We start from the raw sequence: 57,671 nt of genomic DNA, 5'->3' as shown, positions 1-57,671 counted from the left end.
AAGATGCCGACCTTTTAAAAATAAAAGATGGGTTACTCTCAATCTGCAAATACATTGCTCTCGATGAATATATTACATATTACAGGTTCTTCGATGCAAAGATTGACAATAAAGAACTCCAATTAAAAATAGCAACCGTTGAATTGTTTATTTTTTGCCACAAATTATATATAGTTTTATCTGAGATACTTAATATAATTGGTGTAACAAAGAATACACACCCAGAGTTAATTAATAAATGCAGAAAACTACGGTCATGCGCAAAAGATATATATGATGCGATATAGTTTTCTCAGTAAAGTATTTTTTACTCTCAACACAAGCTTTCGATATCCCAGTGAGTGATGCTGCTAAAACTTCTCACTAGGAATATAATTTTGGCGGCAAAATGGCGGCACAACAACAAAACCAGCTAAAACTCTTAGATACCTCTAAAAACTAACATGTTGTTTTATAAGCTAAAACAATGATTTCATTATGATTTAATTAGTATGTAGAAATTTCGGACGCGGGTTCAACTCCCGCCAGCCCAAAATTCTTCATCGGCGATCACCAGAGTCGACTGATGAAGTCCTGAAAGCCCGCACGGCGCAAGCCCTGCGGGCTTTTTTGTGCCCCATGCCCATGGTTCCTTCCATCCCTTTGACAAACATCATCCCCCTTCCCTTTCTCCTGTGCAAAATTACCCACACCACCCAGCGCTACGGAATAGCCGCTCAACCCGGAAGGAACCCACCATGTACAGACCCATAACCGTTATTATCTTCATTCTCCTGACCCTCGCCGCCCTTGCTGAAATAGGATTTTTATCCTTTGGATAATCCTCAGGCGAAATATCCCTCTTCAGGGAACATTGATCTCATTACAGTTTTTTCCTAAAGCCATCCCGTTTCGCCTGTGCCATGCTGAATCACGCTCATAACCGATAACGTTAAATGAGGATATTATGAAAAAAACAATTATCGCATTATCTGCCGTTCTGCTGGCTTCCCCAGTATTTGCTGCGACCACACATGCAACTGACGATACCGTCGCTGCGGCGAACGCAAACGCCAACGAGGCGAAGCAAAAACTGCACGAAGAGCAGAACAAAGGTGAAGAGCTGAAGCTGAAACAGAAGCATGCTGCGGAGGGTAAAAGCGAAAGCCTGGGCAGCAAGGTCAGCGAAGATTCCCAGAAAGCCTGGCATAAAACCAAACAAGGCACCGAGAAAGGGTGGGATGCCACCAAAGAAGGCGCTGAGAAAGGCTGGAACAAAACCAAAGAAGGTGCCAGCGAGCTGGAAAAGAAAGTCACTGAGTAATCCCTTCGAAAGGCCGCGCAAGCGGCCTTTTTTATTCCCCGCAGTTCTGCATTCTCAAGGCTACACTTGTCACCAGGTCCGGTTATCGCGCTCCGGTTGAAATAATGTCAACAAAGCCGAATAGATCCCGGGGGTGACGCGTTTACTCCCTGCCCCCCTAAAAGAGATCCTGTGATGCTGCGACGCCTGGTGATAGTGCTTGTTTTGGTTTGTCCGTGGGCGATGGCTGCCCCGAAGAGCTACATAATTGACGCCAATAACACCGCCATTCGGCTGTCGTGGCATGCCTTCGGCGGCATCCTCTCCTGGGCGACGTTCAGTGGCGTGACGGGCGCCGTGACGCTCAACCCGGAAAACGACGTCGACGACCATATTCACGTCACCATTCCCGTAGCGACTCTCGTAGCCTCAAACAAGCTGCTCACCTGGCAGCTGAAAAGCGATATGTTTTTTGAATCCGAGCGTTATCCAACTATCGAGTTCATCAGCTCTCGCGTGGTCGCCCAAGGCGACGGGCGGTTCAGGGTGTTCGGCACGCTGACCGTACGAAACATCGCCCGCCCGGTGATCCTGGAGGCTGTCGTGAAAGACCCGCACGCGCAGGCCCTCACGCTGGATGCCACGACGGCGATCTCGCGCGCGGCCTACGGGATGGATAAGTTTGCGCTGGTCGTGGACGATCGTATTGCCATCGCTATTGCGATTCAGACGAACGACGTGCCGTCATCCTGAGATGAGGCGCTGTAGCTGCTCCGCGTTTCCCCGCAGGTGAGACGGCGGGTTGCGGCCAATCAGGACAAACTGGTAGCCCGCCTCCTGCCACCACGCCAGGTTCATGCCGTGCCGCTGCTCCTGGCGCAGAGAGGCCATAGTCTTCTCATCTACAGGAGAGATACAGAGCGCCATCGGGCCGTAGTCGGCGTTAATCCAGGCAATCTGCGCGATCGAGGTGGTTTCATAGCGCAGCATTCGCACCATTTTCAGCTCTGCCCCCTGCAGGACAAGCTGCGACATGTTCAGCTTGATGCCGATGTCCTGCGAGGCTCGTTCCAGCCCGCGCTGCAGGACCGGCGTTGCGCTGTCCATATCCAGCAGCGTCTCAACGCTGTACAGGGACATATATTGCGCTTCGAGGTCGCGAATATGAGCGTTCTCATCCGCTGGCGCGGAAGCGGGCCGCAGCAGGTAGCCCAGCCCGGATCCGCCCATCAAAAAGCTGGCCGACGCGGCGATCAGCGCCCGCCTGCTGACGCCAGCCGGCGTGGAGGATTGTGGATCGGGAAGTGCCGCCAGACGCGCCTGCATTGCCTCCAGAGGTGCCTCATCCAGCAGGGGGGCAAACGCCCCGGCGAAATCCTGGCTGCTTTTCATCAGTTCGGCGGTTCGCCCGGAGAGGCGTTCGTCACTTTTCAACTGTTCTTCAAATTGCTGCGCGTCGGCGCGGCACATCTCGCCATCTATCCATGCCACGATAGCGTCGTCGTTATAGGGCGGTGCAAAACGGTGCGAGTTCAAGAGCGTTTCTCCTTTGCCGGAGGCAGTGCGTCAGCGGACCTGGCAAGCCGAGCCCGCGCCGTCGCCAGCCGGCTCATCACGGTACCGATAGGCACCGCCAGAGTGTCCGCCGCCTCCTGGTAGGTAAAGCCTTCGACATAAACCAAAAATACCGCGTTGCGCTGGGCTTCAGGCAGCGCGTTGACGCGCTGCATCACCTTCATGTAATGCAGGCGCGTCTCATCCTGTTCGCGGGTGTCCGGCGCCAGAAGCTCGTCGCTGGCCACAAATCCCTGCCCCTGACGCACGTGTCGTGCCCGAAGCTCAGAGATCCAGATGGAGTGCAGTATCGCGAACAGCCACCTGTCGATGCGCGTGCCCGGCGTATACTGGCTGCTCCTTTCAAGCGCACGCACGCAGGTGGACTGAACCAGCTCTTCGGCGATATCCCTGTTTCGCGACAGCACCAGCCCATAGCGCCAGAGACGCGGCAGGTGTGCGGCTAACTGTTGACGAACCTCACTGGTAGCGATGTGTTTTCCCTCCACGAGAAAATCAGGATTCCGGATGCCCGTTGATGGCGGCCTGCAGGTCACGGTACTCCTCGCAGGACTGGCCACAAATACCGGCAATCACCTTCAGCTGTTCTTTCGCGAGGTCAGGACGTCCTTTTACCATCCACGCTTCACCGAGATATTCCCGGGCTTTGGCATAATCCGGTGCGATAGCCAGCGCGCGCTGGTAGTAACCAATCCCTTCGTCCGTGCGGCCAAGCTTGCGCGTGGCGAACCCGCGATAGTTCCACGCTTCAGCCGTATTGCCATTTTTCAGCGAATCAAGCAGGTTCAGCGCCGCCTGATACTCGCCTTTCTTCGCGAGATGGTACGCATAGTTGGTTTTGTCCTGGTCGCTGAGGCTGCTGCTCTTGTCCGGCACGCATTTCTGGGTGGCGCTGTCATACACCTGTCCGGAAGGACAATCGGGCGTTTTGCTCTCGGTACTATTATTGCCCATTGCCAGCGCCAGGGGGGACAGCAGGGAAAAAATCAGCACCGGGATCAAACGAAACGAGGTCGTGTTCATATAAAGCTCCAGGGTAAGAAGGGAGTGACGTCAGTAAACGCCCGACTGACGATTTTTATTCATTCTCCCCGTGAATTTTTTGCTGTCGCAAAATCATGCTGACGTCGTAGCCCCAATGGAAATAAATCAGGTTATTTCACCCTTTACTTAACGCTATTATTTTCGCGTGATAGCAGAGTTTTAAGCCTGCATAAGAATATATTTTATTGTGTGGGTGACATAATATATCTTATATCAAAAACGTTACCCTAACTTAAATGCATATTAAGCGCGCTTAAACAATAACGTTTTACATTATATTAAAAATGTTCCCTACCAATTATCATACTGCGTAAATCATATTCAGAATCAACGCCACAGGTTAAAACTAAAATCATATAAAACAAAAGGTTGAGACAAGTGAATTATTAACCACCACAATACATTAATGCCCTCTTCATTGTTTTTGCACTTATTTACGAAAGCTTAATTTGCACAACCTTCGTTTTCTGTCTATATCATTTTTATATTCTAAAAAATAATTCCTCTATTAATTACAGGGTTTTACAAGACACAAAACACCCATAAAAACTGTTCTCTTTTATAAGTCATTAGATTCGCTCTGATGTTGCCACTCTGAATTCTGGCGGGCATCGTGCGCGCTAAAAACAACGGTCAGAGCTGCGTAACAACAGCGACTGCGCCGGGGGCGCCCTTTACCTTCTGCAGAGATGGCTCGTCTTGCTCGCCGTTCATGACACATCTGCTGGAGTAATGCCTAAATGAGCCAAATCTCTGTTATATCGAAACTTACTGGCGTGGAAACGACCACGGAAGGCACACAGGTTACCCTGAGCCATTCCTCTATCGTTGAGCTTCATGTCGAGCGAGCGAGCGTCTCCCATTTCGCGCGAAACGGTAACGATCTGCTGGTTACGCTGCACTCCGGCGAGGTGATCACCCTTAAAAACTTCTACGTCACGGACGCGCAGGGCGTGAGCCAGCTGGTACTGCAGGACAGCAACGGCGCATTATGGTGGATTGAAGATCCGACCGGAGCCGCCACGTACGAATCCATCGCGTCTACGGACGTGCTGCTTGCAGCCTCCGGGAGCGACGCCGGTGGTGCCGCCATCTGGCCATGGGCACTGGGCGGAATTGCCGCAGCGGGCGGCATCGCGGCGGCGGCAAGCACCGGCGGCGGTGATAGTGGCGGCAGTAACAATTCGGCAAATGCGGATACGACAGCGCCGAACGCGCCTTCCGGCCTTAAGTTCTCTTCAGATGGCAAAACCGTCACCGGTACCGCAGAACCCGGCAGTACCATCACGCTGAAAGACGCGAACGGCAACGTCATTGGCACAGGAAAAACGGGCAGCGACGGCAGCTTTACCGTCTCTCTCGGCACACCGTTGACTAACGGCGAGCAGGTGACCGCCACCGCCACGGATAACGCCGGGAATACCAGCCCGGGCACAACGCTCAACGCGCCGGACACCACCGCGCCCGATGCGCCAGCAATCACCAGCGTAACGGATGATATCGCCCCGCAGACGGGAGCAGTCAGCAACGGCGGCAGCACCAACGATCAGCGCCCGCAGCTTACCGGCACCGGCGAAGCGGGCTCGACCGTGACGATTTATGACGGCGGGGTCGCCATTGGTACAGCGGTCGTCGCCAGCAACGGCACCTGGACCTTTACCCCGTCGGTTGATCTGAGCGAAAGCACTCACCAGATTACCGTGCGGGCAACCGACGCCGCCGGCAACACCGGGCCAGCGTCGCCGGTGTTTACCCTTACAGTGGATCTTACTCCGCCGGCCGCGCCGAGCGCGATTGTGCTGACCGACGATACGGGCCTTATCAAGGGAACCATCACGTCTGTCGCGCCTACCGATGCTTCACTGCCCATCCTCGCGGGAACCGGCGAGCCCGGCGGAACCATCACCATCTACGATAACGGCGTGGTGGTTGGCACAACGACGGTGTTGCCCAACGGCACCTGGAGCGTCACGCCGAACGGCCCGCTCCCGGACGGGACACACTCCATAACCGTCACTGAAACCGATGCCGCCGGAAACCTGAGCGCGACCTCAGAGCCCGTCATCTTCACCGTGGACACCACGCCGCCGTCTGCCCCGGGTAATCTCGAGGTTTCGAATGATGGCGGCACCATCAGCGGCATCGCGGAAGCTGGCAGCACGGTGACCATCCGTGAAGGCAATGTCACCCTTGGCACTGTTGTTGCCGACAGCGAAGGGAACTTTAGCCTGACGCTGACCCCGCCGAAGCTCAACGGCGAAATCCTGACCGCTGACGCCACCGACGCGGCAGGCAACACGGGGCCCGCAACCTCCGCGGCATCACCGGATATTACCCCACCGCAGACGCCAATTATCGTGTCGGTGATTGATGACGTGCAGGCCACCACCGGCCCCGTGGGCCAGAACGGCCTCACCAACGACCGGGCCCCGACCGTGAACGGGACGGGCGAAGCGGGCTCGACCATCACGATTTATAACGGCAGCGATGTCCTCGGTACGACGGTTGTTCCCTCCTCCGGCCTGTGGAGCTTTACGCCGCCCGCACCGCTGACCGATGGCACCTGGGTGCTGACCGCGAAGGCGACGGATCCCGCCGGTAATCCGAGCGGGTTATCAGACCCGTGGACAATTAACGTCGACGGCACGGCACCCGGCGCCCCGGTGATTTCACAAGTTGTGGACGATGTTCCCGGTCGCACCGGCTCGCTCGACATTAATGAGACCACTAACGACGCCACCCCGACGCTCAGCGGTACCGCCGAAGCAAACGCGACGGTCACCGTGCGCGTGGACGGTGTTGCTATTGGTACGACCGTCGCCAATGGTCTTGGCGTATGGATCTTTACGCCTTCCTCGCCTATCGCCGAGGGCCCCCACGCCCTGACCGCCGTCGCGACCGATGCGGCAGGTAACACCAGCGGCGTCTCCAACACCTGGACTCTGACGATTGACAGCGTCGCGCCTGCCGCCCCGGTCATTACCCAGGTGCTGGATGATGTGCCGGAGCGCCTCGGCGCGCTCAACCCCAACGACAGCACCAACGACACCACGCCGACGCTTAACGGCACGGCTGAACCTGGCTCAAGCGTCACCATCCGCCTGGATGGCACCGATCTTTTCACGGTCCTGGTCGACGACAACGGCACGTGGACCTATACCCTCACGACGCCTCTTGGCAGCGGGCCTCATACCTTTACCGTTGTTGCCACCGATGCGGCGGGTAACACCAGCCAGCCGTCAGGTGGCTTCACCCTGACCGTCGATACCACGCCGCCAGCGGCAGCCACCATCGCCACCGTGACCGATGACGTCGGCGGCGTTCAGGGCACGCTCAGCAGCGGCGATACCACGGATGACACCACACCGCTGCTGCAGGGCACCGCCCCGGCTGACGCGGTGATCACCGTTTATGACGGCGCCACCCTGCTCGGTACCGCCACCCTCGACGGCAGCGGTGGCTGGAGCTTTACGCCCGTTACCCCGCTTACCGACGGCCCGCATTCGCTGACGGTTCACGCCACGGATGCCGCAGGCAATACCACCATCTCCAGCCCGTTTGTGTTGACGGTAGATACCGTCGCGCCTGCCACGCCGGACGTCCCGGCCATCACCGTCAATCCTGACGGAACAGCAACAACGCTAAACCCGGGCGAAACCACCCGCGACACCACGCCAACCCTGAGCGGTACCGGCACGGCGGGCGATACCGTGACGATCTACAACAACGGCGCCAAAATCGGCGACGCTGTCGTGGACAATACCGGCAGCTGGTCGTGGACGCCATCAACCCCGCTGTCCGGCGGTACCTATGACATCACCCTGACCGTCACCAACGTGGACGGCACGGGCAACGAAAGCGCCCCGTCGCAGCCGGTAACCATCACCATTGATACCGAAGCGCCGGCTACGCCTGCGGCACCGACCGTCACCGACAGCGTCACCCAGATCACCGGCCCCGTACCCGATGGCGGAACCACCAACGATCCGCGCCCGGTCCTGAGCGGCACCGGCACGCCGAACGACGTCATCAACATCACTGACACCGTCAACGGCATATCGACCGTCGTGGGCACCGTCACGGTAGACAGCAGCGGCAACTGGAGCTGGCGCCCTGGCAGCGACATTGCCGAGGGCAGCCACGCCTATACCGCCACCGCCACCGATGAAGCGGGCAACGTCTCTGACCCGTCGCCAGCGATTACGATCGTCGTGGATACCCTGGCGCCGGCTACGCCGGTGATTAGTGCAGTGGGCGGTGAGCCTAACGGTGGCTACATCACGGATACCACACCGACAGTGGGCGGAACCGGCGTCAACGGTGAGACGGTGATCGTCTACAACAACGGCGTCGAAGTGGGCCGTGTCGTGGTGGCTAACGGGGAATGGAACCTGACGCTTCCAACGCAAACGGACGGTCCGCTCAACATTACCGTGGCGGGCGTGGACGCAGCGGGCAACGTCAGCGCGCCGAGTTCGGTCTTTACCGTTACCCTCGATACCGTTGCGCCTGAGATCCCCGTCATTAGCGCCGTAGCTGACAGCCAGCTGTCTAATAACGTGCTCTACACGAAGGACGGCACGCCAACCCTTACCGGGATCGGTGAACCCGGCACCACCGTTATCGTTTCCGTAGACGGCACGCCATCTACAGTGCTGGTGACGGTCCAGCCGGGCGGCACCTGGAGCTGGACTGCCGACACGACGCTGCCGGATGGCCCGCATACCTTCACCGTCTCTTCCCGCGACCCCGCGGGTAATCCCTCAGGCAGTTCAGCGCCGCTGAGCGTGACGGTAGATACCGTCGCCCCGGCAGATCCGGGCAACATGCTGCTGGCTGATGAAGGAACACCGCTGACCGGTACCGGTGACGTGGGAAGCATCATTACCGTGACAAACGGTTCCACGGTCATTGGTACCGGCGTTGTCGGCAGCGACGGCAGTTTCTCCATTGCGCTGAGCCCGGCGCAGCTGGATCCGACCACGCTGACCGTGACCGCTACGGATGCCGCAGGGAATGCCAGCGCGGGCGTGCCTTTTGTCGTCATCGACTCGTCGCTTGAGCTGCCGCAGGTGCCCGTCATCACGGCGATCGTCGATGATGCAGACCCGATTACTGGCGATGTGAAAGGCAAAACCACTAATGACACCACGCCAACGCTTACCGGTACGGCCGAAGCGGGCAGCCTGATTACCATCTATCAGGACGGTAGCGCGACGCCATTGACGACGGTGACCGCCGACGGCAGCGGCAACTGGAGCTATACGCCAGCCGCGCTTGGCGAAGGGCTGCACACCTTTGAGGTGACGGCGACCCTCAACGGCCAGACCAGCGGCCGCTCTCCGGCGGCCAGCGTCACCGTCGACCTCACCGCACCGGGCACGCCAGCTATCGGCGCGGTGATTGACGACGTCGGTCCGGGCACCGGACCGCTGACCAGCGGCCAGACCACCAACGACAACCAGCCGACCCTCACCGGCACCGGCGCGGTCGGCGATACCATCTCCATCTACAACAACGGCGTGCTGCTGGGGACCGCGGAGGTCGGCAATACGGGCACCTGGAGCTACACCACGCCCGTCCTGACAGAAGGCAACCATATCCTGACCATCCGCGAGACCGATCCGGCGGGGAATCAGAGCGGTCCTTCGGCGGGCTTCACCGTCGTGGTGGACTCCGTTTCCGCCACGCCGGTCATCACCAACGTCACGGATAACGTCGGTAACGCCGCCACCGCGGTGGTCAGCGGCACCGAGACGAACGACGCCACGCCAACCCTTTCGGGGACAGCGGACGCAAACAGCGTGGTGACCATTTTCGACGGCGGCACCCAGATTGCCGTGGTGACGGCTGACAACAATGGTACATGGACGTTTACCCCTGACACCGCGCTCGGCGAAGGCTCGCACAGCTTCACCGTCCGGGCGACCGATCCGCTGGGCAACGTCAGCGCGGTCTCAGCTCCCTGGAGCGTGGTGGTTGACCTGACGGCACCGACGGTTCCGACGCTGGATAATGTGAGCGACAACGTCCCTGGCGGCGTCCAGGGTAACCTCACCAGCGGCCAGGTGACCAACGACAGCACCCCGACCATCAGCGGCACCGGGCAGGCGGGCAGCACGATTCACATCATGAATAACGGCACGCAGATTGGCACGACGATCGTTGACGGCAGCGGGAACTGGTCCTTTACGCCGACCGCGCCGCTGGGCGACGGCAGCTACTCCCTGCGCGCGTATGCAACGGATACCGCAGGCAACGCCTCGGCTAACTCATCGGTCTTCACCTTTACAATTGATACCGCAGCCCCCGGCGTACCGGTGGTGACCAGCGTGATTGACGACGTCGGTCCGGTCACCGGGGCGCTCACGTCGGGTAACAGCACCAACGACGCGCGCCCAACCTTCAACGGTACGGGCGAGGTGGGTTCTACCGTGCACGTGATCGTTGATGGCAACGAAATTGGCACTGCGGTGGTGAATGCCCAGGGCAGCTGGACCTTCACCCCGGGTACCGATCTGGGCGAAGGTCCCCACGCCATCACCTTCAACGCCACCGACGTGGCTGGCAATACCGGCAGCACGACGACACCGTTTAACCTGACGGTGGATACGGGCGTGCCGTCGGCGCCGGTCATTTCGACCGCGGGTGACAACGCGGGCAGCATTCAAACTTCGCTCTCTTCCGGGCAGAGCACCGACGACACCACGCCGACGCTAAACGGCACCGCGACCGCCAACGCCACGGTCACCGTGTATGAGAACGGGCAGCCGGTCGGCACCGTTCAGGCGGACGGTACCGGCGCATGGAGCTTTACGCCGTCAACGCCGCTGACCAACGGCAGCCATACCTGGACCGCCACGGTCACCGATGCAGCGGGCAACGTCAGCCTGAACTCGCCGGACTTTACCCTGATTGTGGATACCACCGCACCGAACGCGCCGGTTATCAGCCAGGCGATAGACGACGTGGGCACCATCACCGGCCCGCTTACGTCCGGGCAAACAACCGACGATACGGTACCGCGCCTTGTCGGAACCAGCGAACCGTTTGCCACCGTGAAGATCTATGAGGGAACTACCCTTGTCGGAACGGGCACCGCGGATGGCAACGGAAGCTGGAGTATCTTGCTCAACACCACGCTGACCGCTGGCGCGCACAGCTTCACCGCGCAGGCGACGGATGCGGCAGGCAACACCAGCGTGTCGTCCACCAGCTTTAGCCTCACCGTCGACACCACGCCGCCTGCGCTGCCGGTGCTGACCAGCATTCTGGATGACGTGGGCAATGCGGCGACGCCGGTGGCGAACGGCGGGTTCACCAACGACGCGCAGCCAACCCTCAGCGGTACGGCGGAAGCCGGGTCGACGGTGAAAATCTTCGATAACGGCGTACAAATCGGCAGCGTGACGGCGACCGGCGGGGCGTGGAGCTTTACGCCATCCCCGGCGCTGGGCAACGGTCCGCACAATTTGACCTTTACCGCCACCGATGCGGTGGGCAACGCCAGCGCGCCGACCGCCGGGTACGTGATTAACGTCGATACCCTCGCGCCGGGCGCACCGGTCATCAGTTCGGTCATTGATGATGTCGGCAGCGTTACCGGCCCGGTGACCGGTACGAATCCGACCAACGACACGCGCCCAACGCTGAGCGGAACCGCCGAAGCGAATGCCACGGTGCGGATCTACGATGGCATCACGCTGGTGGGCACGGTGACCGCCGACGGCAGCGGCAACTGGACCCTGCCGCAAACCACCACGCTGGCGCAAGGCACGCATAACTTCACCGCCACGGCCACCGATGCGGCGGGCAACACCAGCGTGGCGTCAGCCGTGACGACGATTATCGTCGATACGACCGCTCCAACGGCGCCGACCGGGACCTTCAACGCTGACGGTAGCGTCCTGACCGGGACTGCGGAAGCAGGCAGCACCGTCGCGATCCGCCTTGCGGACGGCTCGACGGTGACCGCCATTGCGGGCAGCAACGGCACCTACACCTACACCTTCATTAACAAACAGACCGAAGGCCAGACGCTGCAGATCACCGCCACCGACGCCGCGGGCAACACCTCGCTGCCGGGCTCCGCCCTTGCGCCGGTGGTGCCGCTCTCCGCCAGCAATAACGTCGAAGAGCTGAACCTCAGCACCACGGCAACCGTGACCAACAGCCAGTACAGCGATTACGGCTTCCTGCTGGTCGGCGCCGTCGGCAACGTCCTGACGCTGCTGGGCAATGATACGGCCCAGGTCAACTTCACGGTGGGCAGCGGCGGCAGTGCGGATATCGTGGTGAACGCCAACGCCACGGGCGCGGTTCTCTCTCTGCTCAACACCCTTGAGCTGGTGGTTCAGCATTACGTCAACGGCGCCTGGACCACCGTGGTGGATACCGGCCAACCGCAGTTTGCCGATCTCCTTACCCTCGGCGCAACCGGCGTATCGCTGAACCTGACCGGGCTGGCCGACGGCAACTATCGCGTGCTCAGCTACAACACCAACCTGCTGGCGACCGGCTCCTACACCAGCCTCGACGTGGCGGTGAAAGAGACCGGTCCGGGTACGGTCACGGGCGATACCAGCCTGAACGGCAACGTGATCCTCGATACGGACCCGACAGCCGGCAGCGACAACGCGCCGGCCGGAACCACCGTTTCCGCAGTCACTAACGCCCAGGGCGTCACCACCAGCGTGAACGCCGACGGCACGGTGATCCAGGGCAAATACGGTACGCTGACCATCAACCGCGACGGCAGCTACACCTACAACCTGACCGACACCAGCGCCGCGGTCGTTGGCCGGACGGAGAACTTCACCTACACCATCACCCATAACGGCGTCAGCGCGTCGGCGCAGCTGGTGTTGTCTCTGGGTGCCGGTACGGTAATCAACGGCATTGTGACGGTGGACGATACGGCCTCGCTGACCTTTGACACCACCGTGAGCGAGATTAATAACGGCGCCTCGTCTCAGAACGGTTTTACCCTGGTGGGCATTAATCTCGGCAGCACGCTGGGGCTTAACCTGCTGGACGACATGACCAACCCGATTATCTACAACGTGGAGGAAGGCACGACCCGCACCATGACCATCCAGGCCTCCGTGGGCGGCGTGGCGCTGGCGTCGGTATTCGATCTGTACGTCTATAAGTTCAACAACGCCACCCAGACCTTCGAGCAGGTTCGCGTCGAGTCGGGCTGGCTGCGCGCTCCGCTGTTGGGGGGCTCGTCATCCCAGCTTACGCTGAATCTGCCGGCCGGGGAGTACCTGTTCTTACTCAATACCGCATCGGGGATCGCCGTCCTGACGGGCTACACGCTGAGCGTCCTGCAGGATCATGTCTACAGCGTGGCGAGTATCAGCGAAACCACCACGGGCGACGTGCTGGCGAATGACCCAGTTCCGGCGGGCACGTTGGTCACCGAAGTGAACGGCGTGGCGGTCAACAGCAGTGGAACCACCACCATTCAGGGGGAATACGGCACGCTGACCATCAATTCGTCCGGACAGTACACCTACACCCTGAGAAGCGGCGTGGGAGCGGACCATATCAGCACGCCGGATACCTTCGTCTACACCGTTACCGCGCCTGACGGCTCGAAGGATACGGCATCGCTAAACATCACCCCAACCCCCCGGGCGATGGATGCGGTGAACGATGTCAGCGCCACGATGGACCTCACCTCGGTGCACCACACGTCGGCATACTCGGATACGACCGTGGGCACCGCCAGCTGGACGACGGCCCTGCTCTCGTCAACCCAGGGCTCCGGCAGCGGAACCTTCGTGGTCGACACGAACACCGCGCTGCACAACGTGTCGCTCCACTTTAACGTGGCCTCGCTGCTGGCGCTGGGCGGGCTGACGGTAAACTGGTCCATCAGCGACGGCTCGGGCGTGATCCGCAGCGGCTCCTTCAGCGGCGGCTCACTGCTGGGCGGCAATATCGACATCCCGCTCACAGGGCTGGATCTGAACGCCGGAACCTATACGCTGAACTTTACCGGTAGCGTACCGGGGCTGAGCGTGGGGAACATCACCATCACGCCAAGCGTGAACGGCACCACCTACTCGCTGAGTGATTTCGACGTCACCGGCAGCCACACCGTCAACGGCAATATCTTTGACGGTACCGATTCTGGCGGCGTGCTGGATCAGCTCCACTCGGTGGATACCCGTCTGAGCGTGACCGGATACAACGGCGTGACCACCACGCTGGATCCGTATACCGGCAGCGCAACGGTGAACATCACCGGCCATTATGGCGTCCTGGCGATCGGCGCTGACGGCCATTACACCTATACCCTCAACAGCGGGGTATCGCTCTCATCCATGACGTCGAAGGAGACCTTCAACTACACCCTGACCGACTCTACCGGGAGAACGGACAGCGCCACGCTGACCATCAATATGGCGCCGCAGTTCATTAGTTCGGAACATAACGACGCCATCACCGGTACGGCCTACGGCGATACGCTGATTTACCAGGTGCTGAACAGTACGGTGGGGAATGCCACGGCGGGTAACGTCAGCAGCACCGCGGGCGATCACTGGACCGGCTTCTCGCTGGCGCAGGGGGACAAAATCGACATCGGCGATCTGCTGGTGGGCTGGAACGGTAGCGCCGCGACGCTGGGGAATTATCTCCATGTCACTAATAGTAATGGCAATACCGTGATCTCCATCGACCGTGACGGTGCGGGAGGCACCTACACTAATACCACGCTCGTTACGCTTGATGGCGTTCAGACCACCTACGACGAGCTGGTTAACCAGCAGCACATCATTACCTGATAGCACCTGCAAGAGATGACCCGGGCGCACAGCGCCCGGGCATAAATAATAAAGACATACTCTTTTTAATAGGGACATGACATGGGAATGAAGATGCCTCACTGGTGGCTCTCGTGCTGCCTGATATCTGTGCCCGCTCTTTGCGCGAACCCGGCGGCAATCATCAATACCGGACAGCTTCGCGAAACGCAGGAACTCCCCTCGCTCAATGGCCGCGTCGCACCTGCGGCTGGCAAAGCCGCACCCGGTTCATTGCAGCTTGGCGATGCCGTCAACCGCGCCGTCACCTGGCACCCGGCCATCAGCGAAGCCGTGGGGAAACTCTACCAGCAGAGCGAAGAGGTGGACGTCGCTAAATCAAAATACTATCCGCAGATTAATGCCGGCGTGGACAACGGTTATTCCCACGACGGCGACCAGAACGGCTTTACGCCGTCGCTGGTGCTTTCTCTCTCACAGATGCTCTACGACTTTGGCAAAGTGGACAGCCAGGTGCGGGCCGAGAGCGCGGGCGTTGCCCAGCAGCAGGCCAACGTGCTGGTGAGTATCGACACCATCGCTCACGATACCGCCATCGCCATGGTGCAGGTGCAAACCTGGCAGCAGATGGTCGAGACCGCTAAAGAGCAGCTCGACGCCCTCTCCTCCATTGGCACGCTGACCCGCCAGCGTAACAACGAAGGGGCCACGTCGCTCTCTGACGTGGTGCAGACCGATGCCCGTATCGAAGGCGCGCGCGCCCAGCTGATGCAGTACCAGGCCAGCCTGGACAGCGCCCGCGCCACGCTGATGAGCTTTCTCGGCTGGAACAGCCTGAACGCCATCAGCAATGACTTTCCGCAAAAGCTGGGCCGGAGCTGCGACATCGCCGAGCCGGATGACCGTCTGGTTCCCGCGGTACTTGCCGCCTGGGCGCAGGCTAACGTCGCCCAGGCTAACCTCGACTACGCCGACGCGCAGATGACGCCAACCGTCTCGCTGGAGCCGGAGGTGCGTCACTACATGAACGATCGCTACGCGGGGAGCGGAACCCGGGATCGCACCCAGTATTCCGCATGGGTGAAAGTGCAGATGCCGCTCTATCAGGGCGGCGGCCTCACCGCCCGGCGTAACGCTGCCGGACACGCGGTGGAGGCGGCGCAGTCCACCGTTCAGCGCACGCGCCTTGATGTCCGCCAGAAACTGCTGGAAGCCCGCAGCCAGGTGATGAGCCTGCAAAGCACGCTGCAAATCCAGGGTCGCCAGGAAGCCCTCAGCGCCCGCACCCGCGAACTGTACCAGCAGCAGTATCTCGATCTCGGCTCGCGCCCGCTCCTCGACGTGCTCAACGCCGAGCAGGAGGTCTACCAGGCGCGCTTCACCCAGCAGCAGACCCTCGGTCAGCTGCACCAGCTGCAGCTCAACTGCCTGTATAACACCGGGCAGCTGCGTCACGCGTTCGATCTTGATAACCGCACCATCCAGACCGTGGAGATCCAGCCATGAAGCAACGCGAAATCCCGCAGGGCGAAACGATGACGGATGAGGCGCTGGCGCAGTGGGCGCAGGCCTTCGGTTTTGTCGCCACGCGCTACCGCGTGGCCTGCTCCCCCGGCGCGCTGATCGCAGGCGCGCCGTGGCTGAAAGGCAAACCGATGGTGCCCGCCCTCACCCAGCTGGCCCGCGAAGCGGGGCTGTCGTTTCAGCTCCTTACCGACGATCGGCAGGCGATCAACAGCTGGCGTCTGCCGGTGGTGGTGGCGATGAATGACGGCAGGATCGGCGTGATCGAGCATTTCGACGGGGACGATACGCTGGAGGTCAGCTTTTTCGACGATGAGACCTACACCAACCGGCTGTCGATGACGGCGATGCTGCCCGCTATCCGCCACGTCATTGCCCTGCGTCCACTCGCCGCGCTGAAGGACAGCCGCGTGGATGCCTATATCTCAAAATACCGCCCGGACTGGCTCTACCGGCTGGTGATGCGCGACCTGCGCCCCTACAGCTGGGTCATGCTGGCCGCCCTCTTTATCAACGTGCTGTCGCTCTCCGGGATCGTCTTTTCCATGCAGGTGTACGACCGGGTGATCCCCGCCCAGTCTTATCCGACGCTTTACGTCCTGACCATCGGGGTGCTGATTGCCACCCTGTTTGGCTTTGTGCTGCGCGTGGCGCGCGGGCACATTATGGATCTGCTCGGCAAGCGCTCGGACATGCGCGTTTCGGATCGCGTCTTCGGCCACGCGCTGCGGCTGCGCAACAGCGCGATCCCCCGCTCCACCGGCAGCTTTATCTCTCAGCTGCGCGAGCTGGAGCAGATCCGCGAGATGGTCACCTCGTCCACCATTTCGACCATTGTCGACCTGCCGTTCTTTCTCCTGTTCGTGGTGGTGCTGGCGATCATCGCCCCGCAGCTGGCGTGGATCGCCCCGGTCGCGGCGGTGATCATGGTCCTGCCCGGCCTGCTGCTGCAGAAGAAGCTGGCGGAGCTGGCAAAGCAGTCGGCCCATGAATCGACCCTGCGCAACGCGGTGCTGGTGGAGAGCGTGCAGGGGCTGGAGGACATCAAGCTGATGCAGGCGGAAAACCGCTTTTTGCAGCAGTGGAACAGCTATATCCAGATCACCGCAGAATCCGGCCTGCGCACCCGCGAGCTGACGCAGAACCTGATTAGCTGGGGGATGACCATTCAGAGCCTGGTCTACGCCGGGGTGATTGTGGTCGGCGCCCCGATGGTGATCGACGGCACCCTGACCACCGGTTCGGTGGTCGCCGCGTCGATGCTGGCCTCCCGCATGATCGCCCCGATGGCGACGCTGTGCGGCGTGCTGGCGCGCTGGCAGCAGGTCAAAGCGGCAAAAGAGGGGCTGGACAGCATCATGCAGCTTCCCACCGAAAATCAGCGCGAGGAGACGCCGATCCGCCAGGACGTGCTGCGCGGTCATTACCTCTTCGAGCAGGCGCAGTTCCGCTATCAGCCGGACGATCCGCGCATGGCGCTGCGCATTAACCGGCTGGAGATCAGACCGGGAGAAAAAGTGGCGATCCTCGGGCGCAACGGCGCGGGCAAATCGACCCTGCTGCAGGCCATGGCGGGCGGAATGGATCTGGCGGCCGGCGAGCTGCGGCTTGATAACTTCAGCCTGCCGCATCTCGACGTCGCCGACGTCCGGCGCAACGTCGGCTTTATGACCCAGAACGCGCGGCTGTTTTACGGCACCCTGCGCGAAAACATCACCCTCGGCATGCCGCGCGCCACCGACGAAGAGATTTTCGAGGCGCTGGAGCTGACCGGCGCGGCAGGCTTCGTGCAGAAGCTGCCCAAGGGGCTGGACTACCCGATCATGGAAAACGGCGTGGGATTATCCGGCGGGCAACGCCAGTCGATTCTGCTGGCGCGAATGCTGCTGCGCGATCCGAATATTGTGCTGATGGATGAACCCACCGCCTCGCTGGACGAGCACACCGAGCGGGAATTCATCCAGCGTCTGGGCGACTGGCTCGGGCATCGCACCCTGATTGTCGCCACGCATCGCGTACCGGTGCTGGAACTGGTGGAGCGCGTCGTGGTGTTAAAAGAGGGGATGCTGGTGATGGATGCGCCAAAAGCCCAGGCGCTGAACAACAGCCGTATGCAGCAGCAACAGCAGCAGGCAGCAACCGGACGGGAGTGGAAAAATGAAAATCAGTCAGCGTGACGTGGCGGCAATGGACGATCTGGATAACGCCCTCGACTCCGAAAGCGGCTATACCGGCGCGCGTCGGATCGTGATCTTCTCGCTGCTGATGTTTGTGGTGCTGGGCGTCTGGGCGTGGTTTGGCGTGCTGGATGAGGTATCTACCGGCTCGGGTAAAGTGATCCCCAGCTCTCGCGAGCAGGTCTTACAGTCTCTCGACGGCGGGATCCTCACCGAGCTGAACGTCCACGAGGGCGATCAGGTGCAGGCCGGGCAGGTGCTGGCGCGGCTCGATCCAACGCGTTCCGAATCGAACGTTGGTGAAAGTGCGGCGCGCTATCGGGCTTCACTGGCCTCCAGCGCCCGACTGTACGCCGAGGTGAACGATCTCCCGCTGAAGTTCCCCCCTTCGCTGGCAAAATGGCCGGATCTGATTGCTGACGAAACGCGACTCTACAACTCCCGCCGCGCGCAGCTGGAGGACACCCAGCGGGAGCTGCGCGCCGCGTTAGATCTCGCCAATAAGGAGCTGGCTATCACCCAGCGGCTGGTCAAAACCGGCGCCGCCAGCCACGTGGAGGTGCTGCGCCTGCAGCGGCAGAAAAGCGATCTGGAGCTGAAGCTCACCGACGTACGTTCGCAGTATTACGTTCAGGCGCGCGAGGCGTTATCCAAGGCCAACGCGGAGGTGGATATGGTTTCGGCCATCCTCAAGGGCCGCCAGGATTCCGTCACCCGTCTGACGGTAAAATCCCCGGTGCGCGGGATCGTGAAAAACATCAAGGTCACCACCATCGGCGGCGTGATCCCGCCCAACGGCGAGCTGATGGAGATTGTGCCGGTAGACGATCACCTGCTGATCGAAACCCGCCTGTCGCCGCGCGATATCGCCTTTATCCACCCGAACCAGGAGGCGCTGGTTAAAATCACCGCCTACGATTACGCCATTTACGGCGGCCTGCACGGGGTCGTCGAAACGATCTCTCCGGACACCATCCAGGACGAAGCCAAGCCGGAAGTGTTCTATTACCGGGTGTTTATCCGCACCAGCCAGGATTACCTGGTGAATAAGGCCGGCAGGCACTTCTCGATTGTGCCGGGGATGATTGCGACGGTGGACATTAAGACCGGAGAGAAAACGGTGCTGGATTATCTGATCAAGCCGTTTAACCGGGCGAAAGAGGCGCTGAGGGAGCGGTAGTCAATCGCCGGGTGGCGGCTCCGCCTTACCCGGCCTACATACCCGGAGGCCCTTGCAAGCGCAGCGCCGCCGGGTATTTAACCGCACGTCAGAACTGGAACCTACCTCGGAGTATTAATCTTTAGTCATGCATCCCACTTCCCTTCAGCCATCGCCAAGGTAATATTAACCGCAGACAAAAAACGCACTTGCGCACAGTGCGGGAGTGCATTACTATTCAATCAGCTTCAAGGACTGGAGCTCAGCACCATTATGATTAGTTATTTTCGGGATCAATGGCTTGAGGATTTTTTTCTTTACGGCAGATCGAGCAATGTTATTCCTGCAAATCTGGAAACAGCGCTTGCGAGAAAGCTCGATATCATCAGGGCAGCAACCTCGCACAGGGATTTGCGATCGCCACCGGGCAATATGTATGAAGCATTGAATCCTCCGCTGAAGGGATATTCCTCTATCCGGGTAAACAGGCAATACAGGCTCGTATTTCGCTGGACAGAGGGTAAAGCAGAAGATCTCTACCTCTCTCCACACAAGTACACGCAACACAAGTGAGGCATCACCTATGACACTTCAACAGGCACTCCGCAAACCCACCACGCCGGGCGACGTGTTGCAGTATGAGTATCTTGAACCGCTCAATCTGAAAATCAGCGATCTGGCGGAGATGCTCAATGTTCACCGCAACACCATCAGCGCGCTGGTCAATAACAATCGCAAGCTGACTGCCGATATGGCGATCAAACTGGCAAAAGCCTTTGATACCACGATTGAATTTTGGCTTAACTTACAGCTGAACGTCGATATCTGGGAAGCGCAATCCAACCCCAGGACGCAGGAGGAGCTAAGCCGTATAAAGACCGTTGCGGACGTCATAGCTAAGCGAAAATCTGGCCAGCCGGATGTAGCCTGATTCGGTAAACACTTCACCTATCAATATTTTTTCAGGAAGAAATCATGCGCCAACGAACCATTGTCTGCCCCATCATCCAGAATGACGGTGCCTACCTCCTGTGTAAAATGGCCGACGATCGCGGCGTGTTCCCCGGCCAGTGGGCTCTTTCCGGCGGTGGAATGGAGCCGGGCGAAACCATGGAACAGGCGTTGCGCCGTGAGATTCGCGAAGAGCTGGGCGAAGCGCTGGAGATTGTCTCGGTTACGCCATGGGCTTTTCGCGATGACATCAGGGTGAAAACCTACGCCGATGGCACCACTGAGGAGATTTACATGATCTATCTGATCTTCGACTGCATCAGCGCCAACCGGGAAGTCACGTTTAATGAAGAGTTTCAGGAGATCGCCTGGGTTAACCCGGAATCGTTAAAAGAGCTGGATCTCAACGCAGCCACGCGCATTACCTTCGCCCAAAAGGGCCTTCTTTAATCGCCCACTGCCCCGGCGTTTTACCGGTCCATGCTCTGAAAACCTCAATAAATGCGCTGACGCTGCTGTAGCCGCAGGACAGCGCAATCCACCCTACCGGCTTCCCCGCGGCCAGCCACTCCATTGCCCGCATGACGCGAGCCAGCTGCCGCCAGTTAACAAAGTTCATTCCGGTCTGGGCGCTAAACCGACGGTTGAAGGTACGCACGCTCATCCCAGCATGAATAGCATGGCTCTCGACCGTCTGGTTATCATCGACAAACTGCAGCAAATGGCTGACCACGTTCTTCAGACGCGGATCCGTCGGCACGGGCAGAGAAAAGCGAGCCTGGGGCGTCAGGGCAAGCTCATCCAGCAGCAAAGTAAGCTTTCGCGGATCGTACTCGCTCTCTGCATCGCATAAACGGGAAAACAGTGCATGGGTGAGATCGTCGGGCTCGAACAGCGCGGGCGCATCGGGAAGCATTGCGCACCCGGCGGGGTCAAGAAAGATAGCGCAGCCTTCTACCGCACTTTCGGAAAAAGCGGCGTGCTGCCGATCCGGAGGGATCCAGCCGATGTGTTTTGCCGGTACGACCGATCGCGCCTGCTGCGTCTCAATGACCAGCAGCCCCGTTGCAATACGCCACAGCTGGCCGGTGCGATGACTGTGCCAGGGCGTTCGGTACCCGCCTGGATGAAGGAGCGTTTCAACACTGACCATATCATTTTGACCGAAAATCGTTATTCTTCGGCGTATTAGAGAAACTGCGACTTCGGCTGTCAAGAATAATGGTGATTCAACCACATAAGGAGCCCGCATGAGCATTATCACGTCCCTGATATCCCACGCCGACAACGCCGCGCAGCGCGAAAAGATGGCCTGCCTGTTAACCCGCTTATTCAACGGCGATATCGATCCGGCAGAGGTATTTACGCCCGATTACCAGCAGTTTACGGACGGTCACGCGCTTGACTACCGGGGTTTTGTCCAGCATCTGAGCCACGTCAGCTCACAGATCCGCGCAATCGCCTTTACCGTGGTGGAGATAGCCTGTCATGACGAACTTCTGGCTGACCGGCATATCGTGACGGTCACGTATCCCAATGGTCGTCAGGCAGAGATCGAGGTTTACCTGTTTGCCGCGCTGCGTGAAGGGAAAATCTGGCGGATCCATGAAGTCACGCGAGCACTCAGCGGCGATGCTGCAGATCGCACGCTGGCACACGCGACAGAATAACCTTACTCCGCCGGGCGCGGTGCGGCACTGTTATACACCCCAACGTAACGCGCAAATTTCCCGAGAAACACGCCGGCAAACACGCCGCCGGAGACGATCGCCAGCGCGCTCATGGCGGGCTGCTGCATCGTCTGGGGAGAGACCGCGCTCATCACGCCCAGCACATACTTGACGCCGAACGCCAGCATCATAAACGGCAGCGCGGTGTAGTCTGCCTGGCGGTAAAGGGTGCGCGGCGCATCTGCGCGGGTGATAACCGCCTGCTTAATCAGGATATACCCCAGCGCGGCCCCGGCGAGGATCCCCGCCGTCCACAATGCGACAGTTCCGGGCGTCAGCGTGCGATAGACCACCAGATCGTAGATATCCCAGATTAGAAATATTGCCGGAATGATGGCAAGCCTCTCCAGCGTGACGGCGGCGGGCCTGCGGGCTTTAATGCCGCGAGAGATAAGGAAGATAAACAGCACCCACACCCAGGCAGGCGTGTGCGTAACGACACCGAACAGAAATTCAAACATGGAGATCTCCATGGACGATCGCGGCCCGTGCCGCCCTGAACGCGTATTGCGCATAACGGCAGGAAAGCCATTATGCGCAGGTCTTTTACAGCGATTTTTTCAGGCGTTGAACCGCTTCCTTCAGCTCTTCATCCGTTGGCGTGACAAACGACATACGCAGCGTTGAATGGTCTGGCTCATTGCAGTAGAAAAATTCGCCCGGCACAAATACTACGCCGTTACTTAACGTTTTTTCCAGCCAGCGGGTGGTATTACTACCATTTTTCATATTCGCCCACAGGAACATGCCGCCCTTCGGCTTGTGGAACGACATCACATCACCCAGCTCGGATTCCAGCTCGGTTGCGAACGTCTGGTATTTCTGGCGATAGGCTTCGCGGATCGTTTTAATCTGAGCGGGCAGACGACCGGTTTTCAGGTATTCATACGTCATCAGCTGCGACAGCGTGCTGGTGTGCAGGTCGGTGGTTTGCTTAAGGTTTACTACTGCGCGCTTCAGCCATTCCGGCACCAGCACCCAGCCCACGCGGGTTCCTGGAGCAAGAATTTTGGAGAAGGTTGAGGTATACACCACGTTCTCTTCGTTGCCGATATCTTTGGCATGGGCAATTAACGGGCGGAAAACTTCATCGGTATAATTAATTTCGCTGTACGGATCGTCTTCAATTATGACGAAGTCATAGCGCTTCGATAGTTCCACCAGCTGTTTGCGACGCGCCTCAGAAAGGGTTACCCCGCCAGGGTTGCCAAACGTCGGAACAATATAGACCGCTTTGATGGTTTTATTTGCCGCCAGCGCTTCAAGCTCGTCGACTTTCATGCCGTCGCCATCGGTGCCAACGGATTCAAAATTCGCCTGCGCCAGGCCAAATACCTGCAGCGCAGCAAGATAGGTTGGACGCTCAACCACAACGGTATCGCCCGGGTTAATTAATGCACGCGCCAGCACGTCGAGGGACTGCTGTGAACCGGAGGTCACGACCACATCATCCGCCTTGCAGCGGATCCCGCGCCCTTCACAGATGCGCTGAATTTCTTCCCGCAGCCCCGGTACGCCTTCCGTCAGGCCGTACTGGAACGCCTCGCCAAAATGCTGTGATAATACGGCATCAGCGGCAATTTTCAGCCCTTCGTGATCGAACAAGGCCGGGTTAGGAATACCCCCACCCAGCGAAATGACGCCGGCCATTTTGCTATGTTTTAACAATTCACGGATGGCAGATGATTGCAGGCCCTGCGCGCTGCTGGCGAGTTTATTCACAGACATTCTTTGCATACCTTCTTTTTTATAGTGTGCCCAATCTTAGCAGAATATGGGCGATAAATTCCGTTAGCTTAGGGAGAGGTCGTAAATCCTGACGCCACAGCAAATGCACGGGTCTCGGCGCCGGAATATACGCCTCCAGCACCCGCACCAGCCTGCCGCTTTCCAGATCTTCCGCCACCAGCACTTCCGGCTGTAGCAGCAGTCCCGCCCCGGCTCTCGCGGCCATCCGCAGCCCGTAGCCGTCGTTGCATCTTAAGACCGCGTCCCGCTTCCAGCGCACCTCGCCTTCGACGCCCGGCAGCCGCCACTCGTTGCGTGCGGTCCACACGCTGTGGGATAAGCAGAGATGATCCACCAGATCGGCAGGGGTTTGCGGCGTACCGTAGCGCGCAAGATAGTCCGGCGCGGCGCAGATCACCATCCGGTAAGGGCAGAGGTATTTCGCCACCAGATCGTCGTTGTGAATGTCGCCAATGCGAATGGCAAGATCGATACCCTCCTCCACCAGATCCACCATCCGGTTGGTGAGATCCAGCTCAATGCGCACCTCCGGGTAGCGTTGTAAAAAAGAGGCCGTAAGCGGCGCGATCGCGCTGCCGCCAAACGAGGTGGGCGCCGTCACGCGCAGGGTGCCGGACGGCGCGGCGCGCAGGCGTTCCACGGCGCTTTCGGCGATCGCGACCTGCTCCAGCACCCGCTTCGCCTCGTCGAAATAGACCCGCCCGGCGTCGGTCAGGCTCTGGCGCCGCGTGTTACGCTCCAGCAGGCGGGTGCCGAGCTGTGATTCCAGCAGCGCAACGTATTTCCCCACCATTACCGCCGACATCTCCAGCCGTGCCGCCGCGCCGGTAAAGCTGCCGCTTTCAACCACGGCAATAAAGGTCTCCATGCTGCGAAGCTTATCCATATTCCAAACTCCTGGTTAGCAATCTTCTAACTTTAGCCCAGTTTATCTCCATTTTTATTTATTAAAGAATGGGGGCTCACAACATAAGGAGTCAGCTATGAAAATCGTCATTATTGGTGCCAGCGGTACGGTCGGTCGTGCGGTAACGGAAGAGCTGAGTCGTCGCCACGAGGTCATCCGCGTCGGCCGCACGCAGGGCGACGAGCAGGTGGATATCACCTCGCAGGCGAGCGTCCAGGCGCTGTTTGAGAAAATCGGCCCGGTGGATGCGATTGTCTCCGCCAGCGGTGGCCTTTACTTTGGCCCACTCGCGACCATGAAGGACAGCGACTTCAACCAGGGCCTGCAGGACAAGCTGCTCGGGCAGGTGCGCCTGGCGTTGACCGGCCAGCATTATCTGAACGAGGGCGGCTCGATTACGCTGATAAGCGGCATCGTGGCGCACGAGCCGATTGCCCAGGGCGTGAATGCCACTACGGTGAATGCGGCGCTGGAAGGGTTTGTCCGCGCCGCAGCCTGCGAGCTGCCGCGCGGGATCCGCATCAACCTGATTAGCCCGACGGTACTCACCGAATCCGTCGAAACGTACGACGGCTTCTTCCCGGGCTTTGAGAGCGTTCCCGCCGTGACCGTGGCGCAGGCCTATCGCCGCAGCGTGGAAGGCGTGCAGAGCGGGCGGGTGTATAGGGTGGGTTACTGAGCCTTACGGGCGGCGATCAGCACCAGCATCGGGCGCTCTGCCTCTTCGGCCAGCGCGGGCCAGGCGTCAATCTGCGCCTGCGCTGGCCCCCACTCGTTGACGTCGCTTATCGTTAATCCGGCCCCGATCAGCGCGTTAAGCGTGGTGCCGAGCGTGCGGTGGTATTTAACCACCCCGTCCGCCAGCCAGTTGCTGACGCGTTTGCCTTCATCCTGATAATGGTTCACGCCCCAGAACCGCTCGCCGTTATCGTCGGTCAGCCATCCCTGACGGGTGGCGCAGGTGTAGATCGGGTGCTCCATTGAGAACACCAGGCTGCCGCCGGGCTTGAGCGCGCGCTGAACCCTGGCGAATAACGTATCCAGTTCCGGCAGGTAGTGCAGCGCCAGCGAGCTGTAGACCAGATCAAGGCTATTCTCGTTAAGCTTAAGAGATTCCAGATCGCTACGCTGATAGTGAATCTGTGGGTCAGCGGTAAGCTCCGCCGCGCGGGCGAGCATCTTTTCTGAGATATCGACCCCCGTGATGTCAGCAGCGCCCAGCTCGCGGGCCGCGCGGCAGAACCAGCCGTAGCCGCAGCCGAGATCGACAACCGATTTGCCGGTTAAATCCGGCAGCATACTTTTTAGCGCGGGCCACTCCGGCGCGCCGTCCAGACCCTGCACCGAGCGTGGAAGCCGGGCGTAGCCTTCAAAAAACGCCGGATTGTCGTAGATATTTTGTGCCATGGCAGATTCCTCTTTGAGAATGTGCCTGCCAGTATACGGCATTGCCTGCGGCCTGATGCCTTCATCCCCTCTCCCACAGGGAGAGGGAGAAATGCACGTCAACCCAGCGAGCCCCAGACAAGGTTACCCTTATGGAACGTCGCGGTGCGCGGTGAAATGCGCGCCACGGCCTCGGCGGAGCAGGAGGCATCCACCAGCACAAAGCTGGCGTCGTCCTGCGCTTTTGGCCACACGCGCTCGCCTTTGTCATTCAGCGGCAGCACGTCGCCGGTGGCAATACCGAGCGCGCGGGAGAGCGTCTGCTCGTTCGGGCGGATGTAGAGCTGAGCGTAAAGATTCGCTTTCTCCAGCATGTCCCCCAGACCGTACGGCGACCAGTGGTCGATGACGCTGTCGGTCCCCGTCATCACGAACACGCCCTTCTCACGCAGCTGCTTCAGCGGCATATGCAGGGTGCCAATCGGCACGGTGGAGGCTATGGTCACCCGCTGCGCCGCCATGCGGGTGGCGATCTCATCCACCTGCTGCTCGTTGAGCGTCGCCAGCGCGAAGGCGTGGCTGATGGTCAGCTTGCCCTTCAGCTCCGGCGTTTTCTCCACGGTTTCGACCATATAGTTCACCGCCGCCACGCCCGCCGGGCTGGTTTCGTGCAGGTGGATATCCACCCCTTTGTCGTAGTCCAGCGCAATCTGGAACATGGTGTCGAGGGATTTCTCCATCGCGCCGTCGACGTTGGTAGGATCCAGCCCGCCCACGTAGTGCGCCCCGGCCTGCATCGCCTCGCGCATCAGTTTTTCTGAGTTTGACAGCAGCAGCCCGTGCTGCGGAAAAGCGACGATTTCGCAGTCAAAGCCGGGCTTACGGCGCGATAAAACCGCCTGCAGGTTTTCCAGATTCTTCAGGCCGGAGGTCGGCTCGATATTGCAGTGGCTGCGGGCGATGGTGGAGCCTTTCGACTGGATCAGATCGATCAGCTTTTCCGCGCGCTCCTGGGTGTAGGGCTGTAGCTCCGGCAGCAGCTTCTGCTCAAGGCGGATCATGTCCTGAATCGTCGTGCCCGCGGGGCGGTTCAGGGAGCGCCACGGACCGCCGTAAAAGGTTTTATCCAGGTGAATGTGCATGTCACGCATCGCCGGGAGCATCAGCTTGCCGCCTGCGTCATAGTGCGGCAGCGTGGCGTCGGCGTGGCGCTTGTTATCGCGCAGGGCGACGATCTTCCCGTCGTTAATCTCCAGCGTTTTCAGCTCGGTGCGGGTGCTCGTCGCCACGCCGCCGTCGACGTTGAACCCGGCCTCCAGCAGCACGTTGTCCAGATAGTAATATTTCGCGGTGATGCTCATCGGTTTGCCCGTCTCGCAGGTTGGCTTCGCGGAGTCAGCAGCATACGCGACGGATCCGGTGGCGCCAAACAGCGCGCAGGCGGTGACCATTTTGCCGCTCTGGCTGATAAATTCGCGGCGGCTTTTGTTTTCACTCATCTTATCTTCCTTCATTAACAATATGGGTGCCGGTTTCCCCGCGCAGCGCCGCGGGCAGGCAGTCCGGCGAGGTGATAATCACGCGCCTGCCGCCGTGGTGTAAAAATTCCAGCGAGGCGACGATTTTGGGCAGCATGCTGCCCGCCGGGAAGTGGCCCTCTTCCCTGTAGCGCGTCATCTGCGCCACGCTGACGGTGTCCAGCGCCTGCTGGTTCGGCTTGCCGAAGTTGATGCACACCTTCTCCACGCCGGTGGTGATCGCCAGCACGTCGGCACCGATCTCCCGCGCCAGCAGCGCGGTAGAGAGATCTTTATCAATCACCGCATCGACGCTCTGGTAGTCGCCCTGCTCGCTGCGAATCACGGGTATTCCGCCGCCGCCCGCGCCGATCACCACAAAGCCTTTTTGCGTCAGCGTTTTGATGGCGTCGGCCTCAACGATGCGCAGCGGCTGCGGTGAAGCCACCACGCGACGGTAGCCACGGCCTGAATCCTCGACAAAATGCCAGTCCGGGTGTGCCTGCTGCAGCTCGTCGCGCTGCGCCTCGGTGAAGAACGCACCGATAGGTTTGGTAGGGTGAGTAAAGCCCGGATCGTTTTTATCCACCTCCACCTGCGTGACGACCGTGACCGCTTTTTGCTCCCCGCGCGCGGCCAGGCGATTGTTGAGCGCCTGCTGGATCAGGTAGCCAATCCCGCCTTGGGTGTCCGCCACGCAGTTTGCCAGCGGGGTTAGCGGCAGCCCTTCCCGCTCGTGGGCGATTTCGGCGCGGCGCAGATCCAGCCCCACCTGGGGGCCGTTGCCGTGGGTGAGCACGATGTCATAGTCGGATGCCAGCATTTCCAGCACCGACTCTGCCACCGCTTTCACCGCCTGCGCCTGGTGTTCAATCGACTGGCTGGCGTTGTCTTTGATAATGCTGTTGCCGCCGATGGCGACGACCATAAGCTCTTTCATTTTGTGTCCTTTAGAAGGTGCGTTCTGGTGCCCTCACCCCGGCCCTCTCCCACAGGGAGAGGGGGAGTAACAGAGATATCCAGCACATGCTTCACCACAAACATGCCGCCCATCATCAGATACGCGGTGACGAACATCAGCGAACTGCCCTCGGCAAAGCCCACCACCGGGGCATGGATCACGCCAAACAGCGCCAGCAGCGCCCCGACGGCGGCCGCAACGGCTCCGCGCAGCGGCTTGTTGATGATGGCGAAAATGGCGATACAGCCCCACAGCATGCTGGCGAGCGGCGCGCCGTTGCCGAGATGCACCAGGCCTTCGTAGTAAATTCCTTTGCTGTGCAGCACGTCGGTGCCGATCTTCGCCGCGCTGGTGCCCGCCGCCCCCATCACGCTGTTCATCATCGTCAGCGCCCAGTTGGCGATCCACGGGAACAGGCAGATGAAGATCACCGGCACCTCCACTTTGGGCGTTTCCCTCACCACCTGGTTGGCGGTGACGACGCCGATAAACACCAGAATCGGCACGATGGCGGTCATCGGAATGATGGCGAGCATAAACGCCCCCAGCCCGAACAGCGGCACGATGAACATGGTCACGCCGGAGGCCAGCGTATAGCCGATGCTCGCGCCCATCGCTTTCCAGCCAGGATGGCCGACGTAGACCGTCACCGGGAACGGGTTCCCCATCAGGCAGCCGAGCATCGACGCCAGACCGTTCGCCAGCATCACCTTACGCGTCGGGTACGCATCTCCCGCCGCGTGGGCGCTTTCGATGTTCTCCAGGTCAAAGATGTAGTTCGCCAGCCCCAGCGGCACGGCAGAGGCCAGATACGGCAGCGCGTGCGGCAGGCCCTGCATGAAGCTGTTCACGTGCACTTCCGGCGGGTTAAAGCCGAAGGATGACATGGACGCTTTAATCGCTTCCGGGCTTTGCAGGCCGGAGATCCACGCCAGTGCCGTACCGGCAATCAACAGCAGCAGACCGGTCGGGATACGGGCGAAAATCGGCTTTTTACCGAACCAGTTGATGAAGATCAGCAGCAGCACGATGAACGACACGGTCGGCGCTTCGAACGCCTGCAGCATCGGGTTCATCGCCAGCAGCAGCAGGCCCAAACCGGAGAGGCACGACAGCAGCACGGTGCGCGGGATCATCTTGCGGATGGTTTCACCGAGGAACGAACCGCCCGCGAGGATCATCGCCTCCACGAAGCACCACACCAGGCCAATCTGGATCGCGAAGTCCGCATCGCCGGTCTGCTGATAAACCGGCATCAGCACCAGGAAAGTCACGGTAAAAATCGACGGCGCGCTCGGGCCGGACGGCAGCGCGGTCACATCCGTACGCCCGGTGGCGCGCGCCATCTGCATGCCGAACCAGGCGTAGCAAATACTCGCGACCAGCACCGCCAGCCCGAAGGCCGGCGCGATGCGTCCATAAACAATCTCCTTCGGGATGCCGACGACAAAAATGAGCAGCCCCATCATGGTCAGCAAATTGGTCAGGTTATTGGTCATCAACCCGAAATACGCCGCCCAGTCACCTCTTTTCCACTCCAGCTTCATGTTTTTCATGGATGCATGCCTTATAAAAAGTAGCGATCGCGGAAGGTCAACAGCGCCTTTTCAAAACAGCTAAACGGCGGGTGAACGATGCCCGCTCCAATCATGCCGATGCCCGCGTCTTTATGGGCAATGGCGGTGTTAATCACCGGCAGAATGCCGCTGCCCGCGACTTTGGTGATGTCGATAGCGGTCGGAATGCCCATAAACGAGAGCAGCGGAATGGTGACGTTCGGGTTTTCGCCGAGGGTGATTTCGCGCATCTGACGGGAGAAGTCGATGGCTTCCTCCACCGTGCCGCCCACCAGCGCAACGATTGCCGGGGCCGTCGCCATCGCAAAGCCGCCAATGCCGTAGGTTTCGGTGATGGCGCTGTCGCCGATGTCCAGCCCGGAGTCTTCCGGCTTATAGCCCGCAAACATCGGGCCAATTACCTGCTGCGCCGGGCCGGTGAACCACTGCCCCGGCAGGCCGGAAACGCGCAGGCCGAACTCATAGCCGTTACGCGCCATGGTGGTGACGACGGTGCTGTACTCAATGCCGTGAGCGGCGTCCAGCGCGGCCTTACACATCGCCATCCACGTCGGGCCGGAGAAGTAGTCGCTGCTGGCGACAAACTCGAACACCTCGCGCTGCTGCTCCACCGGATAGCCCGCCTGAATCAGCCCCGGCGTCAGCGCCTGGATCAGCAGCGTGGTGCCCGCGTTGTTGCGGTTGTGGCACTCGTCGCCCATGTGCAGCGCCTGGGCCAGCATCAGGCGCAGGTCGATTTCGCCGACGATCTTCATCGCCTCGCGCAGCATCGGGCCAAGCACGTCGCGCATCCAGTTCAGACGGTCGATCACGCTCTGGTCGTTGGCCCCCATGCGCAGGATCTTCGCCATCTGCTCGCTGAGGTTGGTGAACGCGCGGTTGCCGTAGGTTTTGTTCTCCACGATGTGCATAAACATCGACGCGGAGGTGACGCCCGCCATCGAGCCCACGCAGTCGTGCTCGTGGCACGGCGAGAAGGTAATTTCTCCCGAGGCGGCGAGCCTTGCCGCGTCGTCCAGATCTTTCGCCAGCCCTTCAAACACCAGCGCCCCGGTGACCGCGCCCTTCATCGCTCCGCACATGTTCTCCCAGGCGACAGGCGGACCGGCGTGCAGAATGGTGGTGCGGGTCATGCCCGGCACAACGTTAATGGCCTGGTCATAGCCCACCAGCACCGGATGAGACTGAATAATGCGCTCAAGGGCGATGCGGTTAGCGGCGGCGATTTTCTCCGCCAGCGGTTTTTCCGCCAGTTGGTCGAGCGCTTCAACGACCTGCATATTGCCCCGTCCCGGCGGCGTCCAGTCGAGCTGGGTCACGGGAACGTGCTGTTTTTTAAGATCGTCGCTGAACATCGCAATGCCGACGTTAATCACGTTCAGCGGCTGGTTGAATAAGGTCGTCATTATGCTTTCTCCCCTTTGCAGACAAATTCGCGTGCCAGTAATCCGGTGTTGGTGCTGCTGCTGGCCCAGATGACGCCTGCGTCGGTCAGCAGCTGGCACTGCTGCGCCAGCGACTGCGGATCCTGGTCGGTGCCGAGCACGTAGCCGAGGATTTCCAGCGGACGGTTATCGGCCTTCGCGATGGCCTGCGCCTCTTTAATGGCGTCGATCATTACGCCGACCGGATCCTCGTGCGCGCCGAAGCCCAGCACGAAGTCCATCACAATTACCCCGACTTCCGGGTCGCGGGCTTCCTGCAGCAGGCGGCTGATGCGATTGGTCGGGTCGATCATCGGGTGCGGCTTGCCGTTGGTGAAATCGTCGTCGCCAAAGTCGAGGAAGGTATGGGCTTTACTGACGCTTATGTCGCTCAGGCGCTTAGCCGGATCCGGCTGGATGTTGCTGTAGACGTCGTCGAATTTCGCAAGCGCCGCGAACATCGCCTCGTCGCACAGGGTGCCGCCGCAGAACAGGCCGCGAATGTACTTCTGCTGCGGGGTCAGGCGGGCGCGCACCTCTTCAATCAAAGGCCAGTTGAGCGGATGCAGATCGAGGGACTCTTTATTGATGCCGGTGAGCAGGACCGCCTTCAGGGCCGCCTCTTTGGTGCCGCGCGCAAACTGCAGGCCGTCTTCATCGGCGGGCGGTTCGCTGCGGCCGAGGAAGCAAACAACCACCGGCTTGCGGCAGGCGCGCGCGCGGGCCAGCACTTTTTCCGCTACGGCTGGCGCTGGCGGCTTGGAGATCAGCGCGATAACCAGGGTGTCCTCGTCGGCTTCCAGCATGTCGATGGCGTCGAGCATCATCAGGCCGCCAATTTTCTCGCTGAGATCGCGCCCGCCGGTACCAATCAGCTGCGACACGCCGCCGCCGAATTCGTGAATGCGCACGCTCAGCTCCTGGCTGCCGGTGCCGGAGGCGCCGACGATGCCAATCGGTCCGCGGCGCACCGCGTTGGCGAAGCACAATCCCGCGCCGTTGATGATGGCGGTGCCGCAGTCCGGCCCCATCATCAGCAGCCCTTTCTTATGCGCCAGCTGCTTCAGCGCCAGCTCGTCGTCGAGCGACACGTTATCGGAAAACAGCATCACGTTGAGATCGTTTTCCAGCGCCTGGCGCGCTTCGCGGGCGGCGAAGGTACCGTTGACGGAAATCACCGCGAGGTTGCTCTCCGGGCGATGGGTTTTGGCGCTGGCAATCGTAGCGTAGCGCGCTTCATGGGGGCCGCCGCTCTCTTTACGCGTGAACAGCGCTTCGATGGCCGCCAGGGTTTCATCATTCGCCGCGTCGCCTTTAATTACGATCATCAGGTCGCCGTTTTTGGCTTCCGCTAATTCCGGCGTTAATAGCCCGAGGTTTTTTAATACGCCTTTGTTCATTTCCGTCGCCATCGCGACAAACGCCTGCTCGACGCCCGGTAATTTATTGGCTTTGGTGGAAACGGACATTAATGAGACGGAGTCAAAATATGTGTTCTTTTTTATGACGATTTTTGTGGGCATTATTTTCTCCTGAACGCGGATAAAAGGGGGCCGCCGTCGTGCAAAATGCACGTCGGTAAAAATGCTTTTTAAATTAACGGCCAGCCGGACGCGGCTGACCGAATGCGTTATGCGCCCGCCGCCAGCAGCAGGTCAGCTATTGCATCGAAGCCTTTGTCCCGCGCCAGCTCGAGCGGGGTTTTGCCGTATTTATCGGTCATGTGCGGGTTCGCGCCGTGATCCAGCAGCAGCTTGACGATCTCCTGCTGCTTCGCACCGCCGTCGTTAAGCACGATCGCTTCCAGCAGCGGCGTCCAGCCGACAAAGTTGGTGTGGTTGACGTTGATATCCGTTTTCTCCAGCAGCTCGCGCACGATCTCCACGTGCCCTTTTTCGCTGGCAGGGGTAATGCCCACGCCGCCAAAGCGCGTCAGGCGGTCGAGATCGGGATTTGCAGGAAGGACAAGGCGCAGCAGGGTGATATCGTTGGTCAGGCAGCTAATCAGGAAAGGGTTAAAGCAGGTCTGATCCTGTTTATCAATATCCGCCCCGGCGGCAATTAATAACGCCACGCAGTCATAATGTTTTTTCAGGCTGGAAATAATAACGGCGGTTCTTTTCTGTCGATTGGTGGCGTTAATATCCACGCCTTTCTCCAGACAGGCTTTTAGCGCATCGCTATTGCCCTCTTCTGCCGCCAGCAGAAATTCAGTAACGAGTTCGTTCGCAGACATATTCAGACTCCCGATGTTTTTATTTCTGTTGACCTGAGAATAGCAACAGCCTGGTGATAAAAGAATCCGCTTAAAAATGATTCATCGACAGTCAATTCATTGTTGAGGTAAATTCAATAAACTGGTCAAAACGTGCGTCTGTGCAACCTTTTTCTTATGTTTCTCCGCTTTTTAGCGCTTCTGGCTGCATTATGCTTATGCCTGAGGAAGCCTTACTGCGTGCGGCTTTCGACAAAGAGTCAGAACTGTGATCGGCTTCAAATGCGTTGTAACGACGCTGTTAAAATATGTTCAAAACTGATGGCTGAAGGGAGTGAGATATGAATTCCATCTTTACCGAGGAAAACCTGCTGGCCTTTACTACCGCCGCACGCTTCGGCAGCTTCAGCAAAGCCGCCGCCGAACTGGGCGTGACGACATCTGCCATCAGCTACACCATTAAGCGCATGGAGACCGGGCTGGACGTGGTGCTGTTCGTCCGCAGCACGCGCAGCATCGAGCTGACCGAGTCCGGGTTTTACTTTTACCGTAAGGCCACCGACCTGCTGAACGACTTTCACGCCATCAAGCGCGGGATTGATACCATTTCTCAGGGCATTGAGGCGCGGGTGCGCATCTGTATCAACCAGCTTTTGTATACCCCACGCCACACGGCGCGGCTGCTGCAGGTGCTGAAAAAGCAGTTTCCCACCTGTCAGATCACCGTGACCACCGAGGTCTACAACGGCGTCTGGGACTCCATCATCAACAACCAGGCCAACATCGCGATTGGCGCGCCGGACACGCTGCTGGACGGCGGCGGGATTGATTACACAGAGATCGGCGCCATTCGCTGGGTGTTTGCCATCGCGCCGGAACACCCGCTGGCGTTCACCCCGGAGCCAATAGCGGAAAGCCAGCTGCGCCTGTATCCCAACATCATGGTGGAAGATACCGCGCACACCATTAACAAAAAGGTTGGCTGGCTGCTGCACGGGCAGGAGGCGATTCTGGTCCCGGACTTTAACACCAAATGTCAGTGTCAGATCCTGGGCGAAGGGATTGGCTTTTTGCCGGAATACATGGTCCGCGAGGCGGTAGACACGGGGCTGCTGGTCACCCGACGGATTAACAACCCGCGTCAGGACTCGCGCATGCTGCTCGCCACGCAGCATGCCGCAACCGGCCAGGTCACGCGGTGGATCAAGCAGCAGTTTGGTCCGGCGGGGGTACTGACCGATATCTATAGCGATTTACTGTGGCGCGCCTAGCTTTTGCTCTGTACCCAAAACGCGTGAATGAGGCCGGGGAAGTAGCCCAGCAGCGTCAGAAGAATGTTGATAATAAACGCCCAGCCAAACCCTTTACCCAACAGCACGCCCAGCGGCGGTATGAGGATCGTAAAAACAATACGCCAAAATCCCATATAAACACTCCGTTCAATCTAATCCATTGAAAATAATAAAGAGAACGTTGTAAGCATAGCCAGTTTATTCGTCTGTACCAGTTCCGGGCCTCGCGTTTACCCTCTTTTACGCTTTTGACGCTGGTTTAATGCACCGGATTAGTTTAGCATTCACTTAATTAAGCAAATACTAAACTATTATGACCGAACTCGAACAGCTTCAGGCCAGCGCCGGGCAGGCCGCCACACTTTTAAAAGCGATGAGCAACCCGCGTCGGCTGCTGATCCTCTGCACCCTGTGCGGAGCGCCCGGCACCAGCGCGGGGGAGCTTGCGCGAGCCACGGGGCTAAGTCCTTCCGCCACGTCGCAGCATCTGGCGCGCATGCGTGAGGAAGGGCTTATCGACAGCACCCGCGACGCGCAGCGCATTCTCTATTCCATTAAAAACGATGCGGTACATCAGCTTATCAGCACCCTGAAAACCCTTTATTGTCCGTAAGGAGCCGCCATGTCACTTCCTCTTATTTCACCGCGCCAGGCCAATGCCCGGGTCGCTGAAGGCGCAAAACTGATTGATATTCGTGATGCCGACGAGTACGCCCGCGAGCATATTCCCGCCGCGCGGTCCGTGCCGCTGGATACCTTACCCGGCGCACTTAACGCGCAGGCGGGCGATACGGTGATTTTTCACTGCCAGTCCGGCGCCCGGACGTCGGGGAATGCCGAACGCCTTGCTCAGGCCGCCACGCCCGCAGAGGCATTTGTGGTCGAGGGGGGGATTCAGGGCTGGAAGCTGGCGGGGCTGCCAACCGTCGAAGACAAGTCCCAGCCGCTGCCGCTGATGCGTCAGGTGCAAATTGCCGCCGGGCTGTTAATACTCTGTGGCGTGGTGCTGGGCTATAGCGTCTCCAGCGGCTTTTTCCTGCTCAGCGGTTTTGTCGGAGCCGGGCTGCTGTTCGCCGGTGTGACGGGTTTTTGCGGCATGGCGCGACTGCTCAAGGTGATGCCATGGAATCGGCGTACCTCATAAGCAGTAATCGGTGAATTACGCTGTACCCGGCGTCATGCGTGGGCTAAGGTGAAGATCGCTAAAACGATGAGGAGGTAATATGTTTTCTGTCGGTGATTATGTGCAACCGCGTAAAGGCGGCCCGAAACTGAAAGTGCTCGAAGTGAACGGTGACAGCATTGTGGCGGTCCAGGCCAGCAATGAGCAAGGCGAGAAATATACGCTGAAAGCCGCCGACGTGGCGCCTTATACCGAAGAAGGCGATTTCGGCGTCTGCTGAACAGTCAGCCGGGCGGCGTGTTCCGCCCGGCTCATCCGTTAGATCAGAAAATCATCCAGTGATTTACCGTCTGCCAGCGCGCTGGCGATAGGCTTCGGCGTGCGGCCCTGGCCGGTCCACGTTTTCTCTTCGCCGTTCTGGTCAATAAAGCGATATTTTGCTTCACGCGGCTTACGCTTTCTCGCTGGCTTACCCGCCTGCGCCAGTTCAGAACCCAGCAGGTCAGTCGGGGAAATACCATCGGCTTTCATCCGCTCCAGCAGGGCATTAATTTTTTCCTGCTGCTCAGCACGCTGCTGCTCTAATTCCGTCAGCTCGCTGCGTTTCTCTTCAGTAACGACCCTGACCTTTTCCAGCATTTCCTCAAGAACGTCCAGGGATAATTCACGCGCCATAGCGCGCAGGGTTCGGATATTATTAAGATTCTGTAACGTCAAAGACATATTATTTGAAAACCTTTTCTTTGGGGGATAAATAGATAAATCGCCGACAGAATAATTCATTTGAGTTGAAATATCTACCCAAGGGTCCGTACGGGCATCAGCGTTAATATATTTAGAACTCGCTGTTAATAATAGCGCAAGGCGCTGACAGGACACCGGTGAATCCAATCACCACATTAATATAAATAGCCAACTTTAATCCAAACCACAGCATACTCCACCGCTATCAGGTGGGGATTCCTGCTTCTCGCCACCAACAAAATCAAGTTGTTGATTTTAATATAAAAACTCTCAAACGAGACAGATTATAACGATCGGAACAAAAAACGAACAACTTTAGAGAATTTTGTGGACAAAAGGCGATTAAATAAAAATTAATCACTAGTTGTTAGTTCAAACACAGAGATATACGCTATACACGCCAAACAAACCAACCTAAAGCACTAACCGCTGAAGGAAAATCGTTTCTTTTGTGTTCTTCTCAAGGAGTTCAGACATGTTCTCGCCGCAATCTCGCCTGCGCCACGCGGTGGCGGATACCTTCGCGATGGTTGTTTACTGTTCCGTCGTGAACATGCTGATCGAAATATTCCTCTCCGGAATGTCCTTCGAGCAGTCGCTTTCTTCTCGTCTGGTGGCGATCCCGGTCAATATTATTATTGCATGGCCTTATGGTTTATACCGCGATGCGGTAATGCGCTTCGCGCGTCGTATCAGTCCTGCAGGCTGGGTGAAAAACCTGGCGGACGTTCTGGCGTATGTGACGTTCCAGTCGCCGGTTTACGTAGCCATTCTCCTGACAGTCGGTGCAGACTGGCACCAGATCGCTGCGGCGGTCAGTTCGAATATTGTTATTTCGATGTTGATGGGAGCCGTTTACGGCTATTTCCTCGACTACTGTCGCCGCCTGTTTAAGGTCAGCCAGTACAGCCAGGCAAAAGCGTGATGTGAAGCGACTGGCGCACGCCAGTCGCGGATTTATTGTACGTCGCCAAACAGTCCCTTCAAAAATCGCTCCAGCGCCATACGCGAACTGAAACCGTGCGGAATACCATAATGCTCATGCCGTTCACCGCCTAAATAGAGCGGAAATTGCTGATAATGATCGCAGGTTTTAATATCCGAGGCAGGCTCAGCAAATGACAGACTTCTGTCTTTCAGCGTCGGGTGAATAATGAGAGCGGTACGTCCCATTCTTGCTTCGCGATTAACATAAACATAATTCTCGCCGCGGCGATATCCATACGCTTTTGGCGTCACCTCATCCATGGTGAATCCCTCTTTTTCAAGAACGCGTGCCACCTCGTCAGGTCGTAAATACATATCTTTTCCTCGTTATCTTTTCCTGCCCGGCAACCTTACAGTATTCAGCAATAGCAGGGCTTTCAGAATAGTCCATAAACTGCCGGATAACGCGTGATGCACTTCAGATATTAAATTTCTGAACTAAACTGAACGGGAACACAAAATTACGGAGGATCGTATGTTTAACAGACCGAACCGAAACGATATTAACGACGACGCTCAGGATATTCGTAATGATGTCAGCCAATTAGCGGACACGCTGGAAGAGGTGCTGAAGTCCTGGGGAAGTGACGCGAAGGACGAAGCGGATGCCGCAAAGCGTAAGGCTCAGTCTCTGCTCCGTGAAACCCGCGCCCGTATGAACGGACGTTCACGCGCCACGCAGGCTGCCTGCGACATGGCAAGCTGTGCTACGACCTTCGTGCGTGAAAAACCGCTATGTACTCTGGGAACCGTCGCGGCGGTCGGCATCTTCGTCGGTGCCCTGCTCAGCCTGCGTAAATAATCCCGCGTATTCTGCCCCGGTAGCCTCAGGCGCCGGGGCATTTTTATGCCCGTTAGCCTGAAAAACCCGTACAGCCTGCCCTGCCCCGCTGTGCTCATCACAGGGGCGACATCAATCTAAATTTCCCATATCTTGTATGGTTGAAACTTAAGACAACTACATCTAGTATTCCTTTTAGCAAGATACACACAACCCGACGCGATGATTCGCGCCGTACCCTCATTTTAAATGGAAATACGAATCATGAGCATTATTATTTACACTCGTAACAATTGTGTTCAGTGCCACGCGACCAAACGGGCAATGGAAAGCCGCGGCGTGGCGTTTGAAATGGTGAATGTTGACCAGGTCCCCGAGGCCGCAGATACCCTGCGCAAGCAGGGTTTTCGTCAGCTGCCGGTGGTGGTCGCCGGGGAAACAAGCTGGTCTGGCTTCCGCCCGGACATGATTAACCGCCTGAGCGCTCAGGCCGCCCGGGCATGAGTGGGCTGGTTTTCTTCTCCAGCAGCTCGGAAAACACGCTCCGCTTTATTGAGCGCGTCGGGCTGCCTGCGGTGCGCATTCCGCTGAACGAGCGGGAGCGGATACGGGTAGAGGAACCTTACATTCTGGTAGTGCCCAGCTATGGCGGCGGCGGTACGGCAGGAGCCGTGCCTCGCCAGGTGATCCGCTTTCTGAACGATCCTCATAACCGCGGGCTAATCCGCGGCGTGATCGCGGCGGGGAATCGCAATTTCGGCGATGCCTTTGGCCGCGCCGGGGATGTCATTTCTCAAAAATGCGGCGTGCCGTATCTCTATCGTTTTGAGCTGATGGGGACACAGCAGGACGTCGAAAACGTGCGTAAAGGAGTGAACGAATTTTGGCAACGACAACCGCAGAACGGGTGATTCAGGCGACACCGGATTACCACGCATTAAACGCCATGCTTAACCTCTACGATCGGGAGGGGCGCATTCAGTTCGATAAAGATCGTGAGGCGGTGGACGCCTTTTTTGCCGCCCACGTGCGGCCCAACAGCGTGACGTTTGCGAGCCAGAATGAACGTCTCGACTATCTGGTTAACGAAGGCTACTACGACGCGCGCGTGCTCACCCGCTACGACCGCGACTTTGTGGTGAAGCTGTTTGAGCGCGCCCACGCCAGCGGCTTTCGTTTCCAGACCTTCCTCGGCGCGTGGAAGTACTACACCAGCTACACCCTGAAGACCTTTGACGGCAAGCGCTACTTAGAGAGCTTTGAAGATCGCGTGGCGATGGTGGCGCTAACCCTGGCGCAGGGTGATGAAGCGCTGGCGGAACAGCTCGCCGACGAGATCCTTTCCGGACGCTTCCAGCCCGCCACGCCGACCTTCCTCAACTGCGGCAAAGCCCAGCGCGGCGAGCTGGTCTCCTGCTTCCTGCTGCGTATCGAAGACAATATGGAGTCGATTGGCCGCGCGGTGAACTCGGCGCTGCAGCTTTCCAAACGCGGCGGCGGCGTGGCGTTTCTGCTCTCGAACCTGCGTGAAGCGGGCGCGCCGATCAAGCGCATCGAAAACCAGTCCTCCGGCGTGATCCCGGTGATGAAGATGCTGGAAGATGCCTTCTCCTATGCCAACCAGCTTGGCGCGCGTCAGGGCGCGGGCGCGGTTTACCTGCACGCGCACCACCCGGACATTCTGCGTTTTCTCGATACCAAGCGCGAAAACGCCGACGAAAAAATTCGCATCAAAACCCTGTCGCTCGGCGTGGTGATCCCGGACATCACCTTTAAGCTGGCCAAAGAGAATGCCGAGATGGCGCTCTTCTCGCCGTACGACATCGAGCGTATTTACGGCAAAGCGTTTGGCGACGTGGCCATCAGCGAACTTTATGACGAACTGGTGGCCGACGATCGTATCCGCAAAAAAACCATCAACGCCCGCGATTTCTTTCAGCGGCTGGCGGAGGTCCAGTTTGAGTCCGGCTATCCGTACATCATGTATGAGGATACGGTGAACCGCGCGAACCCGATTGCCGGGCGTATCAACATGAGCAACCTGTGCTCGGAGATTTTGCAGGTCAACAGCGCGTCAGCCTACGACGAGAACCTGGACTACGCGGACATCGGCAAGGATATCTCCTGCAACCTCGGGTCGCTGAATATTGCCCACACCATGGATTCCCCCGACTTTGGCCGCACGGTGGAGACCGCCATTCGCGGGCTGACGGCGGTATCGGACATGAGCCACATCCGCAGCGTGCCGTCTATTGAAGCAGGCAACGCCGCGTCGCACGCCATCGGGCTGGGGCAGATGAACCTGCACGGCTATCTGGCGCGGGAAGGCATCGCCTACGGCAGTCCGGAAGGGCTGGATTTCACCAACCTCTATTTCTGCACCATTACCTGGCACGCGCTGCACACCTCGATGATGCTGGCGCGCGAGCGCAGCCAGCGGTTCGCGGGCTTTGAGCAGTCCCGCTACGCAAGCGGGGAATATTTCAGCCAGTACCTCGAAGGCGACTGGCAGCCGAAAACCGAAAAAGTACGCGAACTCTTTGCCCGCGCGGGGATTACCCTGCCGACGCGCGAGATGTGGCAGCAGCTGCGAGACGAGGTGATGCGCTACGGCATTTATAACCAGAACCTGCAGGCCGTCCCGCCGACCGGATCGATTTCGTACATCAACCACGCCACGTCGAGCATTCACCCGATCGTATCGAAAATTGAAATTCGAAAGGAAGGTAAAACCGGGCGCGTTTACTACCCTGCCCCGTTTATGACCAATGAGAACCTGGCGCTGTATCAGGACGCGTATGAGATCGGCCCGGAGAAAATCATCGATACCTACGCCGAAGCGACAAAACATGTGGACCAGGGGCTGTCGCTGACGCTGTTCTTCCCGGACACCGCCACCACGCGGGATATCAACAGAGCGCAAATCTACGCCTGGAAGAAAGGCATCAAAACGCTCTACTACATTCGCCTGCGCCAGCTTGCGCTGGAAGGCACCGAAATCGAAGGCTGCGTGTCCTGCGCGCTGTAAGGAGAAAGGATGAAACTGTCACGCGTGAGTGCCGTTAACTGGAACAAAATCCAGGACGATAAAGACCTGGAGGTATGGAACCGCCTGACCAGCAACTTCTGGCTGCCGGAAAAGGTTCCGCTCTCCAACGATATTCCGGCCTGGCAAACGCTCGGCCACGCCGAACAGCAGCTGACGATCCGCGTCTTTACCGGCCTGACGCTGCTGGACACCATTCAGAATACCGTTGGTGCACCCGCGCTGATGAGCGACGCGCTCACGCCGCACGAAGAGGCGGTGATGTCGAATATCAGCTTTATGGAGGCGGTGCATGCCCGCTCCTACAGCTCGATTTTCTCGACCCTGTGCCAGACCAAAGACGTGGACGCAGCCTACGCCTGGAGTGAAGAGAGTGAGTCACTACAGAGAAAGGCAGAGCTGGTTCTGGAATATTACCGCGCCGACGAGGCGCTGAAGAAAAAGATCGCCAGCGTGTTCCTGGAATCTTTCCTCTTCTATTCCGGCTTCTGGCTGCCCATGTACTGGTCGAGCCGGGGCAAGCTCACCAACACCGCCGATTTGATTCGGCTCATCATTCGCGATGAAGCGGTGCACGGGTATTACATTGGCTATAAGTATCAGAAAGAGCTGGAGAATGTCAGCGAGGCGAAGCGCGAGGAGCTTAAAGGCTTTGCGCTCGATTTGCTGATGGATCTGTACGACAACGAGCTGAGCTATACGGAGGAACTCTACGCCGGCACCGGCTGGGAGGACGATGTGAAGGCCTTCCTCTGCTACAACGCCAACAAGGCGCTGATGAACCTGGGCTACGACGCGCTTTTCCCGCCGGAGATGGCGGAGGTGAACCCGGCGATTCTGGCCGCGCTGTCGCCCAATGCCGACGAAAACCACGATTTCTTCTCGGGATCTGGCTCATCGTATGTGATGGGCAAAGCGGTGGAAACCGAGGATGAAGACTGGGATTTTTAATGAACGCTAACGTTCGTTAATTTAATATAAACCCAACAATTCCCTCTCTAATATTTACAAAACAACTACACTGTAATTTCCACGTCATATTCGCCTGAATCATTCCGGTTCAGGCGAAATTTCCCGATGCAGCAGCAAAAAATTGAGAAAAATTCAAACCGCCCTCAGCCCTTTATTCATGGGAAATTCAGCCGTTTCGCTTACTTCAAAATTCCGCTCTTAGCCCGACTCAGGGTTGTCTCAGATTCTCAGTATGTTAGGGTTATGCCCGTTAACAATTTACCATGGTAATCATATCGGCATAAACAAATAACAGGACACTCTCTATTGCATGGCAATTAAATTAGAAGTGAAAAATCTTTATAAAGTATTTGGCGAGCACCCGCAGCGCGCATTCAAATATATTGAGAAAGGCCTTACGAAAGAGCAAATTCTGGAAAAAACCGGGCTATCGCTTGGCGTTAAAGACGCCAGTCTGGCCATTGAAGAAGGCGAGATTTTTGTCATCATGGGATTATCCGGTTCGGGTAAATCCACTATGGTTCGCCTTCTCAATCGCCTGATTGAACCCACCCGCGGGCAGGTGCTGATTGACGGCGTGGATATCGCCAGAATATCAGACGCAGAGCTTCGCGAGGTGCGCAGAAAGAAGATCGCAATGGTGTTCCAGTCATTCGCGCTAATGCCGCACATGACGGTGCTGGATAATACCGCTTTCGGCATGGAATTAGCCGGCACGCCGGCTCAGGAACGTCAGGAAAAAGCCCTTGATGCACTGCGTCAGGTCGGGCTGGAAAATTATGCGCATGCGTACCCGGATGAACTTTCCGGCGGTATGCGTCAGCGCGTGGGATTAGCCCGTGCATTAGCCATTAATCCAGACATATTATTAATGGATGAAGCCTTCTCCGCCCTCGATCCGTTAATTCGCACCGAGATGCAGGATGAGCTGGTAAAATTACAGGCTAAACATCAGCGAACGATTGTCTTTATTTCCCACGATCTGGATGAAGCCATGCGTATTGGCGACCGCATTGCCATTATGCAAAACGGTGAAGTGGTGCAGGTCGGCACGCCGGATGAAATTCTCAATAATCCGGCGAACGATTATGTCCGCACCTTCTTCCGCGGCGTGGATATTAGCCAGGTCTTTAGCGCCAAAGATATTGCTCGTCGAACGCCAAACGGCATTATCCGTAAAACGCCAGGCTTCGGCCCGCGCTCGGCGCTGAAGCTGCTGCAGGATGAAGACCGTGAATACGGTTATCTGGTTGAACGCGGCAATAAATTTGTTGGCATTGTCTCCATCGACTCCCTGAAAACGGCTCTCACTGAGAACCAGGGAATCGATACGGCGTTAATTGACGCTCCGCTTGCCGTGGACGCCGAAACGCCGCTCAGCGAGTTGCTCTCTCACGTGGGCCAGGCACCGTGCGCCGTACCGGTCGTGGGTGAGGAACAACAGTACGTCGGCATCATCTCAAAAAGGATGCTGCTGCAGGCTTTAGATCGCGAGGGGGCAAACAATGACCGATCAATCTAACCCGTGGGGCGCCACTGAGGCAGCGGACAGCGCTGCGCAATCCGCCGACGCGTGGGGTTCCACGCCAGCGCCGACAGATGGCAGCGGCGCGGCAGACTGGCTCAACAGCGCACCCGCGCCTGCGCCAGAACACTTCAACATCATGGATCCGTTCCACAAAACGCTGATCCCGCTGGACAGCTGGGTCACGGAAGGGATCGACTGGGTGGTCACCCACTTCCGTCCGGTCTTTCAGGGGATCCGCGTCCCGGTGGATTACATCCTGAACGGCTTCCAGCAGCTGATGCTGGGCATGCCGGCGCCGGTGGCGATTATCCTGTTCTCCCTGATCGCCTGGCAGTTCGGTAGCGCGGGCATGGGGGTCGCCACGCTGATCTCTCTGATCGCTATCGGCGCGATTGGCGCGTGGTCGCAGGCGATGATCACCCTGGCGCTGGTGCTGACCGCTCTGCTCTTTTGCATTGTCATCGGCCTGCCGATGGGGATCTGGCTGGCGCGCAGCCCGCGAGCGGCGAAGATAATTCGTCCCCTGCTGGATGCGATGCAGACCACCCCGGCGTTCGTCTATCTGGTGCCTATCGTGATGCTGTTCGGCATCGGCAACGTGCCGGGCGTGGTGGTGACCATTATCTTCGCCCTGCCGCCGATTATTCGTCTGACCATTCTGGGGATCAACCAGGTGCCTGCGGACCTGATCGAAGCGTCACGCTCGTTCGGCGCCAGCCCGCGCCAGATGCTGTTTAAGGTTCAGCTTCCGCTGGCGATGCCGACCATCATGGCGGGCGTTAACCAGACGCTGATGCTGGCCCTGTCGATGGTGGTGATCGCCTCGATGATCGCCGTTGGCGGACTGGGTCAGATGGTGCTGCGCGGCATTGGCCGTCTCGATATGGGGCTGGCGACCGTCGGCGGCGTCGGCATTGTGATCCTCGCCATTATCCTTGACCGCCTGACTCAGGCCGTCGGTCGTGATTCACGCAGTCGCGGCAACCGTCGCTGGTATACCACCGGCCCTGTCGGGTTACTGACCCGTCCATTTACAAAATAAGGAACAACGATGCGACATAACGTACTTTTTGCCACAGCGTTTGCCACCCTTGTCTCCACCAGCGCGTTTGCGGCTGACCTGCCTGGCAAAGGCATTACCGTACAGCCGGTGCAGAGCACCATTTCGGAAGAGAGCTTCCAGACCCTGATCGTCAGCCGCGCGCTGGAGAAGCTGGGCTATACGGTTAACACGCCGAGCGAAGTAGATTACAACGTGGGCTACACCTCGATTGCCTCCGGTGACGCCACCTTTACCGCCGTCAACTGGCAGCCGCTGCACGACGACATGTATGCCGCCGCCGGCGGTGACAAGAAGTTCTATCGCGAAGGGACCTTCGTGACGGGTGCGGCGCAGGGGTATCTGATTGACAAGAAAACTGCGGACCAGTACCACATCACCAACATTGAACAGCTGAAAGATCCGAAGATCGCCAGGCTGTTCGACACCAACGGTGACGGCAAGGCCGACATGATGGGCTGCTCGCCGGGCTGGGGCTGTGAAGCGGTAATTAACCACCAGAACAAAGCTTTCGATCTGGCGAAAACCGTCGACGTGAGCCACGGCAACTACTCCGCGATGATGGCCGACACCATTGCCCGCTTCAAAGAGGGGAAACCGGTGATCTACTACACCTGGACGCCGTACTGGGTGAGCGACGTGCTGAAGCCGGGTAAAGACGTGGTGTGGCTGCAGGTGCCGTTCTCCTCCCTGCCGGGCGAGCAGAAAGATATCGACACCAAGCTGCCGAACGGCATGAACTACGGCTTCCCGGTGAATACCATGCACATCGTGGCTAATAAAGCCTGGGCGGAGAAAAACCCGGCGGCGGCGAAGCTGTTCTCGGTGATGAAGCTGCCGCTGGCGGACATCAATGCCCAGAACGCAATGATGCATGCGGGCAAATCGTCTGAAGCGGATGTGAAAGGCCACGTCGACGGCTGGATCAAAGCCCACCAGCAGCAGTTTGACGGCTGGGTGAAAGAGGCGCTTGAAGCGCAGAAGTAAAAACAAAACCCTACCCCTCACCCTAACCCTCTCCCCTTGGGAGAGGGCCGGGGTGAGGGGATCAAACCGCACAATCCACCTAAACCGCACAATACATCACCCAACAATCCCCCCACTTTCACAATCATTAGCTATTATGGTTTCCGGAAAAATAATCACTCAACTAACGATTCCTGAAACTAATGACAAAAACAGCTCAAGGGCTTAGCCCCGCACTCATCCTTTTAATGTCCGTGGCAACGGGTCTGGCGGTCGCCAGCAACTATTACGCGCAACCCCTTCTCGACACCATCGCCCGCGCGTTCAATCTCTCCGCCAGCTCCGCAGGCTTTATCGTTACCGCTGCACAGCTGGGCTATGCCGCCGGGCTGCTGTTCCTGGTGCCGCTCGGCGATATGTTTGAACGCCGAATGCTGATCGTCTCCATGACCCTGCTGGCCGCCGGTGGGATGCTGATCACCGCCAGCAGCCAGTCGCTGACGATGATGATCGTCGGAACCGCGCTTACCGGGCTGTTCTCCGTGGTGGCGCAAATCCTGGTCCCGCTCGCCGCGACCCTCGCCTCTCCGGAAAAACGCGGCAAGGTGGTGGGCACCATCATGAGCGGCCTGCTGCTGGGGATTTTGCTGGCGCGTACCGTTGCCGGGCTGCTGGCAAGCCTCGGCGGCTGGCGCACCGTATACTGGGTGGCGAGCGTGCTGATGGTCGTCATGGCGCTGGCGCTGTGGCGCGGGCTGCCAAAAGTGAAGCAGGAAAACCACCTGAACTATCCTCAGCTGCTGGCCTCCGTTTTCAGCCTGTTTACGCAGGACAAGCTTCTGCGCACCCGCGCCCTGCTGGGCTGTTTCACCTTCGCTAACTTCAGCATTCTCTGGACGTCAATGGCGTTTTTGCTGGCCGCGCCGCCGTTCAATTATTCCGAAGGGGTGATTGGCCTGTTCGGCCTGGCCGGTGCCGCAGGCGCGCTGGGCGCACGCCCCGCTGGCGGGCTGGCCGACAAGGGCAAATCCCACCTGACCACCTCAGCAGGGCTGGTTTTACTTCTGCTCTCCTGGGCGGCGATCTGGTACGGACACATCTCGGTGCTGGCGCTGATCGTCGGTATCCTGGTGCTCGATCTCACCGTTCAGGGCGTTCACATCACCAATCAGACCGTCATCTATCGCGTGAAGCCAGAGGCGCGTAACCGCCTGACGGCCGGATACATGACCAGCTACTTCATCGGCGGCGCAGCGGGTTCGCTTATTTCAGCGTCGGCGTGGCAGCATGCGGGCTGGTCGGGGGTATGCGCGATCGGGGCCATCGTCGCCACCCTCAACCTGCTAGTATGGTGGGGCGGTTATCACCGTCAGGATGCAATTAACTAACATTTACATTGAGTTGGCCTCTTAGGGTGTTAAGAGGCCCTTCACTCTGTTAATGTAAACGTAATCATTTATCCCAGAAATTTTAATGTGGGTGACATATTTACAATCGGCATGAATAGTTCAGACCCCCGTCCTCACATCCTCTCTTCAGCGGGTTCACACCCTACGCTTTCTGTGCTCACCGGGTCACGGACTTACCCGGCGCTTTCTGATGGTGACATAAGTTTGGCGGATATAACCGCACAAATAATTCATTTACATTATTTGTCACTATCGTTACTATATCGGCTGTAATTAATGAGGTTATGCCCAAATGGATAGTTCGTTTACGCCCATTGAACAAATGCTTAAATTCCGCGCCAGTCGCCATGAGGACTTTCCGTATCAGGAAATCCTGCTGACTCGCCTGTGCATGCACATGCAGGGTAAGCTACTGGAAAACCGTAATAAAATGCTGAAAGCTCAAGGGATTAACGAGACGTTGTTTATGGCGTTGATTACGCTGGAGTCTCAGGAAAATCACAGCATTCAGCCTTCCGAACTGAGCTGCGCGCTGGGCTCCTCCCGTACCAATGCGACCCGTATTGCCGATGAACTCGAAAAGCGCGGCTGGATTGAGCGCCGTGAAAGCGACAACGATCGCCGCTGCCTGCATCTGCAACTGACCGATAAAGGTCACCAGTTCCTGCGCGAGGTGCTGCCACCTCAGCACAATTGCCTGCACAAACTCTGGTCTGTCCTCAGCACCGCCGAGCGCGACCAGCTTGAGCACATCACTCGCAAGCTGCTCACCCGTCTGGACCAGATGGATGAAGACGGCGCCGTTCTTGAGGCGCTGCGCTAACGCGACGACACGCTCACCATTCCAGATTCATAAGAAAACCGACAGGCCAGCACGTCACAGTGCTGGCCTTTCTGACAACAGGTCGGCTCAGCCGATGTGAAAATAAGAAGATCGTGGAGAACAACAATGAGCGCAAATGCGGAGAGCACTACCCCGCAGCAACCGGCCAACAAGAAAGGCAAACGTAAGAGCGCCCTTCTTCTGTTGACCTTGCTCTTTATCATTATTGCCGTGGCATATGGGATCTATTGGTTTTTAGTACTGCGTCATGCTGAAGAGACTGACGACGCGTACGTGGCAGGGAACCAAGTACAAATTATGGCGCAGGTGTCGGGCAGCGTGACGAAAGTCTGGGCTGACAATACCGACTTTGTGCAAAAAGGCGATGTGTTGGTGACCCTCGATCCAACCGACGCCCAGCAGGCGTTTGAAAAAGCACAGACCGCGCTGGCCTCCAGCGTCCGTCAGACCCGCCAGCTGATGATCAACAGCAAACAGCTGCAGGCCAACATCGACGTGCAGAAAACGGCGCTGGCGCAGGCGCAAAGCGATCTGAACCGCCGCGTACCGCTCGGCACCGCCAACCTGATTGGCCGTGAAGAGCTGCAGCACGCCCGCGACGCCGTTGCCAGCGCTCAGGCACAGCTGGATGTGGCGATTCAACAGTACAACGCCAACCAGGCGATGGTGCTGGGTACCAGTCTGGAAAACCAGCCCGCCGTACAGCAGGCGGCGACTGAAGTGCGCAACGCGTGGCTTGCCCTGCAGCGTACCAAAATCGTCAGCCCGATGACCGGCTATGTCTCCCGTCGTTCCGTCCAGCCAGGGGCGCAGATTAGCCCAACCACGCCGCTGATGGCGGTCGTGCCGGCAGACAATCTGTGGGTAGACGCCAACTTTAAAGAGACGCAGCTTGCCCATATGCGTATCGGCCAGACCGCGACGGTTGTCAGCGACATCTATGGCGATGACGTGAAGTACACCGGTAAAGTGGTCGGCCTGGACATGGGGACCGGCAGCGCCTTCTCCCTGCTGCCTGCGCAAAACGCCACCGGTAACTGGATCAAAGTGGTTCAGCGTCTGCCCGTGCGTATTGAGCTGGATGCCAAACAGCTTGCGGATCACCCGCTGCGTATCGGCCTCTCAACGCTGGTGACGGTCGACACCGCCAACCGCGACGGTCAGATCCTGGCAAGCCAGGTGCGCAGCAGCCCGGCTTATGAAAGTAACGCCCGTGAAATTAGCCTCGATCCGGTCAACAAGCTGATCGATGACATCGTGAAGGCAAACGCCGGTTAATCCGAAGGTGAGCGTTATGCAACAGCAAAAGCCGCAAAAACCGCTGGAAGGCGCGCAGCTGGTCATTATGACCATCGCGCTGTCGCTGGCGACATTCATGCAGGTGCTGGACTCCACCATCGCAAACGTGGCGATCCCGACCATCGCCGGTAACCTTGGCTCGTCGCTGAGCCAGGGGACCTGGGTCATTACCTCGTTTGGGGTGGCAAACGCCATCTCCATTCCGATTACCGGCTGGCTGGCAAAGCGCGTCGGTGAAGTGAAGCTGTTCCTCTGGTCAACGGTATTGTTCGTTCTTGCCTCCTGGGCGTGCGGCATGTCCAGCAGCCTGACGATGCTGATTTTCTTCCGCGTCATTCAGGGGATTGTGGCCGGGCCGCTGATCCCGCTGTCGCAGAGCTTACTGCTGAACAACTACCCGCCAGCCAAACGCTCGATTGCGCTGGCGCTGTGGTCAATGACCGTGATTGTCGCGCCGATTTGCGGGCCTATCTTAGGCGGCTATATCAGCGACAACTATCACTGGGGCTGGATCTTCTTCATCAACGTACCGATTGGCGCCATCGTGGTAATGCTGACGCTCCAGTCGCTGCGCGGCAGAGAAACCCGGACGGAACAGCGGCGTATCGACGCCATTGGTCTGGCACTGCTGGTTGTCGGCATCGGTAGCCTGCAGGTCATGCTCGACCAGGGCAAAGAGCTGGACTGGTTCAACTCCCGGGAGATCATCATCCTGACGATTGTCGCGGTGGTGTCGCTGAGCTTCCTGATTGTCTGGGAGCTGACGGACGATAACCCGATAGTCGACCTGTCGCTGTTTAAGTCGCGAAACTTCACCATAGGCTGTCTGTGTATCAGCCTCGCCTACATGCTCTACTTCGGCGCGATTGTACTGCTGCCGCAGCTGTTGCAGGAGGTATACGGCTACACCGCAACCTGGGCAGGTTTAGCCTCGGCGCCGGTTGGATTGATTCCGGTTCTGCTGTCGCCGATTATTGGCCGCTTCGCCCACAAGCTCGACATGCGCCGGCTGGTGACGTTCAGCTTTATCATGTACGCCGTGTGCTTCTACTGGCGCGCGTATACGTTCGAACCGGGAATGGACTTTGGCGCGTCCGCGTGGCCGCAGTTTATTCAGGGCTTTGCCGTGGCGTGCTTCTTTATGCCACTGACCACCATCACGCTTTCCGGTTTACCGCCTGAGCGCATGGCGGCCGCATCGAGCCTGTCGAACTTTACGCGAACGCTGGCGGGCTCGATTGGTACGTCGATCACCACCACCCTGTGGACGAACCGTGAATCGATGCACCATGCCCAGCTGACCGAAGCGGTGAACCCATTCAACCCGAACTCCCGGGAGATGTACAACCAGCTGCAGGGAATGGGTATGACGGAACAGCAGGCGTCCGGCTGGATTGCCCAACAGATCACCAACCAGGGTCTGATTATCTCCGCCAACGAGATTTTCTGGATATCGGCGGGGATCTTTATCGTCCTGCTGGGGCTGGTGTGGTTTGCTAAACCACCGTTTGGCGCCGGTAGCGGCGGCGGTGGCGCGCACTAGTCCTGTGACAGTTGCCCGGTGGCGCTTCGCTTACCGGGCCTACGAACGTAGGCCGGATAAGGCGTAGCCGCCATCCGGCAAAAAACCGCACCGTGTCCAGAACGCGACAGCGATTGTCAGTTTCGATAAAGCAGCGCTCCTGAAATCAATTCACGATAGTGAAAAGACAACAGGAGCGCATCATGCTGAACACACCCGCCGACAAGTACCAACCCTATCCGACCCTTTCCCTGCCCGACCGCCGCTGGCCGGAGCAACGCATTACCCGCGCGCCGCGCTGGCTCTCAACCGACTTACGCGACGGCAACCAGGCCCTTGCCGAGCCGATGGACAGCACCCGCAAGCTGCAGTTCTGGGACCTGCTGCTGGGCTGCGGATTCAAAGAAATTGAGGTGGCTTTCCCATCCGCCTCGCAGACCGACTTCAACTTCGTTCGCCAGCTGATTGAAGAGAACCGCATCCCGGATGACGTCACGATTCAGGTATTAACCCAGGCGCGGGAAGATCTCATCCATCGCACTTTCGAATCCCTGCGCGGTGCGAAACAGGCCACCGTCCATCTGTATAACGCCACCGCCCCGCTGTTCCGCCGCCTGGTGTTCGGCATGGAGAAAGCGCAAATCGTTGAGCTGGCGACGCGCTCCACGCGGCTAATTCGTCAGCTGTGTGAAGAGAACCCGGACACCCGCTGGCAGTATGAGTATTCCCCGGAGACCTTCTGCTTTACCGAGCCGGAGTTTGCGCTGGAGATCTGTGAAGCCGTGGCGGAGATCTGGCAGCCGTGCGACGAACGGCCCATGGTGATCAACTTACCCGCAACCGTCGAAGTGAGCACGCCGAACGTCTATGCCGACCAGATCGAGTATTTCTGTCGCCACTTCAGCCGCCGCCGGGATGTCTGCATCAGCGTACATCCGCATAACGACCGCGGTACCGGCGTCGCCAGCGCCGAGCTGGCCGTGATGGCGGGGGCAGATCGCGTGGAGGGCTGTCTGTTTGGTAACGGGGAACGCACGGGCAACGTCTGCCTGGTGACGCTGGCGATGAACCTCTACAGCCAGGGCGTCAGCCCGAATCTCGACTTTAGCGATATGAACCGGGTCGTGGAAGTGGTGGAAGCCTGCAACCAGCTGCCGGTGCATCCGCGCCACCCGTGGGCAGGCCGGCTGGCCTATACCGCCTTCTCCGGCTCGCACCAGGATGCGATCAAAAAAGGCTTTGATGCCCGCAGGCCTGGCGATCGCTGGGAGATGCCGTATCTGCCCGTCGATCCGCAGGATATCGGCTGCACCTACGAAGCGGTGATCCGCGTCAACAGCCAGTCAGGGAAAAGCGGCAGCGCGTGGCTCATCGAACAGAATCATGGTCTGAAATTACCTCGCGCCCTGCAGCAGGATTTCAGCCAGCACGTGCAGCAGGAAACCGATCGCCACGGAAAAGAGATGACGCAGAATGCGCTGTGGCAGCTGTTCCGCACCCGCTACGGGCTGGTAGCCACGCCGCAGTTTGCGCTGCAATCCTACCGCAGCGACAGCCAGCAGGACGGCCAGCTGCGTTTGACGGCAAGCATCGCTACGCAGGGGGGAACGCGTCAGCTGGAAGGTCAGGGTAACGGTCTGCTCTCCGCCGCCGCTCAAGGCTTAAGCCGCTGGATCAGCGCCCCGTTCGTGATTAAGGATTATCACGAGCATACGTTAGGCGAACGCAGCGACAGCCGCTCGGTGGCCTACATCCGCTGCCTGTTCCAGGACGGGAGCAGCCGCTGGGGCGTGGGCATCGACAGCGACGTGGCGCGCGCGTCGCTTCAGGCGCTTTTAAACGCCGTCAGTCGTTCTTAAAGTAATCGCTGGGTGAGACGCCCATTACCCGGCGGAACATCGCCGTAAAGGCGCTGTGGCTGCCGTAACCCAGATCCAGCGCCACGCGTAGTACCGGCTGGCCCTGCGCCAGCCGCACTAAGGCTTCCAGCAGGCGCGCCCTTCTCAACCACTCGCCGTAGCTTAATCCCGTCTGCTGCTGAAAATGGCGGTTCAGGGTACGTTCGCTCATGTTCATCATGCTCGCGGCCTGCGCGCTGCTCCAGCTCTCCCCCGCGTTTTGCCGGATTTGCAGACACAGGTGACGTAACGCCTCGCTTTCCGGCTCCGGCAGGTGAAATGGCAGCACCGGCATGGTGCGGATTTCATCGAGAATGAGTTCATAGACGCGTTCATCCCGGCTGCCGGGCGAGTACGATTCAGGTAAAGCAAGAGAGACGAGGATCAGCTCGCGCAACAGCGGCGCGATCTGCACGATCTGACAGGTGGCCGGGAGATCGGCCCGCGCCAGCGGATCGATAAACAGCGTTCGCGCCGCCACGTTGCCGGTGATGCGAAGCGAGTGGCGGGTCCCCGCTGGTAGCCAGACGCCGCGACCGGGAGGAACAACCCAACAGCCCGAAGCCGTATCGACCCGTACCACGCTGCTCAGGGTGTGCAACAGCTGCGCGCAGTCGTGCTCATGCCACGGCTCGCTGTCACCATGAGCGTAATCATGGGCAAACGGAACGAGGGGACGATGGGTAAAGGAGAACGTTGAGGTTGTGGTCATGGGGTTAAACCACCCTCACCCTACCCTCTCCCGGAGGGAGAGGGAAAAGGTGCACTAGATGTGCAGTTCCTGCAGTTTTTCTTTTGGCAGGGCCAGCTCTTCGTTGCTGTTCACGCGAACATCACGCTCGATGATGTGACGCGCGATGTCCTGCGCTTCTTCCAGAGAGTGCATCTGGTAAGTACCGCACTGGTAAACGTTCAGCTCAGGGATCTGGTTCTGCTCTTTCACCTTCAGCACGTCTTCCATCGCCGCTTTCCACGCATCAGCGACGCGTTTCTCTTCTGGCTGGCCAATCAGGCTCATGTAGAAACCGGTACGGCAGCCCATCGGAGAGATGTCGATGATCTCAACGCCGTTGCCGTTCAGATGGTCACGCATGAAACCGGCGAACAGGTGTTCCAGGGTATGAATGCCTTTCTCTGGCATCACTTCTTTATTTGGCACGCAGAAACGCAGATCGAAGACGGTGATCGTGTCGCCGTGCGGGGTGTGCATGGTCTTCGCCACGCGTACTGCAGGTGCTTCCATACGGGTATGGTCGACAGTAAAGCTATCTAATAACGGCATACGTCACCTCCGATAGTGATTTTTTTTAAAATAAACTGAACTCTTCTACAGAATGCACGTCTGAGTATATGAAAGACGCGCATTTGTTATCATCATCCCTGAATTCAGAGATGTATATTTTGGCCACAGCGATGTGGCCTTTTTCTTTTCTGCTTAAGCCTGCTTCGCCAGAAACGCCTCAAACGACTCGGTATCCGCCGCTTCAACCTCTTTCTGACGCACCACGGACGCATCGCGTTCCGAGACAAAATCCGCTTCGCTCAGCACTTCTAACGGCTCCTGCATCAGCATCTCGCGGTACTCCGCTGAGAGTGAACGCCCGGTGCCGCCAATGCCCTGATCGATCATAGAACGCAGAATACGCGCTGAGAACGTCAGTTCCGGATTATCAAAACATTCCACCAGCTGGTCGCAGATCTGTTGATACGCGTCGCCGCCGTCGATGCTGTCCATTGTGCGTGCAACACGCTTCAGGTCGCGGAACAGATCTTTGCCGACTTTGGTCAGCGGGAACTGTGCCGTTTCGCAGCCAATACCCAGCGTCAGGCCCGGCTTACGCCCTTCCAGAATCACGCGATTCCAGTTTGTACGGGTACAAAGCAGTTCGTCTGAACTCATTTCCGGCGCATCCGCCAGCACGCACCAGACCATAAACAGATCCAGGAAGCGAATCTGCTGCTCATCAACGCCAATCGGTGAGAACGGGTTGATATCCAGCGAACGCACTTCAATGTATTCGATCCCACCGCGCTGCAGCGCATCCGACGGGGTTTCACCGCTGCGCGTTACGCGCTTAGGACGAATAGGCGCATACAGCTCGTTTTCAATCTGCAGCACATTGCTGTTGATTTGCAGGCGCTTGCCGTCTTTTTCGAGGCCGATTTTCTCGTACTCTTCCGACGGGGTTTTGATCGCCCGCTTCAATCCTGCCACATATTCGTGCAATTCGTTAAACGTAATACCGAGATTGCTTTGCGATTTATTGGTATAACCGAGATCGCTCAGGCGCAGAGAGGTGGCGTACGGGAGATAGTACATTCCGCACTCGGTCTTCTCGAACGGCAGCGTGGTCGGTTTCCCCTGCAGGAACGAAGAACAGATCGCCGGGGAGGCACCAAACAGATACGGGATCACCCAGCCGAAACGGTAATAGTTGCGGATCAGGCGGAAGTAGCCTTCAGAGATCGCGTCTTTATCCGTTTCACCGCATTTCGCCTGCCAGAACGCCATTGGCAGCGAGAAGTTGTAATGCACGCCCGAGATCGTCTGCATCAACGCGCCGTAGCGGTTTTTCAGCCCTTCGCGATAGAGCGTTTTCAGCCGGCCGATATTTGACGTGCCGTACTGCGCCAGCTCAATCTCCTGGCCCTGCTCGATATAGCACGGCATGCTGAGGGGCCACATACGTTCGTCGCCCATGTTGCGCGCGGTGTAGCGATGGATATCGCGCATGATCGTCAGCATATGATCAATATCACCCTCTACTGGCGTGATGAACTCCAGCAGTGCCTCAGCGAAATCGGTTGTGATCCATTTATGTGTCAGCGCCGAGCCTAACGCCTTCGGGTGACCCGTCGTCGCTAAGCTACCGTCCGCGTTAACGCGCAGCGTTTCACGCTCAAGACCACGCTGAATACCCTTCAATGCCTGAGGGTGGTTTTCCAGCCAGGCCAGCGCCTGAGATACGTCCGGGATCAAATTGACCTCCCGCCTGTCAAAGTAATGTTACTCAGCATAATTGTAATGGTTGACGATTGAAGGTCGCGTATTCATTCCACCAATTAGTGCCACCACGTCATACCCTGTAGTGTTGCCCACGCCACGAGAACATAGCGCAACGCCTTGCCAAGGCACAAAAAAAAGAGCACCGGTCCCCAGGAGATGCGCATCCATCCCGCCAGCAGACACAGTAAATCGCCTATTACAGGCATCCAGCTTAATAACAGCGTGGCAGCGCCATAGCGTTTTAGCCAGCCGACTGCCTTTTCCTGCCAGCGCGATTTTTCGCGCAGCGGAAAGAAACGCCCAAGAATAACGTTAGTCAGCCCTCCAAGGCTATTACCCATTGTTGCTATTAATACAAGCAGCCAGGGCTGACTCACGCCGGACAACAGCATCGCCACCAGCACCACTTCCGAATTTCCCGGTAACAGCGTGGCGCTTAAAAAACTGCTGGCGAATAATGAGGCAAGTGACAGCGCGTCACTCACAGTAAGCGCACATCCACCGCATCCATTCCGGCATCACGCGCGGCCTGAATGCCGAAATCGGCGTCTTCAAACACGACACATTTTGCCGCCGGGACGCCCATTAATTCTGCGCAAAGCAGGAAGGTGTCCGGTGCGGGCTTGTGATGTTTAACATGATCGGCGGCGACCACGGCAGAAAAATAGTGGCGCAGGCCAAGATGGTTGAGCAAAGCTTCTGCAATCGCGCTTTCGCTCCCGGTTCCTACCGACATCGGGCGGCGCCCGTGCCACTCTTTTACCACATCAATCAGCGGCAGAGGGCGTACGGTATCTAAAAGCATGGCTTTTACCGCATCGGTTTTTTCGCGCGCGAGCAGGTGCGGGTCGAGATCGGCCTGATTCAGTTCAATCACGGCCTGCGCAATACGCCAGGTGGGGGATCCGTTGAGGGCAATCATCGCCTGAAGATCGAAACGCATGCCGTAGCGACCCAGGACGTCAGTCCAGGCTTGACGATGCGTGGGTTCGGTATCCAGGAGAGTGCCGTCCATATCGAAGATCAAACCGTCATACTGTGCGTACATCGTGCTCTCGCTAAACGATTAACAAAGCATTACTTTATCGTAAATGGTGATTTTTGTCGCTGACTGAGAGTGTGATTACTGACGGAACGTCGAAGGAATAAACAAAGAAGGAAAAGATGGTGCATCCGGGAGGATTCGAACCTCCGACCGCTCGGTTCGTAGCCGAGTACTCTATCCAGCTGAGCTACGGAT

General features: G+C 58.4%; 52 protein-coding genes (1 of these 52 running past the window's edge). 30 read left to right on the top strand and 22 right to left on the bottom strand.

The window, feature by feature from the left end:
* The 3 genes from HCH49_RS17250 to HCH49_RS17240 all read left to right on the top strand — a co-directional run.
* Positions 1-287, top strand: the 3' portion of a protein-coding gene (locus tag HCH49_RS17250) for a hypothetical protein (protein ID WP_221703059.1). 688 nt of this gene lie to the left of the window's left edge; 287 of the gene's 975 nt are visible here — the last part of the coding sequence; its start codon lies beyond the left edge, outside the window; it ends in the stop codon at positions 285-287.
* Between the two features lie 659 nt (positions 288-946).
* Positions 947-1,303, top strand: a complete 357-nt coding sequence (locus HCH49_RS17245; RefSeq protein WP_029740047.1) for a hypothetical protein — start codon at positions 947-949, stop codon at positions 1,301-1,303.
* 174 nt (positions 1,304-1,477) lie between these two features.
* Complete coding sequence (locus HCH49_RS17240) at positions 1,478-2,035, top strand: YceI family protein (RefSeq protein WP_033146331.1); 558 nt, start codon at positions 1,478-1,480, stop codon at positions 2,033-2,035.
* On the opposite strand, the gene HCH49_RS17235 is transcribed toward HCH49_RS17240, so the two are convergent.
* Genes HCH49_RS17235 through HCH49_RS17225 form a run of 3 tightly spaced genes read right to left on the bottom strand, consistent with a single transcriptional unit; the run spans position 2,027 to position 3,880 of the window.
* Entirely contained in the window at positions 2,027-2,818 is a 792-nt protein-coding gene (locus tag HCH49_RS17235) for an anti-sigma factor (RefSeq protein WP_221703058.1), read from the bottom strand. The two genes, HCH49_RS17240 and HCH49_RS17235, sit on opposite strands and share 9 nt — an antisense overlap.
* The gene (locus tag HCH49_RS17230) at positions 2,815-3,345 is read right to left on the bottom strand and encodes a sigma-70 family RNA polymerase sigma factor (protein WP_112778433.1); all 531 of its coding nucleotides are present in this window, start codon (positions 3,343-3,345) and stop codon (positions 2,815-2,817) included. Before HCH49_RS17230 ends, HCH49_RS17235 begins: the two co-directional genes overlap by 4 nt.
* 7 nt (positions 3,346-3,352) lie before the next feature.
* Positions 3,353-3,880 carry a tetratricopeptide repeat protein gene (locus tag HCH49_RS17225; protein ID WP_023294382.1) on the bottom strand — a complete coding sequence of 176 codons (528 nt, stop codon included), beginning with the start codon at positions 3,878-3,880 and terminating at the stop codon, positions 3,353-3,355.
* A gap of 761 nt (positions 3,881-4,641) precedes the next feature.
* Between HCH49_RS17225 and HCH49_RS17220 the strand changes: the two genes are divergently transcribed.
* The 7 genes from HCH49_RS17220 (at position 4,642) to nudI (ending at position 20,937) form a co-directional block, all read left to right on the top strand.
* A complete protein-coding gene (locus HCH49_RS17220) occupies positions 4,642-14,697 on the top strand; it encodes a BapA/Bap/LapF family large adhesin (RefSeq protein WP_221703057.1) in 10,056 nt (3,351 codons plus the stop codon).
* Between the two features lie 81 nt (positions 14,698-14,778).
* Positions 14,779-16,182, top strand: a complete 1,404-nt coding sequence (locus tag HCH49_RS17215) for a TolC family outer membrane protein (RefSeq protein WP_221703056.1) — start codon at positions 14,779-14,781, stop codon at positions 16,180-16,182.
* The gene (locus HCH49_RS17210; RefSeq protein ID WP_210867613.1) at positions 16,179-18,377 is read left to right on the top strand and encodes a type I secretion system permease/ATPase; all 2,199 of its coding nucleotides are present in this window, start codon (positions 16,179-16,181) and stop codon (positions 18,375-18,377) included. Before HCH49_RS17215 ends, HCH49_RS17210 begins: the two co-directional genes overlap by 4 nt.
* Positions 18,378-18,387: 10 nt before the next feature.
* Positions 18,388-19,557 (top strand): HlyD family efflux transporter periplasmic adaptor subunit, encoded by a 1,170-nt coding sequence (locus tag HCH49_RS17205; protein WP_086374946.1) that lies wholly within the window; start codon positions 18,388-18,390, stop codon positions 19,555-19,557.
* 252 nt (positions 19,558-19,809) lie between these two features.
* Positions 19,810-20,109: a type II toxin-antitoxin system RelE/ParE family toxin gene (locus HCH49_RS17200; protein ID WP_033146338.1), complete on the top strand. Its 300-nt coding sequence runs from the start codon at positions 19,810-19,812 to the stop codon at positions 20,107-20,109.
* Between the two features lie 10 nt (positions 20,110-20,119).
* The gene (locus HCH49_RS17195) at positions 20,120-20,467 is read left to right on the top strand and encodes a HigA family addiction module antitoxin (protein ID WP_109844720.1); all 348 of its coding nucleotides are present in this window, start codon (positions 20,120-20,122) and stop codon (positions 20,465-20,467) included.
* A gap of 44 nt (positions 20,468-20,511) precedes the next feature.
* Positions 20,512-20,937, top strand: coding sequence for a nucleoside triphosphatase NudI (gene nudI / locus HCH49_RS17190; protein ID WP_033146340.1), 426 nt, complete (start codon positions 20,512-20,514; stop codon positions 20,935-20,937).
* Here nudI and HCH49_RS17185 read toward each other — a convergent pair.
* Entirely contained in the window at positions 20,909-21,640 is a 732-nt protein-coding gene (locus HCH49_RS17185; protein ID WP_033146341.1) for an AraC family transcriptional regulator, read from the bottom strand. The genes nudI and HCH49_RS17185 overlap by 29 nt on opposite strands.
* A gap of 97 nt (positions 21,641-21,737) precedes the next feature.
* On the opposite strand from HCH49_RS17185, the gene HCH49_RS17180 reads away from it, so the two are divergent.
* Entirely contained in the window at positions 21,738-22,157 is a 420-nt protein-coding gene (locus tag HCH49_RS17180; RefSeq protein WP_221703055.1) for a nuclear transport factor 2 family protein, read from the top strand.
* Between the two features lie 2 nt (positions 22,158-22,159).
* Here HCH49_RS17180 and HCH49_RS17175 read toward each other — a convergent pair whose 3' ends face one another.
* From HCH49_RS17175 to HCH49_RS17165, 3 genes are all read right to left on the bottom strand, one after another.
* Complete coding sequence (locus tag HCH49_RS17175; RefSeq protein WP_221703054.1) at positions 22,160-22,678, bottom strand: DUF6622 family protein; 519 nt, start codon at positions 22,676-22,678, stop codon at positions 22,160-22,162.
* 85 nt (positions 22,679-22,763) lie between these two features.
* Positions 22,764-23,945 (bottom strand): PLP-dependent aminotransferase family protein, encoded by a 1,182-nt coding sequence (locus tag HCH49_RS17170; protein WP_213730190.1) that lies wholly within the window; start codon positions 23,943-23,945, stop codon positions 22,764-22,766.
* Positions 23,946-23,964: 19 nt separating this feature from the next.
* Positions 23,965-24,852, bottom strand: coding sequence for a LysR family transcriptional regulator (locus HCH49_RS17165; protein ID WP_033146345.1), 888 nt, complete (start codon positions 24,850-24,852; stop codon positions 23,965-23,967).
* 97 nt (positions 24,853-24,949) lie between these two features.
* Between HCH49_RS17165 and HCH49_RS17160 the strand changes: the two genes are divergently transcribed.
* Positions 24,950-25,552 carry a short chain dehydrogenase gene (locus HCH49_RS17160; RefSeq protein ID WP_048979787.1) on the top strand — a complete coding sequence of 201 codons (603 nt, stop codon included), beginning with the start codon at positions 24,950-24,952 and terminating at the stop codon, positions 25,550-25,552.
* Here HCH49_RS17160 and HCH49_RS17155 read toward each other — a convergent pair.
* From HCH49_RS17155 to HCH49_RS17125, 7 genes are all read right to left on the bottom strand, one after another.
* Positions 25,546-26,280 carry a bifunctional 2-polyprenyl-6-hydroxyphenol methylase/3-demethylubiquinol 3-O-methyltransferase UbiG gene (locus tag HCH49_RS17155; RefSeq protein ID WP_221703053.1) on the bottom strand — a complete coding sequence of 245 codons (735 nt, stop codon included), beginning with the start codon at positions 26,278-26,280 and terminating at the stop codon, positions 25,546-25,548. The genes HCH49_RS17160 and HCH49_RS17155 overlap by 7 nt on opposite strands.
* 98 nt (positions 26,281-26,378) lie before the next feature.
* On the bottom strand, positions 26,379-27,758 hold the full coding sequence (locus HCH49_RS17150) for an amidohydrolase family protein (protein ID WP_221703052.1): 1,380 nt from the start codon (positions 27,756-27,758) through the stop codon (positions 26,379-26,381).
* Between the two features lies 1 nt (position 27,759).
* Positions 27,760-28,716, bottom strand: coding sequence for a carbamate kinase family protein (locus tag HCH49_RS17145; RefSeq protein ID WP_087823307.1), 957 nt, complete (start codon positions 28,714-28,716; stop codon positions 27,760-27,762).
* Positions 28,713-30,293: a hypothetical protein gene (locus HCH49_RS17140; RefSeq protein WP_033146349.1), complete on the bottom strand. Its 1,581-nt coding sequence runs from the start codon at positions 30,291-30,293 to the stop codon at positions 28,713-28,715. Before HCH49_RS17140 ends, HCH49_RS17145 begins: the two co-directional genes overlap by 4 nt.
* Positions 30,294-30,304: 11 nt before the next feature.
* Positions 30,305-31,720 (bottom strand): DUF1116 domain-containing protein, encoded by a 1,416-nt coding sequence (locus HCH49_RS17135; protein ID WP_183269168.1) that lies wholly within the window; start codon positions 31,718-31,720, stop codon positions 30,305-30,307.
* Complete coding sequence (gene fdrA, locus HCH49_RS17130; RefSeq protein ID WP_221703051.1) at positions 31,720-33,261, bottom strand: acyl-CoA synthetase FdrA; 1,542 nt, start codon at positions 33,259-33,261, stop codon at positions 31,720-31,722. Before fdrA ends, HCH49_RS17135 begins: the two co-directional genes overlap by 1 nt.
* Before the next feature lie 107 nt (positions 33,262-33,368).
* The gene (locus HCH49_RS17125; RefSeq protein WP_033146352.1) at positions 33,369-33,974 is read right to left on the bottom strand and encodes an ankyrin repeat domain-containing protein; all 606 of its coding nucleotides are present in this window, start codon (positions 33,972-33,974) and stop codon (positions 33,369-33,371) included.
* A 320-nt stretch (positions 33,975-34,294) separates the two neighbouring features.
* Here HCH49_RS17125 and HCH49_RS17120 point away from each other — a divergent pair, with 320 nt between their 5' ends.
* Positions 34,295-35,224: a LysR substrate-binding domain-containing protein gene (locus tag HCH49_RS17120; RefSeq protein ID WP_045888794.1), complete on the top strand. Its 930-nt coding sequence runs from the start codon at positions 34,295-34,297 to the stop codon at positions 35,222-35,224.
* On the opposite strand, the gene HCH49_RS17115 is transcribed toward HCH49_RS17120, so the two are convergent.
* The gene (locus tag HCH49_RS17115; protein ID WP_023308917.1) at positions 35,221-35,379 is read right to left on the bottom strand and encodes a YqaE/Pmp3 family membrane protein; all 159 of its coding nucleotides are present in this window, start codon (positions 35,377-35,379) and stop codon (positions 35,221-35,223) included. The genes HCH49_RS17120 and HCH49_RS17115 overlap by 4 nt on opposite strands.
* Positions 35,380-35,558: 179 nt before the next feature.
* On the opposite strand from HCH49_RS17115, the gene HCH49_RS17110 reads away from it, so the two are divergent.
* From HCH49_RS17110 to HCH49_RS17100, 3 genes are all read left to right on the top strand, one after another.
* Positions 35,559-35,858, top strand: coding sequence for an ArsR/SmtB family transcription factor (locus HCH49_RS17110; protein ID WP_029742056.1), 300 nt, complete (start codon positions 35,559-35,561; stop codon positions 35,856-35,858).
* A gap of 9 nt (positions 35,859-35,867) precedes the next feature.
* Entirely contained in the window at positions 35,868-36,389 is a 522-nt protein-coding gene (locus HCH49_RS17105; protein ID WP_221703050.1) for a rhodanese family protein, read from the top strand.
* Positions 36,390-36,468: 79 nt separating this feature from the next.
* Complete coding sequence (locus HCH49_RS17100; protein WP_023308920.1) at positions 36,469-36,648, top strand: hypothetical protein; 180 nt, start codon at positions 36,469-36,471, stop codon at positions 36,646-36,648.
* A 38-nt stretch (positions 36,649-36,686) separates the two neighbouring features.
* Here the strand turns inward: HCH49_RS17100 and stpA are convergent, their stop codons facing one another.
* A complete protein-coding gene (stpA, locus tag HCH49_RS17095; protein ID WP_221703049.1) occupies positions 36,687-37,091 on the bottom strand; it encodes a DNA-binding protein StpA in 405 nt (134 codons plus the stop codon).
* 496 nt (positions 37,092-37,587) lie between these two features.
* Here stpA and alaE point away from each other — a divergent pair, with 496 nt between their 5' ends.
* On the top strand, positions 37,588-38,037 hold the full coding sequence (gene alaE / locus HCH49_RS17090; RefSeq protein WP_008502567.1) for an L-alanine exporter AlaE: 450 nt from the start codon (positions 37,588-37,590) through the stop codon (positions 38,035-38,037).
* Positions 38,038-38,069: 32 nt separating this feature from the next.
* Here the strand turns inward: alaE and HCH49_RS17085 are convergent, their stop codons facing one another.
* Positions 38,070-38,414 carry a DUF2002 family protein gene (locus HCH49_RS17085; RefSeq protein WP_023308923.1) on the bottom strand — a complete coding sequence of 115 codons (345 nt, stop codon included), beginning with the start codon at positions 38,412-38,414 and terminating at the stop codon, positions 38,070-38,072.
* 160 nt (positions 38,415-38,574) lie between these two features.
* On the opposite strand from HCH49_RS17085, the gene HCH49_RS17080 reads away from it, so the two are divergent.
* The 13 genes from HCH49_RS17080 (at position 38,575) to leuA (ending at position 53,385) form a co-directional block, all read left to right on the top strand.
* The gene (locus HCH49_RS17080) at positions 38,575-38,901 is read left to right on the top strand and encodes a DUF883 domain-containing protein (RefSeq protein ID WP_023308924.1); all 327 of its coding nucleotides are present in this window, start codon (positions 38,575-38,577) and stop codon (positions 38,899-38,901) included.
* A 243-nt stretch (positions 38,902-39,144) separates the two neighbouring features.
* Entirely contained in the window at positions 39,145-39,384 is a 240-nt protein-coding gene (gene nrdH / locus HCH49_RS17075) for a glutaredoxin-like protein NrdH (protein ID WP_039263417.1), read from the top strand.
* The gene (nrdI, locus tag HCH49_RS17070) at positions 39,381-39,791 is read left to right on the top strand and encodes a class Ib ribonucleoside-diphosphate reductase assembly flavoprotein NrdI (RefSeq protein WP_021241965.1); all 411 of its coding nucleotides are present in this window, start codon (positions 39,381-39,383) and stop codon (positions 39,789-39,791) included. Before nrdH ends, nrdI begins: the two co-directional genes overlap by 4 nt.
* Positions 39,764-41,908: a class 1b ribonucleoside-diphosphate reductase subunit alpha gene (gene nrdE / locus HCH49_RS17065; RefSeq protein WP_221703048.1), complete on the top strand. Its 2,145-nt coding sequence runs from the start codon at positions 39,764-39,766 to the stop codon at positions 41,906-41,908. The genes nrdI and nrdE overlap by 28 nt, the downstream gene beginning before the upstream one ends.
* A 9-nt stretch (positions 41,909-41,917) precedes the next feature.
* The gene (nrdF, locus tag HCH49_RS17060) at positions 41,918-42,877 is read left to right on the top strand and encodes a class 1b ribonucleoside-diphosphate reductase subunit beta (protein WP_221703047.1); all 960 of its coding nucleotides are present in this window, start codon (positions 41,918-41,920) and stop codon (positions 42,875-42,877) included.
* Positions 42,878-43,208: 331 nt separating this feature from the next.
* On the top strand, positions 43,209-44,420 hold the full coding sequence (proV, locus tag HCH49_RS17055; RefSeq protein ID WP_039263415.1) for a glycine betaine/L-proline ABC transporter ATP-binding protein ProV: 1,212 nt from the start codon (positions 43,209-43,211) through the stop codon (positions 44,418-44,420).
* The gene (proW, locus tag HCH49_RS17050) at positions 44,404-45,468 is read left to right on the top strand and encodes a glycine betaine/L-proline ABC transporter permease ProW (protein ID WP_221703046.1); all 1,065 of its coding nucleotides are present in this window, start codon (positions 44,404-44,406) and stop codon (positions 45,466-45,468) included. Before proV ends, proW begins: the two co-directional genes overlap by 17 nt.
* A 9-nt stretch (positions 45,469-45,477) precedes the next feature.
* On the top strand, positions 45,478-46,473 hold the full coding sequence (gene proX / locus HCH49_RS17045) for a glycine betaine/L-proline ABC transporter substrate-binding protein ProX (protein WP_048976894.1): 996 nt from the start codon (positions 45,478-45,480) through the stop codon (positions 46,471-46,473).
* A gap of 182 nt (positions 46,474-46,655) precedes the next feature.
* On the top strand, positions 46,656-47,840 hold the full coding sequence (locus HCH49_RS17040) for an MFS transporter (protein ID WP_221703045.1): 1,185 nt from the start codon (positions 46,656-46,658) through the stop codon (positions 47,838-47,840).
* A 313-nt stretch (positions 47,841-48,153) separates the two neighbouring features.
* Complete coding sequence (gene mprA / locus HCH49_RS17035) at positions 48,154-48,684, top strand: transcriptional repressor MprA (protein ID WP_023333174.1); 531 nt, start codon at positions 48,154-48,156, stop codon at positions 48,682-48,684.
* Positions 48,685-48,810: 126 nt separating this feature from the next.
* Positions 48,811-49,983, top strand: a complete 1,173-nt coding sequence (emrA, locus tag HCH49_RS17030; protein ID WP_045909303.1) for a multidrug efflux MFS transporter periplasmic adaptor subunit EmrA — start codon at positions 48,811-48,813, stop codon at positions 49,981-49,983.
* A gap of 16 nt (positions 49,984-49,999) precedes the next feature.
* The gene (gene emrB, locus HCH49_RS17025; protein WP_045357562.1) at positions 50,000-51,547 is read left to right on the top strand and encodes a multidrug efflux MFS transporter permease subunit EmrB; all 1,548 of its coding nucleotides are present in this window, start codon (positions 50,000-50,002) and stop codon (positions 51,545-51,547) included.
* A gap of 182 nt (positions 51,548-51,729) precedes the next feature.
* Positions 51,730-53,385, top strand: coding sequence for a 2-isopropylmalate synthase (leuA, locus tag HCH49_RS17020; protein ID WP_221703044.1), 1,656 nt, complete (start codon positions 51,730-51,732; stop codon positions 53,383-53,385).
* Here the strand turns inward: leuA and HCH49_RS17015 are convergent.
* From HCH49_RS17015 to yqaB, 5 genes are all read right to left on the bottom strand, one after another.
* Entirely contained in the window at positions 53,372-54,136 is a 765-nt protein-coding gene (locus tag HCH49_RS17015; protein ID WP_221703043.1) for an AraC family transcriptional regulator, read from the bottom strand. The genes leuA and HCH49_RS17015 overlap by 14 nt on opposite strands.
* Before the next feature lie 54 nt (positions 54,137-54,190).
* Positions 54,191-54,706: an S-ribosylhomocysteine lyase gene (luxS, locus tag HCH49_RS17010; RefSeq protein WP_014884972.1), complete on the bottom strand. Its 516-nt coding sequence runs from the start codon at positions 54,704-54,706 to the stop codon at positions 54,191-54,193.
* 153 nt (positions 54,707-54,859) lie between these two features.
* Positions 54,860-56,404 (bottom strand): glutamate--cysteine ligase, encoded by a 1,545-nt coding sequence (gene gshA, locus HCH49_RS17005; RefSeq protein ID WP_221703042.1) that lies wholly within the window; start codon positions 56,402-56,404, stop codon positions 54,860-54,862.
* 83 nt (positions 56,405-56,487) lie between these two features.
* The gene (locus tag HCH49_RS17000; protein ID WP_008499541.1) at positions 56,488-56,916 is read right to left on the bottom strand and encodes a YqaA family protein; all 429 of its coding nucleotides are present in this window, start codon (positions 56,914-56,916) and stop codon (positions 56,488-56,490) included.
* On the bottom strand, positions 56,913-57,479 hold the full coding sequence (gene yqaB, locus HCH49_RS16995; protein ID WP_032648006.1) for a fructose-1-phosphate/6-phosphogluconate phosphatase: 567 nt from the start codon (positions 57,477-57,479) through the stop codon (positions 56,913-56,915). The genes HCH49_RS17000 and yqaB overlap by 4 nt, the downstream gene beginning before the upstream one ends.
* Between the last annotated feature and the right edge of the window lie 192 nt (positions 57,480-57,671).

The organism is Enterobacter sp. Y17, from assembly GCF_019730495.1.
Taxonomy (GTDB): Bacteria; Pseudomonadota; Gammaproteobacteria; order Enterobacterales; family Enterobacteriaceae; genus Enterobacter; species Enterobacter asburiae_B.
This window is presented reverse-complemented; position numbering and strand designations above follow the sequence as displayed.

What these genes read in the sequence shown, in the direction of transcription:
- HCH49_RS17085 (WP_023308923.1), bottom strand. Translation starts at nt 38,414, where the DNA reads ATGTATTTACGACCTGACGAGGTGGCACGCGTTCTTGAAAAAGAGGGA.
- HCH49_RS17175 (WP_221703054.1), bottom strand. Translation starts at nt 22,678, where the DNA reads ATGTTTGAATTTCTGTTCGGTGTCGTTACGCACACGCCTGCCTGGGTG.
- HCH49_RS17140 (WP_033146349.1), bottom strand. Translation starts at nt 30,293, where the DNA reads ATGAAAAACATGAAGCTGGAGTGGAAAAGAGGTGACTGGGCGGCGTAT.
- HCH49_RS17215 (WP_221703056.1), top strand. Translation starts at nt 14,779, where the DNA reads ATGGGAATGAAGATGCCTCACTGGTGGCTCTCGTGCTGCCTGATATCT.
- nrdI (WP_021241965.1), top strand. Translation starts at nt 39,381, where the DNA reads ATGAGTGGGCTGGTTTTCTTCTCCAGCAGCTCGGAAAACACGCTCCGC.
- yqaB (WP_032648006.1), bottom strand. Translation starts at nt 57,479, where the DNA reads ATGTACGCACAGTATGACGGTTTGATCTTCGATATGGACGGCACTCTC.
- HCH49_RS17205 (WP_086374946.1), top strand. Translation starts at nt 18,388, where the DNA reads ATGGACGATCTGGATAACGCCCTCGACTCCGAAAGCGGCTATACCGGC.
- HCH49_RS17120 (WP_045888794.1), top strand. Translation starts at nt 34,295, where the DNA reads ATGAATTCCATCTTTACCGAGGAAAACCTGCTGGCCTTTACTACCGCC.
- emrB (WP_045357562.1), top strand. Translation starts at nt 50,000, where the DNA reads ATGCAACAGCAAAAGCCGCAAAAACCGCTGGAAGGCGCGCAGCTGGTC.
- nrdF (WP_221703047.1), top strand. Translation starts at nt 41,918, where the DNA reads ATGAAACTGTCACGCGTGAGTGCCGTTAACTGGAACAAAATCCAGGAC.
- leuA (WP_221703044.1), top strand. Translation starts at nt 51,730, where the DNA reads ATGCTGAACACACCCGCCGACAAGTACCAACCCTATCCGACCCTTTCC.
- HCH49_RS17150 (WP_221703052.1), bottom strand. Translation starts at nt 27,758, where the DNA reads ATGAGTGAAAACAAAAGCCGCCGCGAATTTATCAGCCAGAGCGGCAAA.
- HCH49_RS17225 (WP_023294382.1), bottom strand. Translation starts at nt 3,880, where the DNA reads ATGAACACGACCTCGTTTCGTTTGATCCCGGTGCTGATTTTTTCCCTG.
- HCH49_RS17160 (WP_048979787.1), top strand. Translation starts at nt 24,950, where the DNA reads ATGAAAATCGTCATTATTGGTGCCAGCGGTACGGTCGGTCGTGCGGTA.
- HCH49_RS17105 (WP_221703050.1), top strand. Translation starts at nt 35,868, where the DNA reads ATGTCACTTCCTCTTATTTCACCGCGCCAGGCCAATGCCCGGGTCGCT.
- HCH49_RS17200 (WP_033146338.1), top strand. Translation starts at nt 19,810, where the DNA reads ATGATTAGTTATTTTCGGGATCAATGGCTTGAGGATTTTTTTCTTTAC.
- HCH49_RS17145 (WP_087823307.1), bottom strand. Translation starts at nt 28,716, where the DNA reads ATGAAAGAGCTTATGGTCGTCGCCATCGGCGGCAACAGCATTATCAAA.
- luxS (WP_014884972.1), bottom strand. Translation starts at nt 54,706, where the DNA reads ATGCCGTTATTAGATAGCTTTACTGTCGACCATACCCGTATGGAAGCA.
- nrdH (WP_039263417.1), top strand. Translation starts at nt 39,145, where the DNA reads ATGAGCATTATTATTTACACTCGTAACAATTGTGTTCAGTGCCACGCG.
- HCH49_RS17040 (WP_221703045.1), top strand. Translation starts at nt 46,656, where the DNA reads ATGACAAAAACAGCTCAAGGGCTTAGCCCCGCACTCATCCTTTTAATG.
- HCH49_RS17110 (WP_029742056.1), top strand. Translation starts at nt 35,559, where the DNA reads ATGACCGAACTCGAACAGCTTCAGGCCAGCGCCGGGCAGGCCGCCACA.
- HCH49_RS17125 (WP_033146352.1), bottom strand. Translation starts at nt 33,974, where the DNA reads ATGTCTGCGAACGAACTCGTTACTGAATTTCTGCTGGCGGCAGAAGAG.
- proV (WP_039263415.1), top strand. Translation starts at nt 43,209, where the DNA reads ATGGCAATTAAATTAGAAGTGAAAAATCTTTATAAAGTATTTGGCGAG.
- HCH49_RS17245 (WP_029740047.1), top strand. Translation starts at nt 947, where the DNA reads ATGAAAAAAACAATTATCGCATTATCTGCCGTTCTGCTGGCTTCCCCA.
- proW (WP_221703046.1), top strand. Translation starts at nt 44,404, where the DNA reads ATGACCGATCAATCTAACCCGTGGGGCGCCACTGAGGCAGCGGACAGC.
- stpA (WP_221703049.1), bottom strand. Translation starts at nt 37,091, where the DNA reads ATGTCTTTGACGTTACAGAATCTTAATAATATCCGAACCCTGCGCGCT.
- alaE (WP_008502567.1), top strand. Translation starts at nt 37,588, where the DNA reads ATGTTCTCGCCGCAATCTCGCCTGCGCCACGCGGTGGCGGATACCTTC.
- proX (WP_048976894.1), top strand. Translation starts at nt 45,478, where the DNA reads ATGCGACATAACGTACTTTTTGCCACAGCGTTTGCCACCCTTGTCTCC.
- nudI (WP_033146340.1), top strand. Translation starts at nt 20,512, where the DNA reads ATGCGCCAACGAACCATTGTCTGCCCCATCATCCAGAATGACGGTGCC.
- HCH49_RS17210 (WP_210867613.1), top strand. Translation starts at nt 16,179, where the DNA reads ATGAAGCAACGCGAAATCCCGCAGGGCGAAACGATGACGGATGAGGCG.
- fdrA (WP_221703051.1), bottom strand. Translation starts at nt 33,261, where the DNA reads ATGCCCACAAAAATCGTCATAAAAAAGAACACATATTTTGACTCCGTC.
- HCH49_RS17100 (WP_023308920.1), top strand. Translation starts at nt 36,469, where the DNA reads ATGTTTTCTGTCGGTGATTATGTGCAACCGCGTAAAGGCGGCCCGAAA.
- mprA (WP_023333174.1), top strand. Translation starts at nt 48,154, where the DNA reads ATGGATAGTTCGTTTACGCCCATTGAACAAATGCTTAAATTCCGCGCC.
- HCH49_RS17195 (WP_109844720.1), top strand. Translation starts at nt 20,120, where the DNA reads ATGACACTTCAACAGGCACTCCGCAAACCCACCACGCCGGGCGACGTG.
- HCH49_RS17180 (WP_221703055.1), top strand. Translation starts at nt 21,738, where the DNA reads ATGAGCATTATCACGTCCCTGATATCCCACGCCGACAACGCCGCGCAG.
- HCH49_RS17240 (WP_033146331.1), top strand. Translation starts at nt 1,478, where the DNA reads ATGCTGCGACGCCTGGTGATAGTGCTTGTTTTGGTTTGTCCGTGGGCG.
- HCH49_RS17080 (WP_023308924.1), top strand. Translation starts at nt 38,575, where the DNA reads ATGTTTAACAGACCGAACCGAAACGATATTAACGACGACGCTCAGGAT.
- HCH49_RS17135 (WP_183269168.1), bottom strand. Translation starts at nt 31,720, where the DNA reads ATGACGACCTTATTCAACCAGCCGCTGAACGTGATTAACGTCGGCATT.
- HCH49_RS17220 (WP_221703057.1), top strand. Translation starts at nt 4,642, where the DNA reads ATGAGCCAAATCTCTGTTATATCGAAACTTACTGGCGTGGAAACGACC.
- HCH49_RS17170 (WP_213730190.1), bottom strand. Translation starts at nt 23,945, where the DNA reads ATGTCTGTGAATAAACTCGCCAGCAGCGCGCAGGGCCTGCAATCATCT.
- HCH49_RS17165 (WP_033146345.1), bottom strand. Translation starts at nt 24,852, where the DNA reads ATGGATAAGCTTCGCAGCATGGAGACCTTTATTGCCGTGGTTGAAAGC.
- HCH49_RS17185 (WP_033146341.1), bottom strand. Translation starts at nt 21,640, where the DNA reads ATGGTCAGTGTTGAAACGCTCCTTCATCCAGGCGGGTACCGAACGCCC.
- HCH49_RS17115 (WP_023308917.1), bottom strand. Translation starts at nt 35,379, where the DNA reads ATGGGATTTTGGCGTATTGTTTTTACGATCCTCATACCGCCGCTGGGC.
- emrA (WP_045909303.1), top strand. Translation starts at nt 48,811, where the DNA reads ATGAGCGCAAATGCGGAGAGCACTACCCCGCAGCAACCGGCCAACAAG.
- HCH49_RS17155 (WP_221703053.1), bottom strand. Translation starts at nt 26,280, where the DNA reads ATGGCACAAAATATCTACGACAATCCGGCGTTTTTTGAAGGCTACGCC.
- HCH49_RS17015 (WP_221703043.1), bottom strand. Translation starts at nt 54,136, where the DNA reads ATGACCACAACCTCAACGTTCTCCTTTACCCATCGTCCCCTCGTTCCG.